A 57,671-nucleotide genomic window follows, 5' to 3' on the forward strand; every position below is an offset into this window, starting at 1 on the left:
TCACCAATAACCAGTGCCCCATGCCCCATGCCCCATGCCCCATGCCCCATGCCCCATGCCCCATGCCCCATGCCCAATGCCCCAGGCCCCATGCCCAATGCCCCATGCCCCATGCCCAATGCCCAATGCCCCATGCCCCATGCCCATATTTAACTTTCACCTAAATACGCTTTGCGAACAGTTTCATTTGACTGCAAATCGCTAGCCGTACCAGCAACTACAACCTGACCGGTTTGGATGACATAGCCGCGGTGGGCTACACTTAAAGCCATACGGGCGTTTTGTTCCACCAGTAAAATAGTTGTTCCTTCAGCATTAATATCACGGACGATCGCAAAAATTTGACTGACTAACATAGGTGCCAATCCCATACTCGGCTCGTCCAATAATAACAAGCGGGGGCGCGACATCAAAGCCCGGGCGATCGCCAACATTTGCTGTTCGCCGCCGCTGAGAGTTCCCCCTTTTTGACTAATTCTTTCTCGCAAACGAGGAAATAAATTTAATGCTTTTTCCATATCTGACTTGATACCGAGAGTATCGTTGCGGAGATAAGCACCCATTTCCAGGTTTTCTTGCACCGTCATGCGCGGAAAAATCAACCGCCCTTCGGGACTTTGAGAAATCCCCAAACGGACGATCGCCTCTGTAGATAGTGCTTCTAAAGGCTTTCCCTCAAATAATACAGTGCCTTGGCGCGGGCGCAGCAGTCCTTGAATCGTGCGGAGAGTGGTAGTTTTCCCCGCCCCGTTGCTGCCGATTAATGTCACAACTTCTCCCTGCGAGACTGTTAGCGATACTCCTTTGAGAGCGTGGATATTTCCGTAGTAAGTGTGAATGTCTTTAATTTCCAACATCATAATTGCTCTTTGTGGGCTATCTTTACCTAAATCTTAATCAAAATATGGAGATATTTACCCATTAACCATGTCCATCTTCTTCTTTTCCCAAATATGCCTCAATCACGCGGGGATCGGCGCGAACTTCTGCCGGAGTTCCCTCAGCAATTTTAGTACCGTACTCCATAACACTAACGCGATCACTAATTCCCATCACCACCTTCATATCATGTTCAATCAGCAAAATACTCAAATTCAACTCATCGCGAATCCGGTAAATAAAGCGAGTTAAATCAGCCGTTTCGTTCGGGTTCATCCCGGCAGTTGGTTCGTCCAAAAGCAACACTTTCGGATCGGAAGCCAAAGCCCGCGCAATTTCCAATCTACGCTGGTCGCCGTAGGAAAGGTTTTTTGCCAACTCCGGCGCTTTAGCAACACCTAAACCGACAAAATCAAGCATAGCGAGCGCTTTTATTTTAGCTTCCCGCTCCTCCAGATTCGCAGCGGGAGGGCGGAGGATTGCACCCAACAAACCTGTTTTTAATCGGCAGTGTCTACCTACTAAAACATTATCCAGGACAGTCATGTTGTTAAACAAGCGGATATTTTGAAAAGTTCTAGCAATGCCGAAAGTTGTCAGGCGATCGGGCGGTAAACCCGTGATATTCTTCTGTTCTAGGAGCAACTGACCCGCACTCGGTTTGTAGATACCTGTCAGCATATTAAAAAAAGTAGTTTTGCCCGCACCGTTGGGGCCGATCAAACTGGCGATCGAGCCTTTTTCCAATGTTAAACTCACCTGGTTAACGGCAGTCAAACCGCCGAATCGCATTGTAAGTTGCTGTGCTTCTAATAATGACATTTTGGTTGTGATTCCTAATATTAGTTAAGCGGTTATAGCTCGGATTCTATATAATACCAAATCGGCTCTGTTAAAGTGCGTCAGCTTGGCTGTGGTGGGATGCTCGTTACCACACGGAAAGATTTGGGGATCGGAATGCGTTACAGAAAGTCTTGGGCCAAGCTTCATGACTGCGTTTCGGTTTAAGGTTTCCCCTTGAGTGTAAGGACAAAAAGGGTGGAAAATTAAATTACACTGCTAGTTTTTCATGGGGATGGGCTAGTCTAGTAAGAGGGTATGTAGAGGCCGGAACTATGATAAAGCTTGGTTTGCTGGTGCGATCGCGAAGCGTCTCCGCAGAAAAATCGCCAAACAACGACTTAGGAATCGGAAAAGTTACCGAGCTATCCTACTCTACAGCAACGGTTGAATACTTCTGCTCAATTGGGCAACGCCTGGAAAAAACCTTACCCTTAACTTCGCTTTATAGAGTTCAACTCCCGCCTCAGACACGATGCTACATCCAGCCAGAAACCCAGGATACATGGATAATTGGCCGAATTTTTGACTGGGATCAAGACAAAGGTCAGTATCGAATCGATCTACCCGATAAAAAGATAGCATTAGTTGCTGAGCACGAAATTTACGTTCGTTGCAATCTACCCATCGATGACCCCATCGAAACTCTAGCGATGAAAGGTCAGGAAACGCCCTACTTTCACGATCGACGTTTAGCTTTTGTCCAGTGTCTCATCGAACAACGCGCTGTCAGTCGCGGGATGACAGGGCTGATTTCTGCCAATATTGACCTTTATCCCCATCAAGTTGAAGTTGTCCGCCGCGTACTCGAAGACCCCATTCAACGTTACCTCTTAGCGGATGAAGTTGGACTGGGAAAGACGATCGAAGCAGGTGCTATTCTTCGCCAGTATCTCCTCGATGAACCGCAGGGACGTGCAGTGGTGCTTGTACCGCAATACCTGCGGGAACAGTGGCTTCAAGAATTAGAACATAAATTCTATGTCTCTGACTTGGACAATCGTGTCCAGGTTCTTGCAGTAGAGGATGTCGATCGAGTCAGCCCGAATGCCGATTTGGGCTTCCTGATTTTAGATGAAGCACATCATATTGCAGCAATGGCGACCTCTTCAGATTCGATAAAGCGCAGCCGTTTCCAGACTTGCAAACACCTCGCTCATAAAAGCGATCGCCTACTTCTATTATCTGCAACTCCAGTTCTCAATCACGAGCAAGATTTCCTGGCGATGCTGCACCTACTCGATCCGAGCACCTACCAACTTGATGATTTAGAAGGTTTTCGTGCGAGGGTGAAAAACCGCCAACAAATTGGTCGAGTTTTACTCTCATTTAAAGAGAAAGCAAATCCGTTTGTGCTTAAAACTAACCTCAACCAACTGCGAAACCTTTTTTCTGAAGATAAATATCTGCTAAATCTCGTAGAGGAATTACAAAATTGTTTGCTTTCTAAAGAAACACTCCCGGCAGATCGAGATCGAATTGTGCGATCGATTCGCACCCACATCAGCGACACCTATCGGTTACACCGTCGAATGCTCCGCAACCGTCGCGCTGCGGTGGAAGATGTAATTTTTGCCCGAAATGTGACACCAAAAGTAGAGTATGACTTAGATGAGCGATCGCCCCAACTTCACGAACTAATTGATGAATGGCGCACAGTCGCTCCTAACCAACAACAATATCAGCAAATTTTTCTACTTTTATTCCGTGCTAGCGGGACTTGGTTAGGGATTTTAGCGCAAGTGCTGGAAACCCGTTTAAGCGGCATCTCCCATTCTGCCTTGATTCAAGAATTTGGTGCTGATAATATCCGCATTCTGACAGAAACCCCTAAATTTTCTGGGGAAGAACAGATTTTGCAATCTTTACTAAGAATTATTCAGCAACCTTCAGAAGAAGGATCTCGCCTCGAATTACTAAAGATAGTGATACTGTATCATCTTTCAGAGACTTTTAAACTTCAATCTTATCGCAGCAACCTTCATAAATTGCTCGAACAGGTGCAACAGCAAATTCGCAGACCGATATCGGGAACTCCCCTACCTAAAATTGTCATTTTCACCAGTTTTGCCCAAACAGGCGCTGAAATTTTCCGGTGCTTATCAGATACCTTTGGTCAGGCCTCTGTAGCTAGCCATCAATTAGGACTGTCTCGTTCTCATGTTGAGAAAAGCCTCAACAAGTTCAAAAATGACCGAAATTGTTTTATCCTTGTTTGCGATTCCTCTGCTGAAGAAGGTCGGAACTTTCAATTTGTTGATTGGATGATTCATTTCGATCTTCCCTGGTCGCCAAATCGTTTAGAACAAAGGATTGGTAGGATCGATCGCATTGGTCGCCCTTTAAATGTTCAATTTACAGTATTCGCAGGCTCAGACTTAGAGGATAGCCCTCACGATGCTTGGTATCAATTATTAAAAGACGGTTTCGGCATCTTTCATCAATCCATTGCCAGTCTCCAGTTTTATGTAGATGAAAAACTACCAGGACTGCTAACCACTATGTTTCAATCTGGTGCTAGTGGACTATTGGAAATGATAGAGACTATCCAACAAGAAATTGCTGAAGAAAAGGTAAAAATTAGCGAACAAAACGCTTTAGATGAAATAGATGCCCAGGATGAAAACGCTACCCAATATTTTCAAATTTTAGATGATTATGATGCTCGCCATCAGGAAATTAAACGAGCAACAGAAGACTGGATATGTCAAGCACTGCACTTCAAACAAATTGACGATCCCAATTTAGAAAAAGTAGGGCGTTATCAACCTACTAAGCGCACTCTAATTCCCATCCACGATCTGCAAACTCGCTTTGCTGCTTATGCACAACCCTCTGGTACTTATAATCGGAGAATATCAACTAAATATCCTGGTGTCAACCTCTACCGTATTGGGGAAGAATTTGTGGAAGCACTAGCATCTTATATCCATTGGGATGACAGGGGTCAAGCATTTGCTCTATGGCGATGCGATCGCTCTTGGGATGCTGGGGAAGGGATGGAATGGTTCGGTTTTCGCTTTAATTATGTAGTCGAGGCTGATTTGGAATTAGCCCAGCAAGTTTCAACAGATTTTGAGCTGGAGCGAAGTAGATTTGTATCTGTGAAACGGCGCGCTGATGCGTTATTTCCTCCAATCCTAGAGACAATTTTTATTGATGCTCGCTACGAACCAATGAGCATTGTTGAAGATGAAGCTGTTTTGAAGATTCTGCAAGGTTCGTACAAGGGTAAAAGTTCTCATCCCTGCCGAGATTATAATTTAGCAAAAAGTCGATTATCGGTTCTCAATGAGTTTGTTGATGAGAGTAAGTGGCCTGATTTGTGCAGTCAGGCGCGTGAGACTTCGGAAATACTGTTGCGCGATCGCACTTTTTTCATCTCGCTCTGCGAACAGCGCGCCCGAATCGCCGACCAGAAACTAGGAAATAGAGTAGACCAACTGCGGCTGCGCCTCAACCGAATGGCTGAAAGCCAACAAACTTCGCACTCTTTACTAGCAAAAGAAGTTAACATAGAAACTGCGTTAAGTCAAGCTATTTTAGAAGGAATTCGCCATCCGCGAATCAAGCTTGATTCTGTAGGATTCATTGTAGTTTCTGGGCGACCTCCGGTTGAATCTCAGGAAGGGGGAGATGAGTGATGGCTGATTCTTTTCAAAAGCTCAGAGAAATTCTCCAAACAGATAAGATTCCTGGCGATACAAGTCAATTTTCAGAAGTTGGTTACAGGCGCTTGCTGGAAACTTTGGATGCTGCGGGAACTTCTTATGCGCCGGGAAGGGGAGATATTGCGACTCTAATCCGTCAGGTTCTGCGGCGGGAATACGAGCAAAAAGGCGGGATACCCCCAACTTTGAAAGTACCTCGGACTTCTCTTTTTCCCGATCGCGAAATGTGGCAACAAAGCGGTATCGATATTTTGAGCGACGGTGCGGATTACTATCTGATTAGCGCTCATCCTTGGCAGCCTGATTGGCTAGATTTTTCCGCACAATATCCCCCAGAAAAACCCGTATTTGATGATAAAAAACGCCGCAATTACGAGCCAGTAGAGGGAGATCCGTTTCTGGAATTGGTGAATTGGCAGAAGTATCGGAGTGTAGGGCAACGTGAAGCAATTCGGGCTGTTTTGACGGCTCCTGACAATTCGACACTCGCCATTAACCTGCCTACTGGATCGGGGAAAAGCCTTTGCGCTCAACTGCCGGCGCTGGTGCGATCGAAAAATGCTGGTGTAACAGTTGTTGTAGTACCAACTACAGCACTAGCCATTGACCAGGAACGAGCTTTAAAACCTTTTGTGAACCATGCCACTGCCTATTATGGCGACGAGTTTGGGCAAGGACAAGAGAGACGGCAGGAAATTCGCGATCGCATTCGCAACGGCACTCAGCGAATCGTTTTCACATCACCCGAAAGCTTGATGAATTCTCTCGCACCTGCTCTTTACGAAGCCGCCAAATCAGAAATGCTGCGGTATTTCGTAATAGATGAAGCGCATATCGTCGAACAGTGGGGCGATGAATTCCGTCCCGCTTTTCAAGAACTCCCAGGTTTGCGAAGAGATTTGCTGCGCTTAACTTCTTTTACAACTTTATTGCTGACTGCAACCTTAACAGAATCCTGTTTAGATACCCTAGAAATTTTATTCGGGAAACCCGGCCCGTTTCAAGTGATATCTGCCGTACAGTTGCGACCGGAACCGTCTTATTGGTTTGCTTGGTGTCAAAGTGAAGAAATCAGGAAACAGCGATTAATTGAAGCGGTTTATCATCTTCCCCGCCCTCTGATTGTTTACGCCACCAAACGCGAAGATGTCCGGCGATGGCAACAGGATTTATTGTTTGCTGGATTCAAACGGTGTGCGATTATGACCGGGGAATCCAGCCCAGAAGAACGCTCTCAACTGATTGAAAATTTGCGCGAGAGACGAGTTGATATAGTTGTTGCTACTTCTGCTTTCGGCTTGGGTGTGGATCAGTCAGATATTCGAGCCGTGCTTCATGTCTGCATCCCAGAAACTATCGATCGCTTTTATCAAGAAGTGGGTCGAGGAGGTCGAGACGGCAAAGCAGCAATCTCGCTCACCTTACATACCAATGAAGACTTAGAGATTGCCAAATCGCTTAATGACAAATCTGCCATAACGAGCGATCGGGGTTTTCAGCGGTGGAAAAGTATGTTTTTGAGGAAAGAAATTCTTCCCGATGGGCGGTTTCGCGTTCCCGTCAATATTCCTCCATCCTTACAATCAGGAGACATTGACATGAACAGCCAACAGAATCAGGCTTGGAACATCCGCACTTTAACGCTGATGAGTCGATCGGGTTTAATCGATATTGATGCCGAGGAACCGCCGCGAAGAAGAAATTTTAAATCGGAAGCAGCTTATAACGAAGCTTGGGAACTGCACAGAGAGTCCCGGTTCATCCGCATCCGAGATGAATCACATCTGAATCGTCAAACTTGGGAACATAAAGTAGAGCCAATTCGCCAACAGCGCCAAAACTGGAGCTATAAAAACCTGCAATTGATGCGTGAGGTTTTGCGGCCGAAACGCTGTATTTCAGAAATCTTTGCTGAAGCTTACACTATTCCCGCCCGTGCAGTGCTAGAACCGAGAAAACAGGTGATAGTTTCTCCCGCTTGCGGTGGATGTCCTGTTTGCAGAAAAAACAGGGAACCAGAGTTTTCGGGAATTATGCCTGCGCCATTACCTGTATGGCAAAAACCGAATTTTTTTGTAGGTGAAGAACTAAAAGGATTGCTAGGAGGAAATAAATTAATGCTAGTTTTCTATGAGTCTCTTGAAGCTCAAAGCTGGCAACTCAAAAGCCCTAAACTTTTTAACTGGTTAATCGAGCAGGGAATTAATAATCTTGTTGTGGCTGATGAATTTCAGAGTATATTGATAGCAGAAACAAAGGGAATTGCCGATGCTTGTATATTTTTGTTTGGAAAATACGAACCCATGCTGATGCCGCGCATTCCCACCCTGATATTTCATCCGCCCGGAAAGGCTATCCCTCACAACTATCTGTCACTCAACAGAACTTCTCAAGCTCCGCTAATCATTATGCTTCCCGTAGATACACCCGATCCGAGCCGCGATGACCGCAAGCTGATTAATATTTTTTCAGGCAGATACTTGATGTTTAACCATTTTTGCAGGGAGGTTAATTTATGAGCGTCTTAAAAACTGCTTTGGCTACTCCTAGCAGAATGCGAGGAATATTTAGATATTTACTTGAAGCACCCAAACAGCGCGAAAACAAGGAAAAACTCACTCGGCTGCTTTCTCCACATGAATTGTCAGAAGGGAGAAACAAAAGTGCCGAATATCCGATGTTTGATGCTGCACTGCGAGAAAGCATAAAATGTCGCTTATTAATCGCAGACAATGATGATATTGCTATAAATTTTGAGATTCCCGAAGCATCTCGACATCCTAAAATGGGTGATAAATTGTTACCCGATACGCTGGTACAGCTATTGTTTGCTTCTGATAACGAAGATGAAGAAGATTTAGGTCGGTTAATAGCATGGTATTTAGCACAGGATATTTATGATGCTCCCGGTACATGGCAAGAAGTAGAACAGCGTGTCGCAGAGCAGGGAGTTGCTGAGTCTTTAGATTTGAAAATATCCAGCAATAGTTTGTTTGGTCAAGTCGAGGACTGGATGTGTTATTTAGGGTTTGCTTGGGGTCATGCTTCAGATTCCAACAAAAAACTTGTTGTGGCTGAGCCAACTGCTTATCTCAGACGAAATTTAAAGGATTTATTTCAAGGAGAAGCAAAAGCTAAACTTTCAATTCGAGATTTTATCGATCGTCTAGCTCAAAAATGTCCTCTGTTTGAAACTGGAAAATTTCGAGAACAGGTTGAAGAAAAAATTGGTGGTCGCTTACCCAATCATTTATCAACTAGCACGGCTTTTGCTTTATTCCGCCTTCAGGATGATAAGTGCATCCAGCTTATAAAAGAGTCGGATGCCGATTTATTCATCTTTCCAAGTGGTGACAAAGAAGCAGGATTTTCTCATATTATTTGGACGGGAGTAGAACTATGACTTTTACAAAATTTGTTTGCTGGGATGTCGATCGCGTTCGCCGCGTAATGGGTGTGGAGGCTACGCAAACTCCAGATAGTATATTTCTGGCAACTCACCATCCAATTGCCATGTACCGCCAGGAACTTATCGATGCACCGTCGCGTGTTACCTACAGTGAGGAACAATTTCTGAAAGACTTTCTCGCTGAAAAAGATTTCGCTTTCGTGCCAGTTTTAGGCAGTTCGGGGACGGGAAAATCTCACCTGATTCGCTGGCTAGCTGCGAATATTGAATCGACCCAAAAGCGCCGAGTTTTGCTCATACCCAAAATAGGAACGAATCTCAAAGATATTATCAGTTTAATATTAGAAGGGATGCCAGGAGCAAGTTTTGATGAATACCGGCAGCGTTTAAATCGAGCCACTAGCAGCTTGACAGAAGCCCAAGCGCGGGAACAACTTCTGAATCAGCTTGCGGCTGCGGTTGGCCCAAACGGTCGGGGCGATCGCACAAAACTGTCGGACGTGGAAGATTACCTAGTTGGTGCTGTTGATTCTTTCCTATACGATCCATTTTTCCGAAAAGAATACTGGCTAAAGGATGGGGGTATTATCCATCAATTAGTTATCCACATTCTCGGACAGCGAGATACGGTAGAAGTTGTGGAAGAACGGAGGCATTTTTCGCTAAATGACTTGCCTCTCAATGTTTTAAACTTGCAAAAAGCTGGGCAGTCTGCGCGGGAATTTTATAGCTTACTCATCGGCGATGAGGATATTCAAAGGGCAACTGTAGATTGGTTGAACCGACATTTAGATGAAGCCATAGCTCAGGTTTTGAGCTTGGGGCGGGAAGATTTACAAAGATTGATGGGGGAAGTTCGCGAAACTTTAGCCCAACAAGGAATAGAGTTAGTTTTGCTGATTGAAGATTTTGCTAAATTGCAAGGCATCGATCGCGAAGTTTTAGAAGCAGTTTTAGCGCGACCTCAACAACCGGGTGGCAAACATTTGTGCGCGATCCGAACGGCGCTAGCTTGTACTACGGGCTATTTTGACAGTCTGAGGTTAGATACTGTAAAACAGCGGATTACTTTTAGCGTTAATCTTGACCTTGGCACAGTTGGCGAACAATCTTTAGTGAATTATGCAGATATCAAACAATTTGTGGGTCGATATCTCAACGCCGTGCGTTTGGAGGATAAAACAATTCAAAATTGGTGGGCTGACTCTCGCAATCGCGAAGGTGCGGATCGAGAATCTCTACCTAGTGCTTGCAATGAATGCGAACATAAATTAGCTTGTCATGCAGGTTTTTCAGAAGCAGACGGTTTGGGTTTGTATCCTTTTACGCCTGAAGGATTAGAACAAATGCTTTCTAGAGTCAATCCCGGCAATTTTAACCCTCGGATTTTGATTAAAGATGTTCTTAAGTGGACGCTAGAAAATTCTGCTGCTGATATCGAGGGCGGAGAGTTTCCTGCTATTTCTGTGCGAGAACACTTTGGTAAGATGCGGCTGAGTGCAATGGTTCAGGGAGATATTCAAGCGAAAGATCCAGAAAATGGCGATCGCCGCCAGATTCTCCTAGATTTGTGGACGGATAGTAACGAGCTTTGTGATTTGCACCCAGAAGTTCACTCTGCATTTGATATTCCGGCGCTGGGCGTGAAGGTTCAGCCTACAAAAAAATCATCATCTATTTCTGGTCCTAAAGAGTCTAGGTCTTCTGTTAGTAAGTATCAAGTTGAGTCACAATCTAAAACTAAAAAAAATCTGGCAGCAGCCGGACAAGTTCCCGACAAGCTGACTAGGCAAAAAGAATTTCTTGATAGGTGGAACAACACTCAAGAAAGTTTCCCGCAAGATATCGCTGGGGAACTGCGGCCGTTGATTTACTCAGCTATCGGCGAGCGGATCGAATGGGATACGGAAATGCTGCTTAAGGGGGTTTTTGCTAGTAGTGGGACGACATATTTTAAAAGCAGAAATATTACTTTTTATAGTCGAAAAGTGACGAGGGAGACGATTTCTGGAGTTAAACTATCTCTTCCTCTGAATCCTGATGATGCAGATGAGTTTCGGGAAACGGCGATCGCCTTTCAAGGTATTTTGCAATACAACCATTACAAGCATTGGAAGTTCCCCGATGGATCTCGCTACTTTCGCACCTACGCCAAACAACTGGAAAAATGGAGTCAATATGTAGTTGAGCAAATTCGCCTGTATCCCCGCGAGTCTGGGGAACCTTGGAACCCTGTCCCTGCGGCAGTTGAACTACTGGCGATCGCCGCCACAATGGCAGGACATCCTACAGATTCGATTGAACATTTGATTAATAGTTTGTTTCTCGATTTAGAAGCAAAAGATTTAGAAAATCGTTCAGCTAACTGGAAAAAGCTATTTAATAGCTTACAAAACCACCGGGAGGCTTTACTAGAAATTGTTAAAAGTCGCACTGCCTGCACAAAAGGAAGTTCTAAACAATTTCAGATTATTGATGTTGTACAAATCCTCGACCCATTGCAACAGGTTAGCAAATCTTGGCAACCTCAATGTGAAATTCCGACAGATGTTCGAGAAAAGTTTCCCGAAATTGAGAAAGCGCGTCAAGCTGCGGATGAACTGCTAGAAAAAGCGATTCAGGAAGAGTGCGATCGCCAACTTGGTGTTTACAATTCTCTAGTAGCTGCATTAGGGGAAGACATCAAGAAAAAAGATGTTACCGATTTAGTAAAGCGGGCGATCGATAGCTCGACAGAAGCTGGTGTATTTCGAGGCAGAAAGAATGTCGATGAGCTAAAATCAGTATGGGAACAGTTTAAACGAGTTGGGCTTGATAGATATTTAGGAACAATGAAGCGCGTGCAAGCTGAGAAAGATAATCCCGATAGTAAACCGGGGAAGCTGCTTGAGTATCTCAGGGAAAATCATCAAAAAACAATGACAGAGGCTGCCGAATTTGTCGGCAGCACTAACAATTTTCTTGATGCTTCTCTAACCGATGCGAATAACCAAATTGAAGTTTTAGAAGTGTCAGGTGGTGCAACAGTAGAATCTTGCCATAGGGCTATTCAAGATGGATTGGCTAAACTGCGAAATCTAATTACTGAAATTAAAGGATAGATAATATGCTTCTCGAAAAATCAACTCAACTGATTGACTTATCTCACAAGAAAATTAATCTTCAGACGTATGCAACCCATCTTCAAGGCTTTCAATCTCGACAACAGCAAATAGAGCAAGCTGTCGCTGGAACTATACCTCTCGTTCAATCTTTGAGAGCTTTTCGCCAAAGAGGAATTGCCAATTTCGCTCTAACTCAAAAAGCTGACGAACTGCTGAATTTTATTGCTAATGTTGAGGCAGAATTTAAAGCAGATCCTGAGTGGATTATAGACAATGAAAATTTCAATAAAATAAATTTCAATTTGAGGATAGAGCAATTGCAAAAAGCTCTAGAAGACCAATTGAGTCAAGCTTGGCGGCGCTACCGAAATCAAAATAGGCCCCGCACTAATAATGAAATCCTAAATTTATTGGATAAAGTTTCGGCATTTAAGCCAACTATCCAACGAATTAGAAATTTAGATTTGCAAATTCGGGCGTCTAACTCAATTCCCCAAAGCAGTGAGGATTTTGATAAAGTCGATCGGCTAATTGAGCAATTAAAGCAGTGCTGGGAGGGCTTAAATGCTGATGAGGTTCCTGAAGCAGTGCTTCGTTTTCTGAGAGTGGCTGCTAATGAGGGTGCTACCCTGGGACTTTTAACGCCAGAGGTAGAAGATTGGTTGACTAAACAGGGTCTTATTGATTCTTTACGAATTCGCTTGACCTAATAAATGGTTTGCGATTGTCCAAGAAATCACTGACGCACCCTCCTGCATTTTCTAGGGTACCGACAAAGTGCGATCGTCTGTACTCTGCGGTGCGTCAGCAGCAAATTGTGTGAGTTGAGTCAAATCTCTTGACTGACCAAGAATTTCTTGATGATACCCGCCACGTGATTTATCCGTGGAATCAATCCAAAATTGAAAATCGAAAATCTTCAAGCCCCCGCATTTATCCGTGGGGTCAATCTAAAATCTAAAATCTAAAATCTAAAATCGATTGACGCCCCCTACTGCATTTTCTAAAGTACAAACAAAATAGAACTTAAAAAGATTAGATTCTAGCGAACGGCCAGGGCGATACTGTGCGTGTAAATCGGCAGTCGAAAAGTTTTCAATAACTTTGAGATTGAGTTCATCAGCCCAAGTTGCAATCTTTTCAAACCCAGTAATCCACGGTGCATACATACTTTCGTATTTATCTATGTAATCATTGATATCTTGGTAGCCCGTCGTTCTCAAAATCACCTTTTCCGACATATAATCAAAGGATACTCGAAAATTAGGAAAATTGTCGCGAATTTGTTCTAGTACAAATATTACATCTTTTTTGTCAACCAAAGTAGTGTTGCCTTCCCACAAAAAATATGTCTGTCGAGCGAAATCAAATTCACTCTGTTTCAGCAAGGAGATTAAACCGTCTTTTACGTAATCGCCGGGAATATAGCGAACATTGGCAGTAACTTTGTTTGCTTTGAGAGTTTCTGCTTTTAATTGAAAAGTCGCGCGATCGTCTATTTCAAAATAAGTGACTTTTTCGCCATTAATTCTAGCAGCGCGAGTATCCAAGCCTGAACCTAAAATAACTACTTGCTTGCAACCTCCTAAAATTTGATTTGACAAAACATCATCAAAATATTTAGTCCGCAACTTAACCATTTCTTTAGCGGCGGGAGAGCTTTGAGCTATGTGGCTAGCTACTTTTTTTGTTTCCTCATTCAGCCATATTTTTACTACATGATCAGTATACAGAGGAATGGCCTCTTCATTCTCTTCTGCTCTAAATTCCGCAACGATAAAAGCAGTACCAGTTACATTTTTCATGGCTAATCTTTCACCCTTACTAAGTAGTTGGTTACAAATAAACATTAGATGGGGAGGGGGTTTTTACACCCCTAAACTCCCTTGTATCTTAGATGTTGCACCATTCTAAATAAGGTTTTTATGAACAGGCAAGATGCCTGTTCCACAAAGAGTGAATTTTATTGTGGAACAGGCATCTTGCCTGTTCTTGAGAATGGTGCAAAATGTGAGTTGCATCCTAGATTCTTAGCTAAACCCGCCTACAAAATACTATGGTTTTTGCCCTTACCTACTTATTGACTTCTCGCATCTGCTAAAGACTCATTGCTCGCTTCAGCATCCGAATGCAGTTCAGCTTGGTGTATTTTATCAGGAATCAGTCCCTCCGGCCGCACAAGCATCATGACAACAAGAGTTAGGCCGAATAGAAATAAGCGCATTTGAATCGGGTCTAAACTGGTTGCCAGAAAGTCTCGCAACTGGGGAATTGCAATCCTGGGGAGTACAAAAGTATTCAGAAAACCCTTGAGGACTTGCGCTAATTGTGGCAGATAAAGTCGATCGGCAGACATGATAATGATAGCCCCCAAAATCACCCCGGTCATGTTGCCCAAACCGCCTAAAATCACCATACACAGGATGATTACCGACACCGAGAAATCGAAAACGCTGGGAAAAATTGCGCTGATATAGGCGGCGTAAAACGCGCCTGCAAAGCCCGAAAACGTCGCTCCCATCGCAAAAGCCGAAAGTTTGGTTTTGACCAGGTTAATCCCCATCGCACTCGCCGCTAATTCATCTTCGCGCATGGCATTCCACGCCCTCCCCAAGCGGGAATCTCGCAGCCGCGAAATCATGAAGTAAGCGAAGACAACTAACAGTAAAATTAGGTAGTACCAGGGAAAGTAGTTGCCGGTGCTGAAAGTGCCGACGATGGGGAGAGATGGTCGCCCGATCGGGTTTATTCCCGCTTCGCCGCCGGTGAGGTTAAAAGGTCGATCGCACCCAACCAGACACAGCACCAACTCTGGTTTGCCCAAAACAGCCGCAACAATCTTCGAGACTGGTTCGTCGATCCGAATCGCCGTTAAATTCCTAAAGACAACGGGGATAATTTCGCCAAAACCGAGGGTAACAATCGCCAAATAATCGCCCTTGAGCCGCAGTGTCGGAATACCCAGGATTACGCCCGCGATCGCAGCTACACCGGCCGCGATCGGCAGTACCACCCAAAAGTTCCAAGCAATATTTAACTGCCCAGAAGATAGCAAAGCCGTCGTGTAAGCGCCGATCGCAAAAAACGCCGCATATCCCAAATCCAACAAACCCGCAAAACCCACCGTAATATTCAAACCCAGCGCCAACATAATAAAGATTTGAATCTGTACTACAGTAGCAATCCAGCCGGTCTGAGCCTGAATGTCGATAAACGGAAACAGAATTAGAATAAAAGCTAATGTCACCAGAGTTGCCAGCCGCTGGCGTTCTCCCTGCAAACCCTGCAAAGCACCCATTAACGTAGCTGTCAAAATTGCGATCGTCAAACTGCAAATCCCGTACAGCAGCGTCGTCGGCAAAGCAACAGCAGGTTGACCAGACAAAGGTCTAATCAAAACCCCTTCTACCACACTCGCAACTAACAGCCAAACTCCCAATCCCAAACCGGCTAAACTGCCGATCGCAGCACCCATTTTCGGGCTGTAAACCTTCTGATCCCGACAGCTCATAAAGCCCGCCGCCGTACCCATCAGCCAGCCGATCACAGTGCCGCTCCAACCGCCGAATAACAAAACAGTCAAAGAGGCGATCGCCCCTAAAATACCAGTCGATTTAATTGCTTGGATTATTTTATTAGTCATTAGTCATTAGTTATTAGTCATTAGTTATTAGTCACTGTCAACTGTCAACTGTCAACTGTCAACTGTCAACTGTCAACTGTCAACTGCTATATACTGGAACTGTTACCCCAACACACTTCAAACGGGCGATCGCTATATGGTACAAGCACCTCAAAAAACTATCACCCTCGACGAGTTTTTGCAACTCCCAGAAACCAAACCCGCTAGCGAATACATCAAAGGTGCGATTTTACAAAAACCTATGCCACAAGGAAAACACAGCACAATTCAGGGAGAACTTATCACGAGGGTTAATGCAGCGGGCAAACCTCAGCGGATTGCTTGGGCATTTCCAGAACTTCGCTGCACCTTTGGCGGACGTTCTATTGTCCCCGATGTCGCGATTTTTGTTTGGAATCGCATTCCCCTAGACGCTGACGGCGAAATTGCCAATACATTTAATGCTCACCCAGACTGGACAATAGAAATTTTGTCCCCAGCCCAAAGCCAAACCAAAGTCACAAACAATATTTTGCACTGTTTGAATGCCGGTTGCCAGATGGGTTGGTTGCTCGATCCCGATGAAAAAAACATTTTAGCCTATCCCGCAAGGCAGCAGCCGATTTCCTTGCAAGAACCAACAGATATACTCCCGATGCCCAATTTTATGCCGGAAATGCAGTTGACTTTAGGCGAAGTTTTTGGCTGGCTCAAACCTGGCTTTAGTATCGAACCGAAAATAGTGGAATTGAGTAAATAATAGGCGATCGCGCATACTCATTTCTTAATTTACGCACTACGCTGCTCAGTGCGATTTTCCTCAAGGGCGATCGGGATCAGTTGAACCTCCAATCGCTGATTGAGCGCACGTGCAATTTTTTGCAGCATTAAAAGCGAGTGTTCCTCATACTCAGCATCTTCAAGCTCCGCAATCACCGAATGTTTTGTCCCAATGCGATCGGCAAGTTGCTGTTGGGTCAATCCTGCTTGCGTCCGAGCACGATAAATCAGTTGTGCAAGTTCTGCATTGAAAGAGGATTCTTTAATCATTTCCTCCATTTCAGGATCTTCAGAGGTCATTTGTTGAAGGATCTTCAGTGCATCATTCGTCTTCGCCATCTTCTGTTTCCTCCACATAGGTATGAACTGCTGGATTGGCTTCAAATTGAGCCTTTTGCTGAATTGCCCGCTCAATCTCTGTATCAGGGACTCGATCCTCATCTTTTGTGATGGCATGAGCCAAAATTGCTACATTCTGCCCATTAAAGAAGTACAAAATGCGATACTGCACTCGGAGATGCTTTGCCCGTAATTCATAAATTCCGTCACGCAGGTAATCTGCCACAGGTCGTCGTAACTCGTAACCTGTACTTGCTAGTTGTTGAATTCGCGCAACACAGTTGGCATAGCCTTTGCGATCGTGCTTCAGGAGTATCTTAAGCCATTCCAGAACTGGAGCCGCGCCTTCTCGATCTTGATAAAAAATAACTTTTGTTTCGGGCACAGTTTTCGACCCTCGTCATCCACATTTACTTTATCACAATATTGCTATAATTAGCAGATTTGGTGATGCGAGGCAGAGCCTCTAGACATCAGTTCCCAAGCCGACCCTGGGAACCAGTTAAATTGCTTGAATTATCTTGTTTGACATATTCCCCTTTTTCCATTTCCCAATTAAACCTTTTCCTGAACATTTTCTCCCAACAAACCCCCAGGCCGAAAAGCCAAAATCACCACCAAAACCCCAAACACCCAAGCATTAGTCCAGCGGCTCGACAAATACTGATCGCTCAAAGACGAAAGCAACCCAATCAAAACCCCCCCCAACATCGCCCCGACAATATTGCCAATTCCCCCCAAAACTGCTGCCGTAAAAGCCCTCAAACCCGCCGTAAACCCCATCGTAAAAACAATAGTATTGTTGTACAGACCAACCAGAATCCCCGCCGAACCCGCCAAAGCTCCCCCAATCAAAAAAGTCAGAGCAATAATCTGATCCACATTAATTCCCATAATTTTAGCAGCATCCCGGCTTTGAGCAGTTGCCCGCATCGCCTTTCCCAGACGAGTGTATTGCACAAACACATGAAGCAAAACCATCAATACCACCGCCACCACCAACACAATTAAATCTTTCGTAGTAAATACAATACTCGTTTGAATTCCCAAAGCTTTGAAAATATCAACTCGCGGCAACAAATCGGGAAAACTTTTCGGCGCAGCAGAATTAGAACCCATCACCGGAATAAAAGCTTTCAATCCTCCCCAAAACAGCCCCATATTTTGGAAAATAAAAGAAACTCCAATTGCCGAAATTAAAGGAGCTAAACGAGGAGCATTTCGCAAAGGTCGATAAGCATACTTTTCCACAACAATATTCAACCCAGCACAAAACACCGAACATACAATTAAAGCAACTAACATCACCGGTATAGCAATAGCCAAAGGTGCGCCATCTTGCATCCCAAAAGCCCCGAACACGGTTAGGGAAGCAAAAGCACCCAACATATACAAGTCGCCGTGAGCAAAATTGATTAACTCAATAATGCCATAAACCATAGTGTAACCCAAAGCAATAATTGCAATCAGCGCGCCGTTAACAAGACCAACTAATAATTGTTGGATAAAAACTTCGGGATTGCTGACTATTTCACCAACTATTTTTGGCAAATCAAATCCTGCGATCGGGCCTAATAGCAAAACTATATAAACTACACCTACATATAAGAGAATACTTTTCCAGTTTTTCATAATTATTCGTAATGGGGAATTGGAAATTGGGCATTAGGAACATTCATTCTACTCGTTTCTAGGCAGATATTAGAAACGCGGATTCGGAGGCTCTACCTCCAATTTTTCGGATCGGAAAGCCCAGCCGGCCAAGAGTGACATTGGTTCCTAGGCTCTGCTTAGGAACCAGTTAAAATCACTACTGACAACAGTCAACAGCCAACAGTCAACTGACAACAGTCAACAGTCAACTGACAACAGTCAACTGACAACTGACTAATTATTCCGTCTTGAGCGCATTCACGAACTCCCACTTGCCACCTTTAACCACATTTCCTGACATTGTAGTCAAGCTCGTGTCGCCGTTGGTGTCAAAACTCCAAGTGCCGAGTACCCCGTTAAAGTCTTTAGTTGCCAAGACAGCTTCGCGGATAGCAGCGCGGTCATTTTTGCAAACTTTATTAATTGCGCCGATCGCAACTTTAGCAGCTTCATAGGCATAAGCTGCATAAGCTTCCGGTTCAGCATTATATTTTGCCTTGTAACTTTCGTACCACTTCGCGCCCGCACCAGTCAATTCTTGAGGAGGCAAGCCACCAAAAGTAGCGTAAATTCCTTCGGCATCTTTGCCCGCCGCGTCAATTAAAGCTTGCTCTTTAATGCCGTCGGGCCCCATGAACTTAACTGCATCAGCCGCCATCCCAACATTTCTCATGTCTTTAATTATTTGTCCGGCGTTGCTCTGAGTAGTGCCACCGAAGTAAATCATGTCGGGATTTAAAGCTTTGATCTTATTCATTAACGCCTTATAGTCGCTAGCTTTAATATCAATTCCCTCTCTTCCGAGGACTTGAATTCCCAACTTTTTAGAAGTTGCTTCAAAAACATCAGCGATGCCTTTGCCGTAGAGTTCTTGGTCGTCGAGAATGTAGACTTTTTGTACGCCTAAAGATTTCGCCCAGTTGCCAGCTACAGCCCCTTGAAGGTCGTCAGCGGGGACAACGCGGGTGAAATTACGAGTGCCAGCGGGATAATAAACGTTGGGTTCTTTGGCTTCGCCTTTTCCTGGTTTAGTCAGTCCCGGATAAGTGTTGGCCGGACTGATCATGACGATGTTAGCTTGGTTGAGCACGGGAATGGAAAGTTTGGCGGCACCGGAGTTATAGTGACCGATGACGGCAACTACCGAAGCGTCAGCGACGGCTTTGTTGGAGTTCGAGGTTACTTGGGCGGGGTCCCATTTGCCGGCCGCGGCGGTGGCGTCATCGTAAACTTCGTATTGGATTTGGATTTTGCCGTCGCAAGCTTTGGAGTTGGTTTCGGCGAGGGCTTGTTGGATGCCGTTGACCATTGTTTGAGCTTGACCCAAGGCGCTGCCTGTCATCGGCAGCATGGAGACAATTTTGACAGTATTTGGGTCTCCGGGGCTGCTGACTGCGACGGGAGTGGCTGCAGGACTGGTTCCGGGGCTGCCTCCGGGAGTTGTGGCGGTGGGTGCTTGAGGATTTTGACAGCTAGCGCACAGAGAGGCTATTCCGGCGGCAAAAAGTAATTTCCGCAATCCTCCGACGCCGAGATTGTGTGTTGAGTTGATTTTTGGGGATGTGGCACTTTTGCCCCCTGACTTCTGGGAAAACTTCATAGGTTGGTTCGTTTGTTGCTTGCGTCTTAGCATATTTTCACTGTTTTAAGTATGTAGTCAAGGGTTAGCACAAGTTTAAAAAATTTGTGTCAACTATCAAAAACAGACCTAGAAAGGCAACATCAGGACTTAGGCCGAGCGATCCTGTATCAGCGGCGGCGGGGGCTGCCCGTACAATGCGTGAGTTCACGATTCCCTCGCGGTTAACTAGATCCGCGATCGCAGATTTCAGTATATGTGTTGACATTGTGTATACAAAAAATTAGCATATAAATATGCTAGGGCTACTAGCTCAAATTACTACTGTGTCTAGCCAGAGGTAACTGTTATGCACCCGCCAGCATCTGAAGAATCAGTCAGCCAGACCCGCGATGTGACAATCAACATTCGAGCTAAGCCGAATCAACGCGCTGTAATCGATCGCGCGGCCCAATTACAGGGAAAGAGCCGATCGGAGTTCATGCTTGAATCAGCTTACCAAAAAGCTCAAGATGTTCTTCTAGACCGCTGTTTTTTTGGGTTAGATGAAATTAAATTTAAGCAATTTTTGGCGCTGCTGGATGCACCGCCGACGCCAAATCAGAAGCTAAACGCATTACTAAAAACAAAATCTCCGTGGGATTAGATCGAGATTTAGGCCAACTCTGCCCCCCTGAAAAACTGAACTCGTTACATCAAATTGAGACCTTTGATTCAGGCAACAGTCAGTTAGATGAATGGCTCAAGCGCCGCGCTCTGAAAAATGAGTCAGAGGGGGCTTCACGGACTTATGTTTTGTGCGATCGCCAAGCAGTCATTGCGTACTATTGTCTTGCAAATGGAGCAATAGCACAAACTACTGCAACGGGTAAAGTCCGGCGCAATATGCCCGATCCGATTCCTGTTATGGTGATTGGACGGCTTGCCTGCGATCGCAACTGGCAAGGTTCCGGCATCGGACGCGCTTTGCTGCGGGATGCAATTCTTCGCACTTTGCAAGCTGCTGAGATTGCAGGAATACGCGCAATTCTCGTACACGCTATCTCCGAAGATGCGAAGCAGTTTTACCAGAAGTGCGGGTTTACTGTTTCGCCGATCGATCCGATGACACTCATGGTGAAAGTTAGCGATGCCATTGCTTCACTTTAGCTCAGACATTATTTGCTCTCGTTGGAGGTTGACTCGCGGATGATTGAGTTGCAATCAGATTTAGAATATGTAGTGAGCGATCGCTTAAAAGTCTCTCTGGATGCGATCGCGCAATTTTGCCAGCGCTGGAACATTGTCGAGTTTGCCCTGTTTGGCTCAGTGCTGCGGGATGATTTTCGCCCTGATAGCGATGTGGATGTATTAGTTACTTACGAGCCATCCCACCGCCTCACGCTGTCTCATTTATTGGGTATGCAGGAAGAGATAGAGCATTTATTTCAGCGATCTGTAGATTTGGTGGAAAAAAAGCTGTTAAAAAATCCCTATCGGCGATCGAACATTTTGAAAACCTATCGAGTGATTTATGCAAGCGGGCGATCGGGATAGAGCTTCACTTTGGGACATGGCGCAAGCAATCCGTCGGATTCAGGAGTTTACTGCTGATGCCTCTTGCGACACTTACCTTGAAAGTGTTTTTATGCAAAGTGCCGTAGAGCGGCAGTTGGGGATTTTGGGCGAAGCAGCTCGCAGAGTTTCGAGCGAGTTTCAGCAGTTCCATCCCGAAATTGATTGGCGAAATGCGATTAACTTACGAAATATTTTGGTTCATCGCTATGACCAAGTGAGTTCGGAAGTTATTTGGAATATCGTTACAAGTATTTTGCCTGGTTTGCTGGTGCAAATAGAGGCATTACTGCCACCGTTACCCGATGATATTTGATATCATGCCCGGTCAAATTCCTCCGCTTAGCGCTTGAGGGCGATCGATCCGGTTTGTAGTGAGGACTTTAGTCCGCAGGATCGAAGGACTTTAGTCCTCACTACAAACTAATCTTAATCGATATCATTCAATCGGACATCAACTACGGTAGCTGACCTAATTTTTTAGTAAGAATCGCTACAGCCACTTCGTAATCCTTTCCGAGGAGGTAAGCGAAATGATAATAGCTGGCAAGATAGAAATCGCAACCAAACTTCTGATAGCGATCGCATATCGCCAGAAATCCATAACGGGCATCGCTGGGCTTTGTGAACCAATCACGATGGTAAGAGTCCTGAAGAAACAGGGTGAGTGTCTGTTGGTCAGCACTCGGAATCAATCGAATGGGATGGATGCAGGCATGGTGCGATCGCGGCACTGGCAGCAGCAGGTTATACTCTTGGACTGTGAGAAAATCTGCCAGACTATCTTCGGATATCTCAAAGTAGGATTCCTGCGGTAACTTGAGAAAATGATGCCACGCCATCCAAAATTCGTGTTTGCTGTCAAATCCTGGATCGATATCTAATCGCCACTGTCGATCCTGACATAAATCATCGAGAACATCTTGGGGCAAATCCGTGAGTTTCATGAATCGTTTCCCTGCAATCCTTTTAATCGCCTAGTTCGACTATTCTAATAGATATCTAGAGAAGCAAGAGATATTTCAAAAGAGCGATCGCCCGCCAATAAAAGGTGCGCGATCGCACTCCACTTATTCCTAATTCTCTAGCTCCTTTAACGCTTCAAACACCAACAGTGAATCGATCGCCCCAATTGCATCCGACATTCGCAACTCGTGCGTTCCTCCCACAGTAATATACCGCTTTCCTTTCTTCTGAAGAACCTCAACAAACCACTGGTGCATAGTCATCCGTAAATGTTCGCTTTCTCGCGTTCCATCCTGAACAAACCCGAAATCCGGCTGAGTCAAAATATACAAATCGTAGCGGCGGCTGTCTGCAATTTGCTCGACCATCGGGTGTTCGGAACCAAGGTAACGTTTGTGCCAAATACAAGTAGCTAAAGAATCTGTATCGCAGATAACGACTTTGTTAGCGCGAGTAGCAATATCGTCTTCTATAGCAGCTTGTTTCTTGGCAATTTCTACAAATTCATAGCTGTCCCAAATTTCCGGATCGGGCGAATATTGCCTGCCTTCCCAGTAACACCTGCCGTATTCGGGAACCCAAACAGTTTGGTAGTGCTGTGCGAGCGATCGTGCCAGGGTAGTCGTGCCGCTCGATTCTACACCCAGCACGCAGACTCGTTTGGCAAAGTAGGCTTTGGCTGGGGGAGTCAGCATTTGCCAGTGTTCGGCTAAGTGCGATCGCAATTGCGTTCCCGAAATCGGGAATTTGAGCCGTTCGCGATCGACTGCACAGTGTTGAGATCCCATCAGTTTTGCCCAAGGTTCGCCGTAATCTTCTGAAGAAAAAGCGATATCGGGTTTTCGCCCAGAAAGCACCTCAAGAGTCCTCTGAGCCCAAGGTTCGGGGGCTTCCGGCAAATCGTCGAGCACTTCGATAACTTCTGCATCGGGATGCAAAAACCGAATCCAGTCGGCTCTAACGCTTCCTGCAACTGCTTGATTTGTTTTATAACAGGCGAGAACGATTAAACGGTCAACCTTTTTTTTAGCTTCTCGAATTAAGTAGTCGTGTCCTTTGTGGAAGGGGTAAAATTTGCCTACAGTAACACCGAGTATCATAAAGATTGCTGCTGTTTTAACTTTTGTTCCGAGTAAATCCGCTGAAAATTTTGCAGTCCGAAAATTGCCATTAAGCAAAATATCGCGTACAAAATACTCGTCAGATATAGCCCGCGCGAGGCATACAAGGGAACGTAAATCGTGTCTGCAACAATCCACAAATACCAGCTTTCGAGATAGCGTTCCATCAGATACAACTGGGCGATCGCGCTTAAGATGGTGGTCAGGGCGTCCCAAAATGGTGCTGCACCGCCCAAATATACTAATACTGTTCGCAAGCCAAATACACCAACTGTAACGAAGACTGCGGTGAGGATGAGCCAGCGTTGGTTTATGCGAGATACAGGTTTTTCTGTGCTGTTTTCGCCACCCCGCAGCCAAATATAAATTGCTTGGAAGCTCGTGATCAAATAGAAGGATTGAAGCGCAACTTCGCCGTACAGTTTAACTTGATAAAACACCGCAGCGTAGGCGATAACTCCGATTAAGCCGATCCACCAGCCTAGGGGATTGTTTTTAGCAAGCAGCCAAACGCTCCAAGCAGAAGCGATCGCGGCTATCGCTTCGATTAAGTCGAGTTGGATAGGGACAAACCACTGCACTGAAAGCAGGAGCACGAAGATGCTTGCTGCGAAGCCGATTAAGTTTGGCAGATTCGCTTTTTTCATGGCCATCCCTATCCCGTCGGCTGGCTATATTGACTGCGAAATCAAATCCGAATCACTTTTTTCTTTTGAGCGATCGACACTAAAATCTTCATAGTACGATCGCTCAGTATTCACATCCCACAAATCGTGCTTTTCGCCGAGAATATTTCTCACAGCCAGCATCCCCGTCAGCATGGAATGGTCTTGGTTGTTGTATCGGTGCATACCGTTTCGCCCGATCGTCTGCAAATTCTCAAATCCCTTCAAAAAACCTTCAAGTACCTGCAAGTGTCCTCGATATTCCCCATCATAAACGGGATAAGCTTTAAGTTGCCGTATGACAACTCCATCTTGCACCTCAGCAGTTGTTGCTAACCCCAAACCCACCAACTCGCGAGTTGCTAATTCGATAAGTTCCGCGTCCGACATTTCCCAAATCTCATCGCCTACGCTACAGAAATATTCCATTCCTAAACAACTTTTGCTGGCGTCTGGAACTAAAGCGGCGCTCCAATTCTTAAAGTTTTGAATGCGTCCAACTTTGACTTCGGGGGAGTGAATGTAAATCCAGTTGTCAGGAAACAAATCCTTGCGATCGACAATCAGCGATACAATCAAAAAATCTCGATATTTGAGCGATCGCGCGGCGTGCAATACCTCTTCGGGGGGCTGCGGTTTCATTCTTGCTACCAGCGCCGATATCGGCATACTCGTAATGAAATTATCAGCAGAATATTGAACTAATTCTCCGTTTTGCTCCGCAGTAATACTTTTAATCGTATTACCTTCACGCTCAAAGCTAATCACTTTAGTATCGAGATAAACCTTGCCGTCTTTATTCTCCACAGCTTCCGCGAACTTTTCCCACATCATCCCCGGCCCCAAAGCTGGATAATCAAACTCTTTGATTAATGTTTTAGTGTCGTTGCTACCAAACAAAGCATTAATAATTGCTGTTGTCAGCGACAATCCTTTAATCCGCTGCGCCGCCCAATCTGCTTGAATTTCTGAACAGGGAATTCCCCAAACTTTTTCAGTGTAAGTCTTAAAAAATGTTTTGTACAAGCGTTCCCCAAAACGATTGATCACCCATTGTTCAAAAGTTTTTTCTTCCGTAAGTGGCCAAATTCTCACTTTCAGATAGCTCAAAATAATGAGCGTACTCTCAATTATCCCCAAATTAAAGAGAGTATTGAAGGCACTGATTGGATAGTTAAAAAATTTACCTCGATAAAAAATTCGCGACAATCGTGGCACTTTAATAAACTCATTTCCCAGTACCTCTTGCCACAACTGCTGCACGGCTTCAACTTTAGTATAAAAGCGGTGGCCGCCAATGTCGAAACGATAGCCTTTGTAGGTTTCTGTGCGAGCTATTCCCCCAACTTTATCACCTTTTTCTAGTACAACAGGGATGATGCCTTGCTTGACTAGCTCGTAAGCTGCCGTCAAGCCCGCAGGGCCTGCACCGACGATCGCAACAGGATAATGTTTCACTCAGCCTACCTCCAGCTTTTTTATCCAAACTATACAGTTATTTATAACTTTTGACATCCTCACCGACTATCAGGTGCGGTGATTCCCGACAGGTCAAACAAACTGAGTTGAATGAACTCCGGGCGGGTTGACGCTTCAACGGATGCGGCTAACTTGGCGCTAGTCTTACGCTTCCTCTGCAATCCGTTTTGAGTCTCCGAATGCCCTCCGGCGACTTTAATATTTACCGCTGCATTGATATCGCGGTCGTGGCTTGCTCCACAGAATAGACAATTCCACTCACGAATAGATAGCTCCTTCTTGCCACCAATCTCGTTACAACACGAGCAACGCTGGCTGGTAGGTTCCCATCTACTAATGATGCGAAATTCACGCCCATACTTTTGGGCTTTTCCTTCTAGAAATGTTCTGAACTGTCGCCACCCTAAATCGCTAATTGCGCGGGATAACTTACGGTTCTTGACCATGCCTGCGACATTTAAATCTTCCAGAATTACCGCTTGGTTTTCGCGGATTAATCTGGTTGATAACTTATGCAGAAAGTCTGTTCTTGTATCCTTAAGCTTGGCGTACTGTCTGGCTCTCCGTCGCTGTGCCTTCTCGTACCGCTTAGAGCCTCGCTGCTTTCTGGCTAGGTTTTTATCTAATCGCCTCACACGCTGAATACGCTTTTTCAGTGGCAGGAGTGCATCTACTTTTTCACCAGTGCTTAATGTGGCAAAGGTGGCTATGCCCAGGTCAACCCCCACGCTGTTTTCAGTAGGTGGTAAAGTTTCTGGCCCAATCTCCACGACGAAGCTGACAAAATAGCGGTGGGCTGCGTCTCTAATCACTGTGACCGAGCTAGGCTCAGACGGGAGAGGACGCGACCAGACTACATCTAATTTGCCTATCTTGGCAAGATAGAGAGAATCATTTTGCAGCTTGAAACCAAAGGTAGTAAACCGTGCAGACTGTGCAGCCCGACGCTTCTTAAACCGTGGTGGCTTAACAGCTTTTCCCTTACGCTCTCCCTTACATGATTTAAAGAAGTTTTGGTACGCCTGTTCTAAATCATTGAGCGATTGTTGCAGAGGTACGTTAGAAACCTCCGTTAACCATTCTCTTTCTGCTACCTTTTTGGCTTGGGTTATAAATTGCTTCTGTAATGCAGCATTGCTCGGTTTCTTACCTCCTGCCCGATATTCAGCATTGCAGTGAGCCAGTCCATCATTCCAAACCACACGCACACACCCGAACAGTTTAGCGAGTGCCAACTGCTGCGAGGGTGTGGGGTAGACGCGAAAACGATAACGTGCTTTCATAATAGTATTGTATCCTATTACGGACGCGAATGGCAAGACAAAACACTTTTAAAGTAAGGCTTACAGATGAGGAACTAGGCTGGCTCCAAGCTTATGCCGAGAGCAAACAAATAACTACCGCTGAAGTAGTGAGACAATATATCCAAAAACTCAAACCAAAAGAAAAGTCGCCCGCTTAGTGCGAGGCTTGTATCCCATTATTTCCGGTAACAGTGATAGATTCACCCGTGAATACCCTGAGAAACGATCGATCGACCTGATGTTTAAGCACAATTGGCCTTGATTTATTGAGCGGACACCGGCAAACTAACTTTGCCAGTCACAGGCTTTTTTTGGTATAAGTAGCGACCCGTGCCGATCGCGAATGCCAGTCCGCTGTAAAAGTAGAAAAGCCAGTGCCACGGAATTGTTTTCAGGGCAAATAGGATACCGTGTTTACGGTAAAAAAATCGGTAAAGCGGTGCATTAATTGCTACCAGCGGTATTGCGAGCAAACCAGCCAGTAGCAGAAAGCTCAGGGACCAGCACGTCCCCAAAATTGCCAGCACCACTGCATAAGTTAAAATCACGCTGATGCGGTTTGAAACTTGCAAGTTGAGGTCGTTATTCAATTGGCGATCGCGCCAAATCAGTTCTGTCCAAGGCAGCGCTCGGTAGAAAAAGTCAGCTTTCACCATCCCCATAGGTTTCCACCGCTTTAAATGCTTCACCTGCAATGTTTTGCACAGCCGAATGTTATAACCTGCTTGTTTCAAACGGTAGCCGAACTCAATATCTTCGATCGAAGCTTGGCGGTAACTCTCATTAAAGCCGCCCATCTGCAAAAAAATTTCCCGGCGAATCACTCCGCAAGCGCCCCAAAAAGTCGAAGCTTCTTCGTTACCTGTTTGGTGCACGTAGTGGTGCAGCAAGTTCCTGTACTGCGATAGAAAATCAGGATCTCCGGGAGCATCGTCGTAAGAGCCAATGAAAGCAGCTAAGTAGGGATTATTTTTGAACACCGATATCGCATAGCCCACAGCTTCTGGACAAACAGCGACATCAGCATCCACAAAAAACAGAATATCTCCCTTTGCAGCTTGGGCACCCAAATTCCTTGCCCGCGCTGGCCCCCCGCATTCGGGAATCCTGATGACTTTGGCGCCGAATTCCTTGGCTAGACGCCAGGAACCGTCGCTTTCGCCATCTGCTACTACAATAATCTCGATCGGCCTGGGCACAGTTTGAGCCAGTTTTGACAAACAGGTGCGGAAGTAAGAGCCCCCGTTGTGGACTGGGATAATAACGGATACAGTGGGGTCGGCGGTAGAAATCATTACCTAAAGTGTTTAAATTGCAGGGGCTAAAATTTGCTGGAATTTTATTGGTGCTACTTTACGAAGGGTAAATCAGCTCTACTTTTTTATTTATAACTCGATTTCTGTTTGTCTTCAACTAGATTTTTTGCTGGTATTCTCGATTTGATTTTCCCCATTCTTACCTCTATTTTACGCCATATCTTGCTGAGACTGACCTGATGTAGACAACAGCTTTACAAAATCTTTAAATATATCATTGTTTGTGTAAAGTTGGGAAAAAGCCCCAGCAGCATTTGGGTGCGGCTCTGTTGGAATGCACAAGACTTTGATTTTATAAGTAGGCACACCGTATAAAATCAAACATCGTTTATACGGATACCCGCGAACTCTCAGGACTGGCGCCGTACAATTTCTTTTACAGACCTCATCCGTGAGTGACTCCTGCACAAAGTATCGATCGCGACTGGGGACTCAACGCACACTTTATGACTTTTGGCAATATATTTTAAATATACGCCTTAAAATTTCCCCCGCTGTACGATCGAGCTTTAGTAATTTGCTAACATACCCTTAGCTAGCTCCCTTTGAACTAAAACTTTTACCTAAACCATTTTTTATATTACATGAACACCTCCCAAAATACTTTAAATCAGCCATTAGTTTCAGTCATCATACCAGCTTTCAACGCTAAAAATTTTATGGCTAAAACCTTAGAGTCTGTCTGATATCAAAATTATCAAAACATAGAAGTTTTAGTAGTTGACGACGGCTCTACAGATACAACACAACAGCCGAAATCGTCCAATCTTTTGCTCAAAAAAATAGCCGATTCAGCTTATTCCACCAGTCAAATACTGGCGTCGCCGTCGCTCGCAACCTAGCAATTGACAAATCAAAAGGCGAATATATTGCTCCCATCGAGACCGACGATATTTGGTATCCCTAAAACCTAGAAAAACAAGTTAACTGCCTGAATTCCTCAGCACCATCTGTCGGAGTTGTCTATTCCTGGTCACTTGATATCAACGAAAAAGACTTACTCACAGGTGGATTTTACAACTCCACCATCGAAGGAGAAGTATACAAAGCTTTAGTTTATAAATATTTTATGGGTAATGCTAGCTCATCTCTGATCCGCCGCATTTGTTTCGAGAGAGTCGGCGGTTACAATTGCCAATTGAAAGCCGAAAACGCCCAAGGCTGCGAAGACTTGGAACTTTTTCTCCGCATCGCTGAGCATTATCAATTTAAAGTAGTGCCAGAATTTTTAGTTGGCTATCGGCAGATTGCCAGCAGTATGTCTAGCAACTATGCAGCAATGGCAAAATCTCACTCTCTAATTATGGCAGATGTCCGGCAGCAACATCCCGAAATTCCTGCCAATATTTATCGCTGGTCTAACAGCAGTTTTTATATATACAATTTAGCCGTTAAAAGCAACCGTAACGGCAAGCATCGCAGTACATTATTCTGGCTATATCGAGTTTTTCCAGAAGATTCATTGATGACTCTTTTACGCCATAATTTGTATGTGCTGTCAATAGAAAGTATAGTAAAAATAATATTTCCACCGCCAACTAAGTCTGGGTTAGAGTTAAAACAAGCATCAGAATCGAGTGAAGGGACGACACTTGCTAGGATTGAGACGCGAAGGAAAGTTCACTGAATGTTGCCGTCGAACGTAGACGAAAGAATGCGATTCAATAGTTTAGGAAATCGAAAATCTACATAAACCCAACATTGAAAAACCCGGTTTTTTGAATAAACCGGGTTTTTGAGGAAGCTAGAGGGCGTTTAATTCTGCCTGGTTGGTCTGTCAAGAACCAGGAAAAAGGGTTAAATAAAAGAATTTTAATTTTCCATTCTTCCTTCTTCCGACTTCCATCGAACTGACATCCGTTACATCCGTTAGAGAATCCGTTACCGAACTTCCTTCTTCCTTCTACTTAATCTTTCTAAGCGTGAGAAGCTGTAGGAGTTTTAGCTTGTGGGTGCTGGCCGTCTGGCGCAAGGGATTCCCCCTCAATAAACGATCGCAACATCCAAGCCATTTGTTCGTGCTGTTCCATCAAACCAGTCAAAAAGTCTGCGGTTCCGTCATCCTTAAACTCTTCACCGCACTGTTCGACGTGTTGGCGGAGATTGCGAATAATCAATTCGTGGTCGTCAACTAAACGCGATACCATTTCCGTAGCCAAAGGCAAATCGCCGATATGTTCTTTAATCGAGCCATACTTCAGAAAACCCTCAGCAGTACCAATTGGATAGCCACCTAAAGTTCTGACCCGTTCGGCCATAGCATCGATATTTAGTGTTAAGGCCTGATAGTGTTCTTCCCACAACTGGTGGAGCGATCGAAACTGCGGGCCCACTACATCCCAGTGATACTTTTTGGTTTTGATTAACAGCAGATAAGCATCTGCCAGGTCGTGATTCAATAGTTCGATAACGCCTGCACGTTGCTCGTCCGATAAGCCTATGTTTAACTTACGCATTGAAAATTTTTCCTTCAACTCTAACTTTACATTTATTAGAACAAATTACGCCAGCAACTTACATCAACCCAGAGGACGATCGAAGACGATCGCACTTTCGTAAAATATCTGCATTTCAGGTTAAATTAATCGCAATATAGATACCCTTAGATAGATGCCATGAAACTTATTGTTCTGGAGTGCCTTTGTTTGGCAAACACAGGGATGGGGCAACCGATGAGTCCCCGCTCAATCGGGCTATACAAAAAGGCTGCACTATGATTGTTAGTAAAAATCAAGGAATTTATGTCCCAGTTAACCAACATCCCACACAATTAAGTGTGTGGGCTGCTTTAAATGACGGGCTAGGGGACTGGGAATTAAATATAACCGTTTCTAACCCTTGACCCCATCTAGTAGACCGAATGAGAGAACCTGTTTGCTCGCTTCACCTTCAGGAAGACTTGCGCTGCTGTGACAACCACAGCACGCTTGCCGAAGGTATCAACGACAGTGTAGCGTTTTGGGCCCCCATGAAGGCTTTGTCAAACCCGACACTCTGATGAACCATCGTTATGGCAACTGTTTAAACCTGTTTCTTAACGGATGGCGCCTCCAGGACAGATTAAAAAAAGCAGTCCTCTGTGTTTGCGCGAAGGAGGAGATAGAGGACGTTGCAGTTTGTCCTATCTGGGGAATACGCGGTAAAGTAGCAGTAGGAAAGATTTATCCATACTTTTACTAACTGTGGTACTTTCATTGTTAGCTGTAAACCATCATGCGGGAAATCTGCCAGAGCGTGGAAACCATATTTCAACTGCTGTTAGACGAACTTAAAAAGTCCACTCGCGCGTCTGAGCAGAACTGCCAAGATGTAGCAGGGCGACTCGCAGCAGAAGTCAACAGGATATGCACTGAAAGCCAGCGGATTCAAGCCTCTGGAGATATAGAAGGTTCAGCCCAGAGCCTCGCTCAGCACCGCTTGCAACAATGCCTCCACTATTACAATTTAGGCTCTGGGCCCGGTAGAGTAGAATTACACAGTACCCTCAGCGCGATCGTCTATCGCTACATAACCCCTCCGCAGGTGCAGTCTAGCTATCAGGCGCGAGTAGAACTGATCAAAGATTTTTTGCAAGGATTTTATCTGGAAGCTTTAAAGGCATTCCGGCGCGAAACCCAACTGCCACCCACCTACAGTCCCCGCACTCGCTTAGAACTAGCAGAGTACATGGCCTTTGTAGAGCGCTTTGGCAAGCGGCGCATTCCTTTACCTCGGAACCGCAGCCAGCAACTAATTATTTTACGGGCCCAAACCTTTTCCCAGCAGCAGCCCAAAGAAACCTCCGTAGATATGGAACAAGCCGCCGACGGAGGCGCTTCAGATTCCGACCAAACTTGGAACGACACCTCGGTGCACTCGGTGCGGGAAGCGATGGCCGGACAGGGTTCGGCGGCAATTCGTCCCCAAGGCGACGAGTCAGAATCTCTGCGGCAAAAGGTGATTGACGAATTAGTCGCCTACTTGAAAGAGCGCAACCAACAAGAATGTGCCGATTACTTCGTGCTGCGCTTGCAAGACTTGCCGACTAATGAAATAGAGTCGCTTCTGGGCATAACTCCCCGCCAAAGAGACTATTTGCAGCAGCGCTTCAAGTACCATTTGCTCAGGTTCGCCATGTCGCACCGCTGGGAACTCGTTCACCAGTGGCTGGAAGCAGACCTCGATCAAAATCTGGGTTTGCTACCTTCTCAGTGGCAGGCTTTTGGCGAGCAAATTGGTCCAGAGGGACAGCGTTTGCTAAAGTTGAAACAACAGGGTCTGTCAGAGTCAGCGATCGCCCAAACCCTGGGTAGCACGGTAGCCCAGGTACAGAAGCGGTGGTTTAAATTGCTGGAACTTGCGTGGGAATTGCGAAATCGTTCAGATTCCGGAGAAGGGGCATCTAGTGATGAATAACGAAACGAACAGGGATGCAGAGGCTTTCGATCGCCATTTTTTAGACTGGATATTGCAGGCGCCGATCGCGAATGCCTCTAGCGAAGATGAGGAAAACCTCAATCCATCCCCTCGCTCACAAGAGTGGGGCGATACAGAAGAGAATTCCGGGGTGGAATACTGGGAATGGGACGAACCAGACCCGCTGGACTATCAAGTGGGGGCGCACAGCAATGCACCCGCACAACCGCTGACAATTGGAGAAATACCGACCGTGCAAGACCGTTTTCAGACCTTGTTAAAACAAAGGCTTAGAGCCGAAATTGAATCTAACCCGCCGCTGTTCCCCTGGGAAACAGAATTCAAAAGCTACGACCACGATTACCCAGACGAGGTAGCCCCGCAATGGGTTCCCCCCCTACACATCTGGACTCCCCAACTACAAAATATCAGGTGGGGCCGCCTGCCAATTCCGATCGCCCAAGGGGTTTTTGCTCAACTGCTAGAACCTTGTCAGGAACTGGTAATGTCGTCGCTGCGGCAAGGATCGAAGTTAGTTCGCGCTGTAGATGGCTTATTTCCGGGCCATTCTCACGAACTCAACGAATTAGCTGGTTTAGTGCTCCGAGGTGCTTTACGGGGACTTCTAGATTTAGAAGATTTCCCGAATTACGAAGTGGCGAGTACCGATCAACAAATGGTGCTGTCGCTGTTGGCCGCCAAGGAAATCATTGAGTCTCTAACTCTCGATTGTCATGTGAATCAGCCGCCGATTTCGCGCGAGTGGCTTACTGCTTTGGGTTCGCTGACTCTGGAGGCTCAATACCTGTCGAACCCCAACAGAGAACAGCCAATGCCGTGTTTAAGAGTTGAGTGCCAATTTCCGGGGGCAGGAAGTTTGGAACTCAAGGGAGGAGATGCCGAAGCAACTGCACATCGTCCGAATTCGGGGCATTTAAGTGTGGAGTTGTTTGACCCACAACCGAACAAGACTTATGCTCTAGAAGTTCGATTCCAAAACTTCGAGACCCGACCTTTGATGTTTGCTATTCGTCCAATTTTGGCAGGACAAGATAGCAACTAGAAAGGCCTAATTAGAGTAAATAAGGTAGGTGTTTACTCTCTGGTTTGACCTCACACAAAAACAGATGCAATCCCTCGACTTCTGTCGTGGAAAGCCAAAAAAATTAGATATTAGTTCAAGCCCCCAGATTCATCTGTGGATTCAATCTAAAATCTAATGACAGAGAAATAAGATTTAGATATTAGTTAAAATCCAGATTTATCTGTGGATTCAATCTAAAATCTAAAATCTAAAATCGTTTGACAGGGAAATAAGATTTAGATATTAGTTAAAACCCAGATTTATCTGTGGATTCAATCTAAAATCTAAAATCTAAAATCTAAAATAGTTGGATGGGTGCACATGACAACTGATAACCTGCGAAATATACCTGTGTTGGGTAAGCTGTGGGAGCAGATTGAGGCCATGCCTCCGCCGGTGATTGAGGATTCTTTACTGCTGCGAATCCTAGTTCAGTTGTTGGTAATTGTGGGAATTGTAGCTACTGACGTTGCTGCCGAAGAAGCCCTGAACCTGTGGGCTGTGCCTGTTAGTATTGTGGGAGCAACTTGGAGTTGGTACCGCCGCCGCGATCGCAATGTAGCTGCTAAGTTCTGCATAGCTATTGGAATGCTGGTGGCGCTGTTCGCTTTTTTTAGCCGCTTGGTGGGAGAATTGAATGATACGCGGTTAGTTTTGGCGCAACTGTTAATCCAACTTCAAGTGCTGCACAGTTTCGATTTGCCTCGCCGCAAGGATTTAGGCTATTCGATGGTAATCGGGCTAATTTTGTTAGGGGTAGCAGCGACTCTCAGCCAAACCTTGACTTTTGGGCCGCTGTTGTTGGTGTTTTTGGCTTTAGCGCTTCCAACTTTGGTTTTGGATTATCGATCGCGCTTGGGATTTTTGAAGCCAGAAGCCATTGGCGAAAAAGCACAAGGTAAAGGGAAAAATGAAAGCCTGTCGCTATTTGCTGCTACTTTATCCCCAAAGTATTTTGGTTGGCTGCTGCTGATAACTGTCGGGTTGGGGCTGACTATTTTTGCGTTTTTGCCGCGCCTCCCTGGCTATCAGTTGCGGACTTTTCCGGTGAGTGCTCCTATTGAATATCAGGGGGAGTTTGACTCGCGCAGCATTCTGAATCCAGGGTATGTTAGAGGGGGAAATGAAAAAGGGACTGGCGGAGGAAGGGGGAGAAACCCAGAAAAAGGGCCAGGAGAGGTAGACACTACTTTTTATTACGGTTTCAACCAGCGCATTAATCAAAATTTGCGGGGGGAGATGAAACCCCAAGTGGTGATGCGGGTGCGATCGCAGGCGGCGGGTTTTTGGCGAGTATTAGGCTTTGACAAATACACCGGTCAGGGTTGGGAAATTTCTCGCAACGAACAAGCTCAAAAGCTTACTCGGCCTAGGTGGTCTTATCAATTTTATCTGAATCCGTTTCCCAATGCGCCTCGGAATCAAGAGGTGATTCAAAGTTATACTATTGTTGCTCCAATGCCGAATTTGATTCCGGCTTTAAACAAGCCGAAGGAGCTTTATTTTCCGAGCCCAGAGGTGGCGATTGATGCGGAGGGGGGTTTGCGAGCGCCTGCGGAATTGGGAGAGGGTGTGACTTATACGGTGATTTCTAATGTGCCTTTTCGCGATCGCTCTTTGTTGGGGAAAACTGGTACTAATTATCCGAAAAATATTCGCAATTTCTATTTGGATGTGCCGCCGCAAATTGCCCAGAAGGTGCGAGAAAAAACTGAAGAGATATTGGCTGCAAGAACTAGAGTAGCTCAGTCGGACAGACCGATCGACTCTCCCTACGAAAAAGCTTTGTATTTGGCTCAATATTTAAAGCAAAATCCGAATTACAAAATAGAAAAAGCTTTGCCTTACTTAGAAGAAGGTGAAGATTTAGTCGAGGGTTTTCTGTTTGGCTACAAAAACACTCAGGGTGGCAAAAAAGTTACAGGTGGATATCCAGACCACTTTTCGACGGTACTGACAATTATGCTGAGGTCGATCGGGATTCCGGCCCGAATGGTGGGGGGTTTCGATACGGGGGAATTTAACCCGTTTACGGGTTTGTATATTGTGAAAAATACCGACGCTTTCTTGATGACGGAGGTATATTTTCCCAATCACGGCTGGTTTGCTTTTAATCCGATTCCCGGTTATCCGCTGATTCCGGCTTCGGTGGAAGACAACCAGACTTTTAGTGCGCTGGAATCGTTTTGGAAGTGGATCGCGGGTTGGCTACCGACTCCTCTCAGAAGCGGGCTCGATTCAGTTATAGGTTTTCTAATTGGCTGGATAACTTTGATTGTGGGCTGGTTTCTGGGACAGTTTGCTAAGGGCTGGGTGGGGTTATTTACTGGTTTGATTGCTGCGATCGGCTTTGGCTTTATTGGCTGGTTAATTTGGCAAGTGTGGCGCAAGTGGCGCCACCGCCGCTGGCTGGCGAAGTTGCCGCCGGTGGAGGGGGTTTATCAGGAAATGCTGAAGGATTTGGCGAGTAGGGGTTTTGCCAAGCAGAAAGCTCAAACGCCTTTGGAGTATGCTGAGGCTATGCGCGGGAATCATGCAACTGATGAAGCTGAGGTGATTGATGAAGTTTCGGAAGCTTACGTGCGCTGGAAGTATGGCGGGGAAGCGGGTAATTTGAGTCAGTTGCGGGGGTTGGTGGAAAATTTGAGACGATCGCACTTGAAGAAACTGAAAAAGTTAAGATAAAAATCGGCGACGGAAATTGCTTCTACACAAATAGGAGTTACGGAGAAAAACCCAAGAAACCGGGTTTTTCCGGTTTCTACGGCTGCATGGCGTCTTCTGGGCAAAAACCCGGTTTCTGGTCACCCGCGCATAATCTGATGGCGATCGCAAAATTTTCACTCTTAATACAGCCTCACCCTTTCAATCATCCGTTTGATGAGCAACAATGAGGCGATCGATTTCTTGGTGGTGGCGATCGTAATAACGCCAAGCATTCTCTAGATCGCGATCGGAGTGTGGATTTATGTTAAGGGGAGATGAATGATTCGGTCTTGGTATTCGTTATCAAACGAACCATCAACAATCAAAATCAATTCCTCAATATTTTGCCCAATACTTAAATCTTGATTCAAAACGAAAATCCCTGGAATATGACAACCTTTAGCCAGATGATCTACCAAATGCACGGGCATTGACTTGCGATTATTTGTCACCAAAATAAAGCTATGCTCCTCACACCACACCAAAATCTCCGGATCGAGGGTGCTTTTTGGGGGTGTACCAATTTCACCCACGGCCCAAACTACTAAATCGGGGCGTTTCCGGCGAAGCTGTGTAGCATAAATGGGCGTAACATTCTCATCCATCAAATATTTAAGTGCCATTCTTCAAGCACCCTGGATCGCGGTTTGCCTTTCCCGTTCCGCTTTCAATTTTCGCAATCTTTCTGCTGCAGGATGGGGATTTGCTGCTTGCATTTTTCGCGGCTGATGCGACCACTCCAACCAATCTTGCAAATATCTACTTACTGATTCTTGATTTTTTAAATAATACAAAATAGTCGTATAAACTTCTGCTAAACTGAGAGAAGGATAGAGTTGGTGAATTTCTTCTGCGGTGCGTTCCCGATAAATATACTCATACAGTACCGTCTCAATCCCGATGCGATGTCCTTTAATACGAATATCATCCGGTGCTAAGAAATCAAAATACTCATTAAGTCCCATATCTAAACTTCCTGTTTTAGCCATCTACTATTCTACTCGTTATCAGGAATCCCTTGATTCGCCCGATCGGCATCATCAGAAGTTAAAACATCACAGTCAAGGGTATGCAAATGCTCGAACATTGCGATGATCGCACAGAGTGTTTTGATCGACCGCCTTACTCGCAAGAGTCAGCGAAACATGAGCAAAAAACGGGATTCTTGGTTCAATTAACCTCCAACCCTTGATTTATAAAGTATTAGATAGTATGCGGATAAAAGGACTTGAACCTTCACTCCTCTCGGAACCAGAACCTAAATCTGGCGCGTCTGCCAATTCCGCCATATCCGCATTTTGACATTCAACTACTATAGCACACAACAGAGCGATCGGTCAAGCGATTTTAGATTTTAGATTTTAGATTTTAGATTGAAGGAAGCGACCCACTGATAAATCCGCAGGCTGATGACCACATAGCCCAATCGATTTTAGATTTTAGATTTTAGATTTTAGATTGAAGACAGCGCCCCACTGATAAATCCGCAGGCTGATGACCAAATTGCTCGATCGCTCAAAATCGAGAAACCCGGTCATTTTGGGACACCGGGTTCAATCATGAGTTATCGCCACAGCAATTTTCCGTATTTTTCACTCGTCGCTTACTTTTGGCCCAGCGCCTTCCAGGTTGTGTCGTCCACCATTCCGTTAGCCATCAAGCCCTTATACTGCTGAAAGTTCTTGACAGCCGTAGCAGTGCGAGCGCCAAAAATGCCGTCGATCGGGCCCGGATCGTAACCCTGCATTTCCAAACGCACCTGTAGCGTTTTCACCTTGGAACCGACAGCCCCTTTATTCAGAAGAGTTGGAGGATTACCCGGAACAGCAGCATTGCTCAGAATTGGAGCATTGCTCTGCACAGTTTCAGGAGCCGACGCTGGATCTGCTGCTAAAGCTGTCCAAGTTTCTTTATCCACAATGCCATCTGCGTTCAAACCCTTAGACTGCTGAAAAGCACGAACCGCCGATGTAGTGCGAGAGCCATAGGTACCGTCGATCGTCCCCACCTTGAAACTGTGCACCTGCAAGCGCTGCTGTATGGCTGCAACTTCTGGCCCGTCAGCACCCGCCGAGATAGTTTTTTCCTTTTTCACTGGCGCCTGGTCGCCCGCGTAAAAAGGCTTGTTAAACATATCTGCTTTGGACTTTCCCTCGGGCGATGCTGACGCACCCGGATCGGCGGGAGCCGTAAAGTCTCGGCGGTACTCTTCCTGCACCAAGGGTTCGGAGTCGAAAGCAGCAGTTGCCTTTCGGGTTAAGCCGGGAGCGAGCAGAGCGATCAAGCTGAAAATCGTAACAGTAGTCACACGCATAAATTTCATCCTGTTGGTAAGGTTTGACAAGGTTTCCCTGTTTTCATGTTTCTAAATCTAATTGTATTACCCGGACAGCTTTCTGAGACATATAGCAGAAGCAAGAAGGAAGAATGACTTTCGACTTCGCGATCGGGTAACAAGAAGTCCGAGGGAAGGGGTAATAGACCGCATTGGTTTAGGCCATTAAGAAAGTTCTAAGCGTCTGGCGCGGTTGCTATATCTGCCCCGGTCTCTAGAATTTCGGCAATCGGGACACCAGCACTCAGAATTTGCGAGTTGGAAGTTACCTGTTAGAAGTAGGGGCCGGTTCGCACTATTCCTAATAAACCCGGTTGATTCCGAGATGTTTCGTTACCAAAGCCCATATTTTCGTAGAAACCGGGTTTCTTAGCCTCAGTCCTCTTGTACAAAACCTGCCGTCATTCACAAATATTTACGGGCAGGTTTGGTACAAAGTTGATCCATCAGAGGCGAAGTTTTTTCCTTGAATCCCCCCGTAAGATCAATTTCGGTTGTATCTGAGATGTTGCACCATTCTCAATTACTTGTTTAGGAACAGGCAAGATGCCTGTTCCACAAGAAAATTCATCTCTTGTGGAATGGGCCGTTTAGGAACAGGCAAGATGCCTGTTCCACAAGAAAATTCACTCTTTGTGGAACAGGCATCTTGCCTGTTCTTGACAATGGTGCAACATCTCAGTTGTATCGGAATTATTAAACCCCTCTTGACGCAGAGGATACAGAGAAAGGGAAGAGAGAGAGGAATAATTCCGATACCAACGGATTTGATATAAAAAGCCAAACTCGCGACTTATCGGTTAGCGTGTTCTGCCAATAAAGCCTTGGCTCTTGGCTTGTAAATCAGATAAAACAGCGATTCTATGTAACGGAGCATATCTTCGCGGTTTTCCTTGGACGAGTAGTTCCAGAAACCGTAAGTCCGCGCCAGTGTCAGCAGCTTGGTAGTGTGAATGTTCCAGGTATACGTGCTGTAAACTCGGTCAATCCCTCGCGTTGAAATTTCATACCAATAGTTGGGATTGTGTTCGCATTTCGATAAAAAATCGAGAATTCTTTGGGCAGTCTCCTGGTGGTTAGTCGGATTGATATAAAACCCATTTACCCCATCTTGAATGATTTCCAGCGGGCCGCCAAACTGCGTCCCGAAAGTGGGAATCCCGGTAATCATTGCTTCGAGAATTGTCAAGCCGAAAGCTTCAAATAAGGCTGGTTGAACAAATATACCTTGGGCGTCAGCGATTACCCGGTAGATTTCGCCGGACAGGCTTTTGGAAAGCCTCACTCCCAGCCAGCGAATTTTACCCTGAAGGTTGTATTGGTCGATAATTGCGTAGAGCTTTTTAATTTCTTCTGCTTCTTCGTAGTCTTCGGTTTCTTCGACCCGCAGTTTGCCAGCTACTAGAATTAAGTTGCATTTTTCTTGCAATTCCTGGCTTTTTCCGAACAATTCTGCTAAGCCTGTCATGTTTTTAATGCGATCGAGCCGGGCCATTGAAAATAAAGGGCGCTTGTGCGGATCGTCGAGTTTTCCAAAGACTTGTTCCGGGTCTTCGAGAGTAAACAGCAGTTCGCCCTGGCCGATCGCGATCGCCTTGCACCCGGTCTTCTATCCGCGTGTAGGGAAAGTACACACTTTCGTTAACTCCCGGCGGCACTACGTTGAATTTAGGGAAGATTGATAAAACTGTTCGGGCTTTTCCTATTTGGTGCAGTAGGCAACAAAAGTGTTAACTATATCGTTTCGCAGTAAATATTTGTTTCCCAAAGCGCGTAAATCGCTGGCAAACTGACGCAAGTCGGCTTTTTATTCGCTGGCGATAACAGCCTGAAAGAGTTCTGATAAGCTGTTGTGCATTTAAATTGTATATTTCGAGTCCCGATCAAAAATCGTCAAATCCTCTCCCCCGCTCCCCATCGGACGCTCTCCCTCTCTAAACCATAGGCAATCTAGATGCAACACAGCTTATAGGTAGCCCCTTAATTTTATATCTTCTTTGATATTCGCTCTAAGGGTGGGCGATACAAGTTAGTATCGCCTGTTTTTTTAAAGGTAATTTAAAAGCCTGCAATTTTACCAAAAAATTGGGTCTAAAGCCCCGTCCTTATAGGACGGCTTTAATTCATCAAACTATGAATAATTGTGGAGTATACGAATTTGTAATTAAAAGTTTTTGTAAAAGTGCTATCATATTCCTATGATAGTTTTAGAGTTTAAATTAAAAGGCAAAGCGGAGCAGTATCGGGTCATCGACGAGATGATCAGAACGGCTCAATTTGTCCTAAACAAGACTCTAAAATACTGGACAGAAAATCAAGGAGTTAAGCTGGTAGACTTATACAAACAATGCGCCATCATGGCAAAAGAGTTTGAATGGGCAGGCAAGCTTAACTCAATGGCACGTCAGGCTTCGGCGGAACGTGCCATTTTTGCTGTCCAACGTTTCTTTGCTAATTGCCAAGCCAAGAAACCAGGAAAAAAGGGATATCCACAGTTCAAAAAATATACTCGATCGGTCGAATACAAGACCTCGGGTTGGGAACTTTCTCCCGACAAAAGATACTTGACATTTAAAGACGGTTTTGCCGCTGGAAAGTTCAAGTTAATCGGTAGCCGGGACTTGCATTTCTATGCGCCCGCTGAGATTAAGCGAGTCAGGGTTGTACGTCGTGCCGATGGATACTACGCCCAATTCTGTATCAATAGGGAGCGAAAAGAGGAGGCTGTTTCTAATGGCAAAGCTATTGGAATAGACGTTGGACTAAACCACTTTTATACTGATAGCGATGGCGAAACAGTTGCCAACCCTCGATATCTCCGAAAGAGTGAAAAAGCTTTGAAAAGATTGCAGAAACGTGTTTCTAGAAAGCAGAAAGGTTCGGGCAATCGGAAAAAAGCAATCAATAAGTTGGGAAGAAAACACCTGAAAGTCACGAGGCAGCGTAAAGACTTCGCCATAAAGACGACGCCCGGCGCGGTAAAATCTAACGATTTTGTAGCCTACGAAGAGCTTGAGGTCAAAAATATGGTTAAAAACCATAAGCTTGCTAAATCAATTAGCGATGCAGCATGGTCACAAACTTGATCATTATTTGGAGTATTTTGGAAAAGTGTACGGCAAAACAATATGTGCTGTAGCCCCTCAATACACATCGCAAGAGTGTTCAAATTGCAGCAGTCTAGTCAAGAAAACCCTGTCAACTCGAACCCATATTTGTGATTGCGGTACGGTACTAGATCGCGATCATAATGCCGCGCTGAATATTTTGGCAAAGGGCTTGAAACAGGTAGGAATCAATTTAAATACGGTGGGGCACACCGAAATCCACGCTTGCGGACAGACTGATCTCTACTCTTTGATGGCAGCATCAATGAGCAAATCGACTGGCTGATTCAAGAATCCCTGTGCCTTAAGGCCAGGGAGTGTCAAATTGCTATCCCTCAAATGACATAAAACTCCCCGTATTTGTGGCGAATGTAACGGATAAAGGGATCGATAGTTAAAGGTGAACCTGTAACGCGATCGATCAATTCGACAGCAGTGTATTTGCGGCCGTGCTGGTAGATGTTTTGTTTGAGCCAGTTGTGGAGTACGCTAAAATTGCCCCGTTCTATTTCTACGGGAATTTCAGGATTGATTTTTACTGCTGTTTCGTAGAATTGGGCGCTCATCAAGTTGCCGAGGGTGTAACCTTGGAACATTCCGCCGATCATACCAACATACCACTGAACATCTTGCATCGCGCCTTCGCTGTCGGTAGCGGGGACAACGCCGAGGTCGGTTCTATAGCGTTCGTTCCAGGCTTCGGGGAGGTCTCGCACTGCTAGTTTTCCCTCTACCATTGCCAATTCTAGGTCAAAGCGGATGGCGACGTGGAGGTTGTAGGTTACTTCGTCGGCGTCGGTTCGGATGAGCGATCGCGAGACTTTGTTAATTGCCCGGTAAAATGCGTCAGTGGATACGTGTCCCAACTGTCGCAAAAATACGCCTTGGAGTTGCGGGTAGAAACATTCCCAAAAACCGCGGCTGCGCCCGACCAAATTTTCCCAAAGTCGCGATTGACTTTCGTGCACGCCGGAGGAAATGCCACCAGCCAGAAGCGTGCCCTCAAATTCCGGGGAATTTCCTAGTTCATAGAGGGCGTGTCCGGCTTCGTGGATGCTGCTGAAGAGTGCTTGATCCAAGTGGTCTTCATAGACGCGGGTGGTAATTCGCACGTCGTCTATGGAGAAGTTGGTCATGAACGGGTGCAGGGTGGTGTCTTGCCGTCCCCGTTGGAAGTCGAACCCCATGCGTTCTACAACTTTGCGAGTGAATTCTAGTTGTTGGAATTCGGGGAAGTCTTGGTGCAAGCAGGAGTCGTCGGCGGGAGGTTGCGAGGTGATGGCTTCGACTATCGGCACTAATTCTTGACGCAGTTGGGCGAAAAGCGGGCGCAGCAGGGATACTTTCATGCCGTAGTCGCTACGATCGATCAACGGATCGGCGATGTGTTCGTAGCCGGGGAAAAAGTCGGCGTATTGCCTGCTTAATTCTAGGGTTTTTTCTAGATACGGCTCGACGGCTGCGAAGTTGTTGGCTGCCCTGGCCGCGGCCCAAGCTTCGTAGCAGTCGGCTTGGTGGCGGCAGAGTGCGGACATGAAGGTTGCGGGGACTCTGGCGGCGCGATCGTAGTCTCTGCGGGCTACGCGGATCAGGCTGGCTGCGGTGGAGTCGTAGGGGAGGGTTTGTTCGTAGAAACGCAAGTCTTCTAGGAGTTCACCTATTTTTGGATCTGTAAATTTTTCGTGGGATATTTGTTTGAGAGTAGCCAACTGGCGGCCTCTGGCAGTTGCACCTTTGGCGGGCATATAAGTTGATTGATCCCAATGCAGCAACGACGAGGCTGATTCGATGTCCGTAACTTCTCTGAGGTGGGCTGCCAGTTGAGCGAATTTTGCTTGAGTTTTATCTAGGGTTTGCATGATTGGGGTTTATGGTGCTGTTTTGCCTACAAAGGTTGCAGTGCGGCATCCGTATCCATCAATCATAGCTACCCTGAAATCAAGCTAAAAACCGCACTTCTTCCCGTATTGTACGCAATTTAGAGTCATTTTTGCATAATTTCCGGTATTTATGCGGATTGAGTTCGATCGCCCTGGACAAGTTTTCGATCGCCAGCCGGATGCTGGTAGCTACAAGTTCGGGGCTGTTTGTGAGCTCGCCTGCTTCTTTTTCCAGGGCGTAAAGGCAAGCTTTTTGATAGTACAGGTTGGGCTCGTCGGGTTTGAGTGCGATCATTTTATCGTAGGAGGCGATCGCTTCGCTAAATCGTTGAATTTTTTTGAAGGCGACGGCGCGGTTGTACCAGGCTTCGGTGTTGTCTGGCTGCAACTCTACGGTTTTGTCCCAAGAAGCTATTGCTTCTTCAAAGCGTTGTAAGTTGGCGAAGGCTAAGCCGCGGTTGTAAAAGGTTTCGCTGTCGTTTGGCTTGAGTGCGAGGGCTTTGTCCCAGGATGCGATCGCTGATTCAAATTGTCCCATTTGTGCGATCGCCCTGCCGCGTTTGTTCCAGGCTTCGGCGGAATTCGGCCGCAGTTGCAGGGTTTTGTCGTAGGAGGCGACGGCTTCCGGGTAGAGTTTTTCATCGGCTAGGGCTAAGCCGCGGTTGTACCAGGCTTGATGCAAGTCTGGTTTGAGTTCGATCGCTTTGTCGAAGGAGGCGATCGCGGCTGTATTTTGGTCGGATTTTCTCAGGGCAAATGCTTTGTTGTACCAAGCTTCGCAGTAGTCTGGTTTGATGGCTATAGCTTTCTCGTAGGAGGAGATCGCTTCTGATAATTTTTCTAAGCTGACGAGGGTGTTGCCGCGGTTCGTCCAAGCTTCGGGGTAGCTGGGATTGAGTTGGATCGCCTTTTCGTAGGATGCGATCGCTTCTGAGAGTCTGTTGAGCTTCCGCAAAACGTTGGCCCGATTATACCACGCTTCGGGATTGTTTGGTTTGATTTGTAGGGATTTGTTGTAGGCTGCGATCGCTTCTTCTAGCTGGCCCAATTTTTTGAGGGCTACGCCTTGGTTGTACCACGCTTCATAAAATTTTGGTTCAAGTTCGATCGCTTCTTCCCAAGATTCGATCGCAGCTTGGAATCGTCCCATTGCTTCTAGGGCGTTGCCGCGTTCGTACAAGGTTTGAGCCTTTTGGGTATTGACTGCTATGGATTTTTCCCCTGAGTCGATCGGCTTTTCTATGCTGGCTAATTTTTGCAAGGGGTTTCACCTCATTATTTTCTGTCTAATTGATTCTTTTCTTTTTTATATGCGATCTTTTTCGCCTTTGAGTGCTTTTGATCGATCCTATTTGGTTATTTATGGCAATTTTACAGGAATTTTGGGACTTTTTCAATTTTTTTTATTATACTTCTAGAGCTGGGATTGGTAGGTATAGATTAATACTATTTTTTTGAGCTGACCGAAACCATCCAGGATGCAAGCCCCCGAATTTATCCGTGGGGTCAATGCTTCAATTCTAAAATCTAAAATCTAAAATCTAAAATCGCGCAATCGATTGACTGGGTAGAAAAGAGGAAAGGGCGATCGGGCTGACAGGATTACGTTAAAAGCACAAATAAGCGCGATCGCCACAAACCACATTTTTCAAACAAACCGGCCTTCTGAGCATTTATTCGGGGTTAAATGCTATCTGGATCGATGTTCAATTCGCGCAGTTTAGCTGCTAAACGTTGAGCAATTTGATTTGCTTCTTCGGCCCTTTGATCTGCTTGTTCTGCTCTTTGATTGGCTTGTTCAGCTCTTTGATTGGCTTGTTCAGCTCTTTGATTGGCTTGTTCGGCTCTTTGAGACTCTTGTTGTAGGCGCTGACGATCTAATAATCTCTCTTCTTCTAATTCCGCATAGGAAAGAAACTTTTCTCCATTAGGTCGATAAATTTCTAACCCATCTTCTCCCAACTCAAATCGCACACCTAATCTCGGACTAATCCATCCCTCCATCGGCTCAATAACTTCTAAATTTCCCTCAATTCTTTGCCAACCTTCCAGTTCATTTATTTGTGGATCGTAAAGGTAATACTCCTCAACCCCATGACGCTGGTAAAATGAAAGTTTTTTATTCATTTTAGTATTGCTGTCGTTGTGGGAGCGAATCTCAAAAACGACTTGAGGGCCAATATTATCCTCTCGATGTTGTATGTAGGAAGGGCGATCGCCCTTTGGCCTTCCAAATATCACCATCGTATCAGGTGCTTGAGAAATTTCAGGTTTCCCCTCAACGGGATACCACAGTAAATCGGCAGCTACAAAAACGTTTGGGTCATCTTTAAACAGCGATTCGCAACCTTCTTTGATTTTGACAATTAATTCATATTGAATTGTGCTTTCTGCCATTGGTTGACCGTCGCTGGAAGGATAAATGATTTCTTGGGTTGTGACTTGCATAGTCGTTGTCTCCGAGAAGTATCTAGGTTTAATTGTACTATTTATTCAGATAAGTCGGCGGTTTAAACCGCGTCTATACAAACCAAGTCCGCCTGCGCGGACTAAGAAATAATAAGAGTGTTTTTGATGCTGTAGGGGCGGGTTTTACCAACAATAATTGCCTAAAACCGACAATCTCATAAACCCGCCCCGCCCAAGGGCAAATCCCTATTCTTGAATCAAGGCTTGAAACCGAGTATGCGATCGAAAGCTGTCAAAAACTGAGTCAGTTTTTGCCAGTTTTCGGTATGTGTCAGGATTCAGATTGATGGCTTGCTGCAAATTTTGAATCGCTCGATCGATCTGACTGTGCAACGCATGAAAGCAAGCCAGATGATAAATCTGAGATGTTTGATATTGTACCAGGCTTTATCTTTATCAGGTTTGAATTCTAAGGCTTTGTCGAAGGAGGCGATGGTTTCTTCTAGCCTGCCCAAATTACCCAGTGCATAGCCCCGATTGTACCAGGCGTCCTGTTTATCAGGTTTGAATTCTAAGGCTTTGTCGTAGGAGGCGATCGCTTCTTCTAGCCTGCCTAACTTACCCATTGTAATCCCCCGATTGTACCAGACTGCGTGGTCATCTGGTTTAAATTCTAAGGCTTTGTCGTAGGAGGATATCGCTTCTTCTAGCCTGCCTAAATCATCCAGTGCATTACCCCGATTATTCCAGACTTCGTGTTTATCAGGTTTAAATTCTAAGGCTTTGTCGTAGGAGGCGATCGCTTCTTCCCATCTGCCTAAATTATCCAGTGCAATGCCCCGATTGTACCAGGCTGCGTGGTCATCTGGTTGAATTTCTAAGGCTTTGTCATAGGAGGCGATCGCTTCTTCCCATCTGCCTAAATTATCCAGTGCAATGCCCCGATTGTACCAGGCTTCGTGGTCATCTGGTTGAATTTCTAAGGCTTTGTCATAGGAGGCGATCTCTTCTTCTAATCTTCCTAAGTTACCCAGTGCAATGCCCCGATTGTACCAGGCTTCGTGTTTATCAGGTTTGATTTCTAAGGCTTTGTCATAGGAGGCGATCGCTTCTTCTAGCCTGCCTAAATTAACCAGTGTAGAGCCACGATGGTACCAGGTTTCGTGTGAATTTGGTTTGAATTCTAAGACTTTGTCGTAGAAGGCGATCGCTTCTTCTAGTCTGCCTAAATCATCCAGTCCAGATCCCCGATTGTACCAGGCGTCGTGTTTATCAGGTTTGAATTCTAAGGCTTTGTCGTAAAAGGCAATCGCCTTTGCGTAATCTTCAGCAGAGAGATACAATAAAGCCTGTTCACCAAACAATTCAGCTTTTTGTTCAGGTGTTTGCCCATCCTCATCAATTAAACCTTGAAGCCTGACCAATTCGCGTTTCCGTGCTTCAGGAGTCAAAGCTAGATATTCTTCTAGCTTCCGTCTCTCCGAACAAGCTTGCATTGATTCGGCTTGCAAGCTTTCTTTATCCATCGACAACTTAAATAAGCTCGATCGCCAATCAAAGAAATCCGGTGCTCGTTCAATCAAATAATTAACTGCAAAACGAGGTAAGATAAACACAAAACAAATATTAAAATTATCTCTAAATCTTTCCCGCTGCTGGTTGAGATTGATCAAAACAGGTGGCACACCCCGCCAACTATAGGAATAAATTTCCTCACTTTTCCATCCCAGTTCTCTTTTTTCTTGTTCATACTCATAAAGTGAATATTCTAAGCCTGTCACAAACAAAATATTAATTTCATCTCGCTTTGGCAAATCTTCAATTATCTTATAAAAATTATAAACAGACTTATCCAGCGGTAACACCTGAATCTTTTTCTGGGATAAATCTTCTCGAACTTGCGTAATCAATCGTTCCCCCTCCGCCGGCACACACTCAACAAACAACAACCGGAAACCATTCGTCCGTTTGAGAGTGCGTAGCAGAGACTCATATTCTTCCTCTGCTGTTGCTGGCGGTAAATCGGCATCCCAATCAATTATTTCTGGAGTCATGGCTCAATTTCTGGAAGTTGTGCAAGACTATCTTGAAATTGCTTAATTCCTTTAATCAGCGGGTGAACGTCATGCCAATACTGGATTTCACCTGCTTCATCAAAGTAACGGTATTCCAAAATACAGCGGTTAAACAATAACTTGCGGCATTCATCCTCATTTTTGATTTCTTTTGAGCGTGAAACCTCAGCTAAAATTTTCCATTCTCCATCGTTTACATTTCTGCGAAAAGGATCTCGTGCTTTTGTAATAGCTCTTTGCACGGCTTTTGGAGAAATCGGCAATTCTTCAGTACGCTGAATAGCTTCTTCCATTAACTGTAACATATTTCGGACATGACCGCCACTCATCAAGCAAATTTGATTGAGTATTTCTAGGTTTTCAAACAGTCCAGTTTCCAGAGACAAGTTAGGAGAAAAAGGGCTGACTCGTTTACAAATCAACTCTTTCATTTTATTCAATCCTGGTTCGTAGATATTGCCATCACGAGTTCGCACCATAATCATCGGCAAAATTTCAGTGTTATCGTAATTGGAGGCTAACTCATTGGCACGATCGGAATACATCATGGAAATTGGCAAAGTATAGATAACGTGACAATCTAATCCTTTAAGTTGTTCGCAGCGGTTGATAAAAATGTCATCATGATTGTTGCTGCCTTCAGAGCCATTCAATATCACGATTCTGTCTAAATTATCCACAATAACTGCTAGTTGAGTATAGCCTTGAGGCAGATTTTGTTTAGCGCCAGCAATGTATTCATTTAGCGCAGTAATTAAAGTTGTTGTGTGAGGGTTTATTTTGCGGCGAATTTCTTGGCGCAAACTTGGTACAGCTTTAATATTTGCCGTGAGTTTGGTAAACAAAGTAATTTGAGATTCTAGACTGATAGAATCAAGGTTTACTTCCATTTGGGCCAAATCTTTTAATTCATTTCCTCGACTTTTTACCCAATTTAATAAAGCTTGAGATTTAGAGTTTGAGCTAAGTTTTTTCAATAAATGTTTGGTACAAGCGAGGAGAATATCGGTATATTCAGTATCTTCTGGATCGATATCTTCTTCTTCGGCGGCGAAATAGACTACAAAACAGCCTTTTGTTTGTAAATATTGTTGAAGTCGCAGCAATTCTGTTGATTTTCCCGCACCGCGATGTCCAGTATATAACTGACAAGTCATCCGTTCCGATCGCCGCTGAATCTTTATGCCCAAATCTTCTATAATATTCCCATCTCCTCGCGCTTCCTGACAGTCAACATACTGCGGATCATTTGCGGGCAAAGGATAGAATGGGTCAAAGGCATTGTAGAGGTTCGTTATTAATTTTTCGGATTCTTGAGTCATAATTTTATATTGTTTATAGTAGATTTGTCGTTGGTGGGGGCGGGTTTTTGAGATTGTCGGTTTGAGGCAATTTTTGTTTGTAAAACCCGCCCCTACAGGATTTATCAGGCTTGATATTTTTTCAGAATAGCAACTTTTTCGGGGAAAATTTCGATCGCCATTTTCTCATCATAACGAGTCGCGAGCGATCGCCTCACTTCGCCCAAAAACAGCGGCTGCGACAGCCCCGGTTCAGGATGTACCACTGTACGAACCCGGATTGTCATGTAGTCTCTACCGCGCCCAGAGCGCCCTGGAGAGTACAAATCCGCAGCCGCTTGCTGCATCGTTGCTTCTAATTCTGATTCCGTGATCGTAGGTGGCACAGTAACTACTGTTTGAGCGCCGCCAGTATCGTAAACTAAAGAATAGCGCACCGCACCCGGAATTTCTGTACGGGAAAACAGTCCCAAACCGAGACCGAATATACTCGCAGCAATCACGCCCATAAAGCTTGTCACTCCTACCAATCGGAAGCGAAAACCCCATTTGAAGATAAATGCTATAACTGTTAAAATAGCCAAAGCTACTGTCAGAATTCCCGCCCATTGGGCGTACATTAAGAGATTAGAATTTACGCTCATTTGATGATTTGTTGACTGTTGACTGTTGACTGTTGACTGTGGATATTAGTTACCGATACCCGATGCCCAATGCCCAATGATTAATTAAGCGTTTCGGGCCACAAGCAGATAAGTCATCATATCGCCTTTCCCCTTCACTGGAATGATGCCGCGCTCCTCAAAAACGTACTTACCCCGCAAGCGCTCGTAGGTAGCAACTGTCACCTGAATGCTGCCGGGGACGCCTTGAGATTCCATCCGGGAAGCTGTATTTACCGTATCTCCCCACAAATCGTAAGTAAATTTTTTAGTACCGATTACCCCAGCTTCCACCGGGCCTGTGTGGATGCCGATGCGGATGCTGAGCGGCTGACCTCCCTTGGTATGTATCTTAGTCATTGCTGCTTGAATTTCCAGCGCCATTTCCGCGATCGACTCGGCGTGGTCGTCGCTGGGCGTGGGCAAACCGCCAACCACCATATAAGCATCGCCGATCGTCTTAATTTTCTCAAGTCCGTAGCGCTCGGCCAACTCGTCAAAAGCCGAAAAAATTTCGTTGAGCAACTCCACCAATTGGGCCGGCGATAAATGAGCCGAAAGCTTAGTAAAACCGACCAAATCGGCAAACATCACTGTTACCTCAGCGAAACTGTCGGCGATCGTAATTTCCCCGTGTTTCAGGCGCTGCGCGATCGCCCTCGGTAAAATATTTAACAGCAAACGCTCGGACTTTTCCTTTTCCTGAGCCAACTCATGTAAATAGGCCTGTTCCTTATCCCGCAGCCGCTTCTTTTCCAGACAAGCGCTAATTCGAGCCTTGAGCAATACCGGATTGAACGGTTTAGAAAGATAATCCTCCGCCCCCAACTCTATACACCGGACGATACTGTCGATATCGTCCACCGCCGAAATCATAATCACCGGGATATGGCGCAACTTCTCGTCCGCCTTCAGATTTTCCAGCACCTGATAGCCGTTCATTTGCGGCATCATAATGTCTAGGAGAACTAAATCAAAAGGATCGCTTCGCAACATTTCCAGAGCTTGCAGACCATCTTCAGCAACAGTCACCACGTGGCCTTGACGCTGAAGTCGGCGGGCCAGCAAATCGCGGTTTACCTCATTGTCGTCAACAACCAGCACGCTGCCCTCGTCACCTTTCATGTCATAGCCTTTTTTAGAAGCAGTTCAATCTTACCCAAAAGTCGAGGAAACTCGACCGGTTTGGTGTCGTAGTCGTCGCAGCCGGCGGCAATACACTTTTCACGATCGCCCGCCATTGCGTGAGCCGTCAGCGCAATCACCGGAATCGTGCTAGTTTCAGAAGCCGCCTTAATTTGCTGCGTTGCTTGCCACCCGTCGAGCACTGGCAGACTCATATCCATCAGAATCAAATCCGGTACTTTCGCGAGCGCCATCGACACTCCCTCAGCACCGTCAACAGCAATAAAGACCTCGTGTCCCTTGCGGGCCAGACGCCTGGAAAGCATATCCCTATTCATTTCGTTATCTTCGACCAACAGGATTTTAGCCATTGGTGTTCTCCTTGCCTTTCGAGTCGTACCTGCGATCGAGCCTGTCATTTACTATAGAGCGAACATCGCGCAACAAAGTATCGCAACTGTAGACTCCCTTTTGTAGTACCCGCTCGACGTAGCCGTTTAGCTGCTGGCTTTCGGCCTGTGTCAAGTTTTTCCCCGTGAGCACAACAATCGGTATAGGATCTCCCGAATGGGATTTGCGAATTTCCCCGATCAACTCAAAACCATCCATTTCTGGCAACATCAAATCCAGTAATATCAGGTGCGGGCGAGCAACTTTTAGCCGATCGAGAGCAGCGCGTCCGCTGTCAGCTTCCGTTACTGCCCAGCCTTGTGTTTCTAGTACGCATCGCAGTATTTCGCGCGTGGCAACGTCGTCTTCCACAATTAGAATTTCACAGGTCAAATTGTTACTTGCAACGCCGTCTTGGTCGCGTCGGTACTTGTTCAACAAGGCAGCCAGCCGTTTGCCGTCCACTGGTTTGGTGAGGTAGTCCGAGGCACCCAATGCAAAGCCGAGGCTTTTGTTGCCCACAAAGGATAGCAGGATTACGGGAATTTCGGCAAGCTCAGGATCTGCCTTCAGCGCTGAGAGTACCGCCCAGCCGTCCATTCCGGGCATGATCACATCCAGGGTAATGGCGTCTGGCCGTAGTTGCTTAGCGAGCCGGAGAGCTTGCTCGCCGCCGCCTGCGACTTCTACGTGCAGTCCTTGCCGACTGAGGGTGCGCTGGATTAAATCCCGCGAGATCGGGTCGTCGTCCACTACCAGCACCGTGCCGACAGCGGGGGCGTCGGGAGGGCTAGTGCTGTCGTGGACGTTGTTGGGGATTTCCGGCTGTTTGATGGCGCTGGGCAAGATCACGGTGAAAGTAGTGCCGGAGCCCGAGGTGCTGCTGACCTCAATGCTGCCGCCCATCATCTGACAGAAGCGCTGGCTGATTGCTAGTCCCAAACCGGTGCCACCGTACTCGCGGGTAGTCGAGGCATCAGCTTGGGTGAAAGGTTGGAAAACTCGCTCCAATTGCTCTTGTGTCATGCCGATGCCGGTGTCGGCGACGCGGAAACTTAAAAATTCGGAGTTGGAAATTAAAATTTGGGAAGATTCCTCTTGATTTTTCATTTTTAATTGTTCATTTTTAATTCTTTCCACTCCGATCGAAATTCTCCCGTTTTGTGTGAACTTGGCAGCGTTGCTGAGCAAGTTAAGCAGCACTTGCCGCACTTTGGTCATGTCCGCGTGCATGGTGTCGAGGTTGTCTGGACAGTACACTTCTAGGGTATTACCGTTTTTCTCGACCAGCGGCCTGGCCGTGGCAACTGCACTTTCAATTAAGGTATGGATGTCGAAGGTTTCTAAGTAGAGATCCATTCGACCTGCTTCAATTTTAGAGATATCTAGGATGTCGTCGATCATCGACAGCAGGTGTTTGCCGGCGCTGCAGATTTTTTCGAGGTCAGGGACGAAAGCTTCATCGCCCAATTCTTCGGCTTCTTCTTGGAGCATTTCGCTGTAGCCGATGATGGCATTGAGGGGTGTGCGAAGTTCGTGGCTCATGTTGGCGAGAAATGTGCTTTTTGCCCTGTTGGCTGATTCTGCTGCTTCTAGGGCCGACTGCAAGGCGGATTCTGCCTGTTTGCGATCGGTGATGTCTTGGACTGTGCCTTCGTAGTACAAAATCCTGCCGTTTTCGTCGCAGATGCTGCGCGCGTTTTCAGAAATCCAGATCGTGCTACCGTCTCGGCGGTATATTTGGGATTCAAATTTTGACACTTGGCGGCGCGCGCCCAATAGGGCCATAAACTCGGCGCGCCGATTGGGGTCTACGTAAAGTTGGCGGTTGATCTCGGTGAGTTCGGCGAGCATTTGGGTACAGGATTCGTAGCCGTAAATTCGGGCTAGTGCGCTATTGCCACTGAGGTAGCGCCCGTCTGGGGTGGTCTGGAATATGCCTTCGACTGCGTTTTCAAAGATGCTGCGGTATTTTGTTTCGGATTGTCTCAAGGCTGCTTCTGCTCGCTTGCGCTCTAGGGCATTGGCGAGCATTTCTCCTACCATGTTTAGCTGTGTGGATATTTCGGTTGCTCGACCTGCTGTTTGCTTTAAGCCATCGAATCCGAGAATTCCTACTAGGTTTTTCCTCGAAATTAGGGGGATAATTATCAGTGAGTGGCTATTTTTTAGCGGTTTTTGGGATTCTAAATTATTGAGGGAAGTCCCAATCGAAGGTATTGAGGCGGTTGCTGTTTGATTGACTGTTTGGGATGGGGATTCTGTCTGGAATTGGGCTGGATTTTGACCGAGAAAATAGGCAATTTCGGCGATTGCTGAGGGCGGGAGTTCGCCGATTTCTGGAATATAAAGGCATTCGGCGCGATCGAGCTTTTCTGCAATCCAAGGGATTTGTGCGGTGTCTATTGGTTTGTCGGTGCTGTTTTTGACTGCCGGAATGCCTTCGCCGCACCACTCGTAGGTTTTGTCGGCGCGGGTTTTGTCGAATGATAACAGGTAGATGTAACTGCGGTTAAACCCGCTCAATGTGGCGATCGCTTCCAGGGTTCGATCGATGCCTTTGTCTATTTCTGATAAGGGCTGGCTGATGAAATCGGTTGACAAACGGGCAATCAACTGAGCGAATTCTATTCGATACTGCAAAGATTGTTCTACTTTTTTGAGTTCGGTAACGTCTCGAAAGATCCAGACTCTACCGACTGTTTTCGCTCCTACTTTTGATGGCAACGAATTTAATTCAATAATTTTTCCGTCTTTAAATTCTAATAATTCGCTGATTTGAGTATCTGAATCTGCCGACACTTTGAGCACGTTTTGGAGAAATCCTTGCGGGTCTTTTAATTGTTCCCTGTCGAATGGGAATCCTGTTTCGATCGTGTTTTTGACTGGGCCGAAGGTCGATCGGCTCAACTTTCCTTGGCTGGCGGACAAACCCCACAGCTCTAGAAATTTCTGATTATAATTGCATACATTGCCGTTGATGTCAACGGCCAGAATTCCTGCATCTGTAGATTTTAGAACTGCTTGCAGTATCGAGAGCGATTGCTTGTGTTCTCTAATGTCAAAAAGGTCAAAAAACACCAAGACTGATATTTCGCTGCCCTCAAATGCGGGATGGAAAAAATAGGAAACTGGTAAAATCTTGCCGTCGCGACACAAAAACTCGTCGTCCCAGTTGTTGCAAGGTTGACGGGAAGCGATCGCCTGTTGTAAATCTAGTGTAGGTGCGATCGGCCTATCTTCACTCTTGCTGGGCGACTGTTTCGGCTCCGTCAAAACTTGGGATTTGTGGCCTTCCTTTTGCTTCCCGATGCGCTCTAGCAGAGAAACGCCTGCAAGTTCCGACTCTCGCCACCCCAGCAAGCGTTCGGCCTCTGGATTCACCGAGATTACACAGCCCTTCGCGTCAAGGATACACAATCCCGCCCCCAAACTGTTGACACTCGCCCGCAGTCGATCGAATTCTGAAGCTGTTGGAGAGTCTTGAGGGGACTGGGGCGAGTGGGTTAAATCCTTTAACGGCACCGTCTCTGAGTTCAAGCAATCCTGCTGCTGAAGTTCTTGCTGACTCTGAACTTTGTCATAGCTAGAACTTACCTGCTCTAATAAAAGCTGCCACTGCTCAGCAGTGGGAGGGGGAGACTCGCCGACTAAACCAAGCTGTTCGAGTTGGCGCTGGAGGTGGGGGTGCATATTTTCTGGCGCTTTGTAGGCAACTTTCTACAGTATATCTTTTTAATTAATAATATATATACGTAGGTATACGGTTAGGGGACAAGTACGCGATCGAAATCTCTAACAGATTTTATTGAGAAGCCGACGGATCATCTCGGCTCTCCAAAATCTTTCCAACTCGGCTAATTATATTAATTCTCATAACTTTTAAGGGTTGTGTACAAACCAATCTTCTGAATGTCGGCAGCCGGCTCAAAAATAATAATATCATCTGATCGAGTCAATACTCAGGAAAGTTGGGGGAACGATACTACAAGCTTACGCGGGGCAAGGAGCACTAAAAAAGTCGAATTAAATGCAATCCCGGTGTGGAGCCGACATTGATTTAATTATCCACAGTCGATCGAAGTCAAGCGAGAATCAGCCATTGGGCCAGAGAAAAACTGTTCGGAGTATTGTAAAACTTCATTGAGTTTATAAGCAATTATAAACAATAATGGTATTATATTGTTGTGAGTGCGATTCGTTTAGCCGAAACCTTAAAAGGGGGATGGCTAGCAGCGATAGGGTAAGCCCATCAGGGTTAGAGTTCGCACTTTAATCCCCTATTGCCGACAACTTATTATCCATGCAGGTGAGAAAACCTAGTCGAGTATCTAGCTAAGACAACTAGGGGAAAACAGGAAAGATGAAGGTGCCAACCAACATCATAACTAAAATCCAAAATAAATCAAGTCCTGACATCATGATGCGTGATTGAAAGCACACAAGGAACCAGATATGAATTTGGTTTCCCCTACATAAAGAATGACAAACTTTATGTAAAGCGGGGGTGAAAGCGTACAATCGGGATAGCTGAATACCGACAACGCCAGCAAAAATCCTCTAACCGAATCATTGCGAAAGTAATGAAGTCGTGGGGTAGAAGCGCAAGCTAGCGAATTGTCGATATAACCGCCGTAAAATATGCCTAGAGGATATAAGCTCATCAGAGAAATCTGAACTTCTGGGTCAGGAACATCTGACAAGGGTAAGGACTATCAGGATTTTACAACCGAGATAGCGCATCACCTAGAACCCCGGCGGACAGACAAACCCTAACGGATTTAATCAATGGATAGTAGGAACGAAGTAATCCTTTTGTATGTTCCTCTTCAAATCGATTGTTGAGGTAGGCTGTCAGGCTACACGCTGCGAAAGGCTGGGATGGTTTAAGAAGCCAATGCCTAACCTGAAATAACAGGTAATGCCGAAAAAGGGATGGGGTAATGCCCAGGATATGCTGACGTAAACCGCGAAGGTGATTAAGTGAAAAGGTGCAATTAGTAATGAACAAGCCTAAATCTGATTTGGAAACGAATACAGAGGGATGGAAAACTATTAATTGGCGTCAAGCCGAAAGATATGTTTTCAAGTTGCAAAAACGCATTTTCGCTGCTTCCCGTTGTGGAGATGTCAAGAAAGTTCGTAAACTTCAAAAGACGCTGATGAGGTCTTGGTCTAATAAGATTTTGTCAGTAAGAAGGGTCACTCAGGACAACCAGGGAAAAAAGACGGCAGGAGTGGACGGGCTAAAAAGCTTATCCCCAGCAGCTCGTCTAGAACTGGCAAGGGAATTAAAGCTAACTGGAAAATCAAAACCAACAAGAAGAGTTTGGATTCCAAAACCAGGAAGTAATGAAAAACGCCCCCTGGGTATACCTGTAATGTATGACAGAGCTTTACAAGCCGTAGTAAAATCCGTACTTGAGCCGGAATGGGAGGCAATTTTTGAGCCAAACAGCTATGGTTTTAGACCAGGCAGGTCATGCCACGATGCGATTAAGCAGATTAAATTCTGTATTCAACATAAGGCGAAGTTTGTACTAGATGCAGACATAGCCAAGTGTTTTGACCGTATTAACCATTATGAACTACTCCAAAAGTTGAACATAAAAGGCAAGGTCAGGAGACAATTAAAATCCTGGCTAAAGTCTGGAGTAATTGACGATGGAGCGTTCACTGCTACATCTGAGGGTACGCCACAGGGTGGGGTCATTTCTCCGTTACTGGCAAACATTGCCCTCCACGGTTTGGAGCAACGCATAGAAAAAGAGTTTCCATCTGCACAAAGTGGATGGATAAGGAAATCACTTTCCATATTTGGCAAACAAATAGGCAGTCCGAACATAATCCGATATGCCGATGACTTTGTGATTCTATGTGAAGAAAAAGCCGTAATCCAAAGATGCCGAGAGATAATTTCG

General features: G+C 45.7%; 48 protein-coding genes, 1 tRNA gene and 1 pseudogene (1 of these 50 running past the window's edge). 19 read left to right on the plus strand and 31 right to left on the minus strand.

Annotation, left to right across the window (positions count from 1 at the left end):
- Nucleotides 1–149 precede the first annotated feature (149 nt).
- Nucleotides 150–857, minus strand: a complete 708-nt coding sequence (locus QUB35_RS21645; RefSeq protein WP_006631855.1) for an ABC transporter ATP-binding protein — start codon at nt 855–857, stop codon at nt 150–152.
- A 64-nt stretch (nt 858–921) separates the two neighbouring features.
- Nucleotides 922–1,701, minus strand: a complete 780-nt coding sequence (locus QUB35_RS21650; RefSeq protein ID WP_333143799.1) for an ABC transporter ATP-binding protein — start codon at nt 1,699–1,701, stop codon at nt 922–924.
- Nucleotides 1,702–1,994: 293 nt separating this feature from the next.
- On the opposite strand from QUB35_RS21650, the gene dpdE reads away from it, so the two are divergent.
- From dpdE to QUB35_RS21675, 5 genes are read left to right on the plus strand one after another with little or no spacing between them, the layout of a single operon-like run.
- Nucleotides 1,995–5,363 carry a protein DpdE gene (gene dpdE / locus QUB35_RS21655; protein ID WP_333143800.1) on the plus strand — a complete coding sequence of 1,123 codons (3,369 nt, stop codon included), beginning with the start codon at nt 1,995–1,997 and terminating at the stop codon, nt 5,361–5,363.
- On the plus strand, nt 5,363–7,909 hold the full coding sequence (gene dpdF / locus QUB35_RS21660; protein ID WP_333143801.1) for a protein DpdF: 2,547 nt from the start codon (nt 5,363–5,365) through the stop codon (nt 7,907–7,909). The genes dpdE and dpdF overlap by 1 nt, the downstream gene beginning before the upstream one ends.
- A complete protein-coding gene (gene dpdG / locus QUB35_RS21665) occupies nt 7,906–8,793 on the plus strand; it encodes a protein DpdG (protein WP_333143802.1) in 888 nt (295 codons plus the stop codon). Before dpdF ends, dpdG begins: the two co-directional genes overlap by 4 nt.
- A complete protein-coding gene (gene dpdH / locus QUB35_RS21670) occupies nt 8,790–11,900 on the plus strand; it encodes a protein DpdH (RefSeq protein ID WP_333143803.1) in 3,111 nt (1,036 codons plus the stop codon). Before dpdG ends, dpdH begins: the two co-directional genes overlap by 4 nt.
- Nucleotides 11,901–11,905: 5 nt before the next feature.
- Nucleotides 11,906–12,613, plus strand: coding sequence for a hypothetical protein (locus QUB35_RS21675; protein ID WP_333143804.1), 708 nt, complete (start codon nt 11,906–11,908; stop codon nt 12,611–12,613).
- 261 nt (nt 12,614–12,874) lie between these two features.
- On the opposite strand, the gene QUB35_RS21680 is transcribed toward QUB35_RS21675, so the two are convergent.
- Complete coding sequence (locus QUB35_RS21680; protein ID WP_333143805.1) at nt 12,875–13,708, minus strand: SAM-dependent methyltransferase; 834 nt, start codon at nt 13,706–13,708, stop codon at nt 12,875–12,877.
- Between the two features lie 272 nt (nt 13,709–13,980).
- Entirely contained in the window at nt 13,981–15,546 is a 1,566-nt protein-coding gene (locus tag QUB35_RS21685) for an ABC transporter permease subunit (RefSeq protein ID WP_333143806.1), read from the minus strand.
- Nucleotides 15,547–15,682: 136 nt separating this feature from the next.
- On the opposite strand from QUB35_RS21685, the gene QUB35_RS21690 reads away from it, so the two are divergent.
- Nucleotides 15,683–16,285: a Uma2 family endonuclease gene (locus QUB35_RS21690; protein WP_333143807.1), complete on the plus strand. Its 603-nt coding sequence runs from the start codon at nt 15,683–15,685 to the stop codon at nt 16,283–16,285.
- A 29-nt stretch (nt 16,286–16,314) separates the two neighbouring features.
- Here QUB35_RS21690 and QUB35_RS21695 read toward each other — a convergent pair whose 3' ends face one another.
- The 4 genes from QUB35_RS21695 to QUB35_RS21710 form a co-directional block, all read right to left on the minus strand.
- On the minus strand, nt 16,315–16,644 hold the full coding sequence (locus QUB35_RS21695) for a helix-turn-helix transcriptional regulator (RefSeq protein ID WP_333143808.1): 330 nt from the start codon (nt 16,642–16,644) through the stop codon (nt 16,315–16,317).
- Nucleotides 16,628–17,029, minus strand: a complete 402-nt coding sequence (locus QUB35_RS21700; protein WP_333143809.1) for a type II toxin-antitoxin system RelE/ParE family toxin — start codon at nt 17,027–17,029, stop codon at nt 16,628–16,630. The genes QUB35_RS21695 and QUB35_RS21700 overlap by 17 nt, the downstream gene beginning before the upstream one ends.
- Nucleotides 17,030–17,199: 170 nt before the next feature.
- Complete coding sequence (locus tag QUB35_RS21705; protein ID WP_333143810.1) at nt 17,200–18,276, minus strand: branched-chain amino acid ABC transporter permease; 1,077 nt, start codon at nt 18,274–18,276, stop codon at nt 17,200–17,202.
- A 259-nt stretch (nt 18,277–18,535) separates the two neighbouring features.
- Entirely contained in the window at nt 18,536–19,930 is a 1,395-nt protein-coding gene (locus tag QUB35_RS21710; protein ID WP_333143811.1) for a branched-chain amino acid ABC transporter substrate-binding protein, read from the minus strand.
- 295 nt (nt 19,931–20,225) lie between these two features.
- Between QUB35_RS21710 and QUB35_RS21715 the strand changes: the two genes are divergently transcribed.
- From QUB35_RS21715 to QUB35_RS21730, 4 genes are read left to right on the plus strand one after another with little or no spacing between them, the layout of a single operon-like run.
- A complete protein-coding gene (locus tag QUB35_RS21715) occupies nt 20,226–20,522 on the plus strand; it encodes a DUF1778 domain-containing protein (protein WP_333143812.1) in 297 nt (98 codons plus the stop codon).
- Nucleotides 20,513–21,025 (plus strand): GNAT family N-acetyltransferase, encoded by a 513-nt coding sequence (locus tag QUB35_RS21720; RefSeq protein ID WP_333143813.1) that lies wholly within the window; start codon nt 20,513–20,515, stop codon nt 21,023–21,025. Before QUB35_RS21715 ends, QUB35_RS21720 begins: the two co-directional genes overlap by 10 nt.
- A gap of 39 nt (nt 21,026–21,064) precedes the next feature.
- Complete coding sequence (locus tag QUB35_RS21725) at nt 21,065–21,412, plus strand: nucleotidyltransferase family protein (protein WP_333143814.1); 348 nt, start codon at nt 21,065–21,067, stop codon at nt 21,410–21,412.
- Nucleotides 21,390–21,746 carry a HepT-like ribonuclease domain-containing protein gene (locus QUB35_RS21730; protein ID WP_333106827.1) on the plus strand — a complete coding sequence of 119 codons (357 nt, stop codon included), beginning with the start codon at nt 21,390–21,392 and terminating at the stop codon, nt 21,744–21,746. The genes QUB35_RS21725 and QUB35_RS21730 overlap by 23 nt, the downstream gene beginning before the upstream one ends.
- Before the next feature lie 142 nt (nt 21,747–21,888).
- On the opposite strand, the gene QUB35_RS21735 is transcribed toward QUB35_RS21730, so the two are convergent.
- The 5 genes from QUB35_RS21735 to QUB35_RS21755 all read right to left on the minus strand — a co-directional run bounded on the left by QUB35_RS21735 (nt 21,889) and on the right by QUB35_RS21755 (nt 26,944).
- Complete coding sequence (locus tag QUB35_RS21735) at nt 21,889–22,377, minus strand: hypothetical protein (protein WP_333143815.1); 489 nt, start codon at nt 22,375–22,377, stop codon at nt 21,889–21,891.
- Nucleotides 22,378–22,506: 129 nt separating this feature from the next.
- Nucleotides 22,507–23,496, minus strand: coding sequence for an AAA family ATPase (locus tag QUB35_RS21740; RefSeq protein ID WP_333143816.1), 990 nt, complete (start codon nt 23,494–23,496; stop codon nt 22,507–22,509).
- Nucleotides 23,493–24,164, minus strand: coding sequence for a nicotinamide riboside transporter PnuC (pnuC, locus tag QUB35_RS21745; RefSeq protein ID WP_333143817.1), 672 nt, complete (start codon nt 24,162–24,164; stop codon nt 23,493–23,495). Before pnuC ends, QUB35_RS21740 begins: the two co-directional genes overlap by 4 nt.
- A 24-nt stretch (nt 24,165–24,188) precedes the next feature.
- Entirely contained in the window at nt 24,189–25,640 is a 1,452-nt protein-coding gene (locus tag QUB35_RS21750; protein WP_333143818.1) for an NAD(P)/FAD-dependent oxidoreductase, read from the minus strand.
- Between the two features lie 59 nt (nt 25,641–25,699).
- Complete coding sequence (locus tag QUB35_RS21755) at nt 25,700–26,944, minus strand: RNA-guided endonuclease TnpB family protein (RefSeq protein WP_333143819.1); 1,245 nt, start codon at nt 26,942–26,944, stop codon at nt 25,700–25,702.
- A 29-nt stretch (nt 26,945–26,973) separates the two neighbouring features.
- Here QUB35_RS21755 and QUB35_RS21760 point away from each other — a divergent pair, with 29 nt between their 5' ends.
- On the plus strand, nt 26,974–27,123 hold the full coding sequence (locus QUB35_RS21760) for a CopG family transcriptional regulator (protein WP_333143820.1): 150 nt from the start codon (nt 26,974–26,976) through the stop codon (nt 27,121–27,123).
- Nucleotides 27,124–27,228: 105 nt separating this feature from the next.
- Here the strand turns inward: QUB35_RS21760 and QUB35_RS21765 are convergent, their stop codons facing one another.
- Entirely contained in the window at nt 27,229–28,260 is a 1,032-nt protein-coding gene (locus QUB35_RS21765) for a glycosyltransferase family A protein (protein WP_333143821.1), read from the minus strand.
- Nucleotides 28,261–29,038: 778 nt separating this feature from the next.
- Here QUB35_RS21765 and QUB35_RS21770 point away from each other — a divergent pair.
- Together QUB35_RS21770 and QUB35_RS21775 are read left to right on the plus strand one after the other, a co-directional pair.
- Entirely contained in the window at nt 29,039–29,188 is a 150-nt protein-coding gene (locus QUB35_RS21770; protein WP_333143837.1) for a glycosyltransferase, read from the plus strand.
- A gap of 75 nt (nt 29,189–29,263) precedes the next feature.
- Nucleotides 29,264–29,908, plus strand: coding sequence for a hypothetical protein (locus QUB35_RS21775; RefSeq protein WP_333143838.1), 645 nt, complete (start codon nt 29,264–29,266; stop codon nt 29,906–29,908).
- Between the two features lie 289 nt (nt 29,909–30,197).
- Here QUB35_RS21775 and QUB35_RS21780 read toward each other — a convergent pair whose 3' ends face one another.
- Entirely contained in the window at nt 30,198–30,737 is a 540-nt protein-coding gene (locus QUB35_RS21780) for a Dps family protein (RefSeq protein ID WP_333108980.1), read from the minus strand.
- Nucleotides 30,738–31,494: 757 nt separating this feature from the next.
- On the opposite strand from QUB35_RS21780, the gene hetZ reads away from it, so the two are divergent.
- The 3 genes from hetZ to QUB35_RS21795 all read left to right on the plus strand — a co-directional run bounded on the left by hetZ (nt 31,495) and on the right by QUB35_RS21795 (nt 36,445).
- Nucleotides 31,495–32,676: a heterocyst differentiation protein HetZ gene (gene hetZ / locus QUB35_RS21785; RefSeq protein ID WP_333143822.1), complete on the plus strand. Its 1,182-nt coding sequence runs from the start codon at nt 31,495–31,497 to the stop codon at nt 32,674–32,676.
- Complete coding sequence (locus QUB35_RS21790; RefSeq protein WP_333143823.1) at nt 32,669–33,739, plus strand: hypothetical protein; 1,071 nt, start codon at nt 32,669–32,671, stop codon at nt 33,737–33,739. Before hetZ ends, QUB35_RS21790 begins: the two co-directional genes overlap by 8 nt.
- Before the next feature lie 342 nt (nt 33,740–34,081).
- Entirely contained in the window at nt 34,082–36,445 is a 2,364-nt protein-coding gene (locus tag QUB35_RS21795; RefSeq protein WP_333143824.1) for a transglutaminaseTgpA domain-containing protein, read from the plus strand.
- Between the two features lie 281 nt (nt 36,446–36,726).
- Here QUB35_RS21795 and QUB35_RS21800 read toward each other — a convergent pair whose 3' ends face one another.
- The 4 genes from QUB35_RS21800 to QUB35_RS21815 form a co-directional block, all read right to left on the minus strand.
- Nucleotides 36,727–37,089, minus strand: a complete 363-nt coding sequence (locus tag QUB35_RS21800) for a DUF5615 family PIN-like protein (RefSeq protein WP_333053246.1) — start codon at nt 37,087–37,089, stop codon at nt 36,727–36,729.
- A 3-nt stretch (nt 37,090–37,092) separates the two neighbouring features.
- Nucleotides 37,093–37,455, minus strand: coding sequence for a DUF433 domain-containing protein (locus QUB35_RS21805; RefSeq protein WP_445252043.1), 363 nt, complete (start codon nt 37,453–37,455; stop codon nt 37,093–37,095).
- 224 nt (nt 37,456–37,679) lie between these two features.
- Nucleotides 37,680–37,761, minus strand: a tRNA-Leu gene (locus QUB35_RS21810).
- A gap of 308 nt (nt 37,762–38,069) precedes the next feature.
- Complete coding sequence (locus QUB35_RS21815; protein WP_333143825.1) at nt 38,070–38,780, minus strand: peptidoglycan-binding protein; 711 nt, start codon at nt 38,778–38,780, stop codon at nt 38,070–38,072.
- A gap of 626 nt (nt 38,781–39,406) precedes the next feature.
- Here QUB35_RS21815 and QUB35_RS21820 point away from each other — a divergent pair.
- Complete coding sequence (locus tag QUB35_RS21820) at nt 39,407–39,577, plus strand: hypothetical protein (protein ID WP_333143826.1); 171 nt, start codon at nt 39,407–39,409, stop codon at nt 39,575–39,577.
- Between the two features lie 17 nt (nt 39,578–39,594).
- On the opposite strand, the gene QUB35_RS21825 is transcribed toward QUB35_RS21820, so the two are convergent.
- On the minus strand, nt 39,595–40,296 hold the full coding sequence (locus QUB35_RS21825) for a glycosyltransferase (protein ID WP_445252124.1): 702 nt from the start codon (nt 40,294–40,296) through the stop codon (nt 39,595–39,597).
- Nucleotides 40,274–40,459, minus strand: coding sequence for a hypothetical protein (locus tag QUB35_RS39215; RefSeq protein ID WP_445252041.1), 186 nt, complete (start codon nt 40,457–40,459; stop codon nt 40,274–40,276). The genes QUB35_RS21825 and QUB35_RS39215 overlap by 23 nt, the downstream gene beginning before the upstream one ends.
- Nucleotides 40,460–40,999: 540 nt before the next feature.
- Here QUB35_RS39215 and QUB35_RS21830 point away from each other — a divergent pair.
- Nucleotides 41,000–42,194, plus strand: a pseudogene (locus tag QUB35_RS21830) (RNA-guided endonuclease InsQ/TnpB family protein).
- A gap of 49 nt (nt 42,195–42,243) precedes the next feature.
- Here the strand turns inward: QUB35_RS21830 and QUB35_RS21835 are convergent.
- The 10 genes from QUB35_RS21835 to QUB35_RS21875 all read right to left on the minus strand — a co-directional run bounded on the left by QUB35_RS21835 (nt 42,244) and on the right by QUB35_RS21875 (nt 55,443).
- The gene (locus QUB35_RS21835; RefSeq protein WP_333143827.1) at nt 42,244–43,767 is read right to left on the minus strand and encodes a carboxypeptidase M32; all 1,524 of its coding nucleotides are present in this window, start codon (nt 43,765–43,767) and stop codon (nt 42,244–42,246) included.
- Between the two features lie 79 nt (nt 43,768–43,846).
- Nucleotides 43,847–45,049, minus strand: a complete 1,203-nt coding sequence (locus QUB35_RS21840) for a tetratricopeptide repeat protein (RefSeq protein ID WP_333143828.1) — start codon at nt 45,047–45,049, stop codon at nt 43,847–43,849.
- A 422-nt stretch (nt 45,050–45,471) separates the two neighbouring features.
- Nucleotides 45,472–46,236 (minus strand): Uma2 family endonuclease, encoded by a 765-nt coding sequence (locus QUB35_RS21845; protein ID WP_333143829.1) that lies wholly within the window; start codon nt 46,234–46,236, stop codon nt 45,472–45,474.
- 207 nt (nt 46,237–46,443) lie between these two features.
- Complete coding sequence (locus QUB35_RS39220) at nt 46,444–46,590, minus strand: TPR end-of-group domain-containing protein (protein ID WP_445252125.1); 147 nt, start codon at nt 46,588–46,590, stop codon at nt 46,444–46,446.
- Nucleotides 46,536–48,251 (minus strand): tetratricopeptide repeat protein, encoded by a 1,716-nt coding sequence (locus QUB35_RS21850; protein WP_333143830.1) that lies wholly within the window; start codon nt 48,249–48,251, stop codon nt 46,536–46,538. Before QUB35_RS21850 ends, QUB35_RS39220 begins: the two co-directional genes overlap by 55 nt.
- Nucleotides 48,248–49,594, minus strand: a complete 1,347-nt coding sequence (locus QUB35_RS21855) for an ATP-binding protein (RefSeq protein WP_333143831.1) — start codon at nt 49,592–49,594, stop codon at nt 48,248–48,250. Before QUB35_RS21855 ends, QUB35_RS21850 begins: the two co-directional genes overlap by 4 nt.
- Before the next feature lie 104 nt (nt 49,595–49,698).
- Nucleotides 49,699–50,217 (minus strand): Ycf51 family protein, encoded by a 519-nt coding sequence (locus QUB35_RS21860; RefSeq protein ID WP_333143832.1) that lies wholly within the window; start codon nt 50,215–50,217, stop codon nt 49,699–49,701.
- 84 nt (nt 50,218–50,301) lie between these two features.
- On the minus strand, nt 50,302–51,360 hold the full coding sequence (locus tag QUB35_RS21865) for an adenylate/guanylate cyclase domain-containing protein (RefSeq protein ID WP_333143833.1): 1,059 nt from the start codon (nt 51,358–51,360) through the stop codon (nt 50,302–50,304).
- Nucleotides 51,357–51,731 (minus strand): response regulator, encoded by a 375-nt coding sequence (locus QUB35_RS21870; RefSeq protein WP_333143834.1) that lies wholly within the window; start codon nt 51,729–51,731, stop codon nt 51,357–51,359. The genes QUB35_RS21865 and QUB35_RS21870 overlap by 4 nt, the downstream gene beginning before the upstream one ends.
- Nucleotides 51,724–55,443: a response regulator gene (locus QUB35_RS21875; RefSeq protein ID WP_333143835.1), complete on the minus strand. Its 3,720-nt coding sequence runs from the start codon at nt 55,441–55,443 to the stop codon at nt 51,724–51,726. The genes QUB35_RS21870 and QUB35_RS21875 overlap by 8 nt, the downstream gene beginning before the upstream one ends.
- A gap of 1,310 nt (nt 55,444–56,753) precedes the next feature.
- Between QUB35_RS21875 and ltrA the strand changes: the two genes are divergently transcribed.
- Nucleotides 56,754–57,671 carry part of the coding region annotated (gene ltrA / locus QUB35_RS21880; protein ID WP_333143836.1) for a group II intron reverse transcriptase/maturase on the plus strand (this coding region is incomplete at its 3' end). The annotated region continues 674 nt past the right edge of the window, so 918 of the 1,592 annotated nt are shown.

This window comes from Microcoleus sp. B13-B6, assembly GCF_036705405.1.
Taxonomy (GTDB): Bacteria; Cyanobacteriota; Cyanobacteriia; order Cyanobacteriales; family Microcoleaceae; genus Microcoleus.

Bases quoted from the DNA above. Each gene is read 5' to 3' on its own strand.
- QUB35_RS21645 (WP_006631855.1), bottom strand. From the start codon at position 857: ATGTTGGAAATTAAAGACATTCACACTTACTACGGAAATATCCACGCT.
- QUB35_RS21650 (WP_333143799.1), bottom strand. From the start codon at position 1,701: ATGTCATTATTAGAAGCACAGCAACTTACAATGCGATTCGGCGGTTTG.
- dpdE (WP_333143800.1), top strand. From the start codon at position 1,995: ATGATAAAGCTTGGTTTGCTGGTGCGATCGCGAAGCGTCTCCGCAGAA.
- dpdF (WP_333143801.1), top strand. From the start codon at position 5,363: ATGGCTGATTCTTTTCAAAAGCTCAGAGAAATTCTCCAAACAGATAAG.
- dpdG (WP_333143802.1), top strand. From the start codon at position 7,906: ATGAGCGTCTTAAAAACTGCTTTGGCTACTCCTAGCAGAATGCGAGGA.
- dpdH (WP_333143803.1), top strand. From the start codon at position 8,790: ATGACTTTTACAAAATTTGTTTGCTGGGATGTCGATCGCGTTCGCCGC.
- QUB35_RS21675 (WP_333143804.1), top strand. From the start codon at position 11,906: ATGCTTCTCGAAAAATCAACTCAACTGATTGACTTATCTCACAAGAAA.
- QUB35_RS21680 (WP_333143805.1), bottom strand. From the start codon at position 13,708: ATGAAAAATGTAACTGGTACTGCTTTTATCGTTGCGGAATTTAGAGCA.
- QUB35_RS21685 (WP_333143806.1), bottom strand. From the start codon at position 15,546: ATGACTAATAAAATAATCCAAGCAATTAAATCGACTGGTATTTTAGGG.
- QUB35_RS21690 (WP_333143807.1), top strand. From the start codon at position 15,683: ATGGTACAAGCACCTCAAAAAACTATCACCCTCGACGAGTTTTTGCAA.
- QUB35_RS21695 (WP_333143808.1), bottom strand. From the start codon at position 16,644: ATGGCGAAGACGAATGATGCACTGAAGATCCTTCAACAAATGACCTCT.
- QUB35_RS21705 (WP_333143810.1), bottom strand. From the start codon at position 18,276: ATGAAAAACTGGAAAAGTATTCTCTTATATGTAGGTGTAGTTTATATA.
- QUB35_RS21710 (WP_333143811.1), bottom strand. From the start codon at position 19,930: ATGCTAAGACGCAAGCAACAAACGAACCAACCTATGAAGTTTTCCCAG.
- QUB35_RS21715 (WP_333143812.1), top strand. From the start codon at position 20,226: ATGCACCCGCCAGCATCTGAAGAATCAGTCAGCCAGACCCGCGATGTG.
- QUB35_RS21725 (WP_333143814.1), top strand. From the start codon at position 21,065: ATGATTGAGTTGCAATCAGATTTAGAATATGTAGTGAGCGATCGCTTA.
- QUB35_RS21730 (WP_333106827.1), top strand. From the start codon at position 21,390: ATGCAAGCGGGCGATCGGGATAGAGCTTCACTTTGGGACATGGCGCAA.
- QUB35_RS21735 (WP_333143815.1), bottom strand. From the start codon at position 22,377: ATGAAACTCACGGATTTGCCCCAAGATGTTCTCGATGATTTATGTCAG.
- QUB35_RS21740 (WP_333143816.1), bottom strand. From the start codon at position 23,496: ATGATACTCGGTGTTACTGTAGGCAAATTTTACCCCTTCCACAAAGGA.
- pnuC (WP_333143817.1), bottom strand. From the start codon at position 24,164: ATGAAAAAAGCGAATCTGCCAAACTTAATCGGCTTCGCAGCAAGCATC.
- QUB35_RS21755 (WP_333143819.1), bottom strand. From the start codon at position 26,944: ATGAAAGCACGTTATCGTTTTCGCGTCTACCCCACACCCTCGCAGCAG.
- QUB35_RS21760 (WP_333143820.1), top strand. From the start codon at position 26,974: ATGGCAAGACAAAACACTTTTAAAGTAAGGCTTACAGATGAGGAACTA.
- QUB35_RS21765 (WP_333143821.1), bottom strand. From the start codon at position 28,260: ATGATTTCTACCGCCGACCCCACTGTATCCGTTATTATCCCAGTCCAC.
- QUB35_RS21780 (WP_333108980.1), bottom strand. From the start codon at position 30,737: ATGCGTAAGTTAAACATAGGCTTATCGGACGAGCAACGTGCAGGCGTT.
- hetZ (WP_333143822.1), top strand. From the start codon at position 31,495: ATGCGGGAAATCTGCCAGAGCGTGGAAACCATATTTCAACTGCTGTTA.
- QUB35_RS21790 (WP_333143823.1), top strand. From the start codon at position 32,669: ATGAATAACGAAACGAACAGGGATGCAGAGGCTTTCGATCGCCATTTT.
- QUB35_RS21795 (WP_333143824.1), top strand. From the start codon at position 34,082: ATGACAACTGATAACCTGCGAAATATACCTGTGTTGGGTAAGCTGTGG.
- QUB35_RS21800 (WP_333053246.1), bottom strand. From the start codon at position 37,089: ATGGCACTTAAATATTTGATGGATGAGAATGTTACGCCCATTTATGCT.
- QUB35_RS21805 (WP_445252043.1), bottom strand. From the start codon at position 37,455: ATGGCTAAAACAGGAAGTTTAGATATGGGACTTAATGAGTATTTTGAT.
- QUB35_RS21815 (WP_333143825.1), bottom strand. From the start codon at position 38,780: ATGCGTGTGACTACTGTTACGATTTTCAGCTTGATCGCTCTGCTCGCT.
- QUB35_RS21820 (WP_333143826.1), top strand. From the start codon at position 39,407: ATGCCTGTTCCACAAGAAAATTCACTCTTTGTGGAACAGGCATCTTGC.
- QUB35_RS21825 (WP_445252124.1), bottom strand. From the start codon at position 40,296: ATGGCCCGGCTCGATCGCATTAAAAACATGACAGGCTTAGCAGAATTG.
- QUB35_RS21835 (WP_333143827.1), bottom strand. From the start codon at position 43,767: ATGCAAACCCTAGATAAAACTCAAGCAAAATTCGCTCAACTGGCAGCC.
- QUB35_RS21845 (WP_333143829.1), bottom strand. From the start codon at position 46,236: ATGCAAGTCACAACCCAAGAAATCATTTATCCTTCCAGCGACGGTCAA.
- QUB35_RS21850 (WP_333143830.1), bottom strand. From the start codon at position 48,251: ATGACTCCAGAAATAATTGATTGGGATGCCGATTTACCGCCAGCAACA.
- QUB35_RS21855 (WP_333143831.1), bottom strand. From the start codon at position 49,594: ATGACTCAAGAATCCGAAAAATTAATAACGAACCTCTACAATGCCTTT.
- QUB35_RS21860 (WP_333143832.1), bottom strand. From the start codon at position 50,217: ATGAGCGTAAATTCTAATCTCTTAATGTACGCCCAATGGGCGGGAATT.
- QUB35_RS21865 (WP_333143833.1), bottom strand. From the start codon at position 51,360: ATGAAAGGTGACGAGGGCAGCGTGCTGGTTGTTGACGACAATGAGGTA.
- QUB35_RS21870 (WP_333143834.1), bottom strand. From the start codon at position 51,731: ATGGCTAAAATCCTGTTGGTCGAAGATAACGAAATGAATAGGGATATG.
- QUB35_RS21875 (WP_333143835.1), bottom strand. From the start codon at position 55,443: ATGCACCCCCACCTCCAGCGCCAACTCGAACAGCTTGGTTTAGTCGGC.